The sequence below is a fragment of the Bradyrhizobium sp. Ken01 genome (assembly GCF_055807355.1).
The window spans coordinates 115344-173014 of sequence record NZ_JBVVPC010000004.1; the positions used below are offsets into that span (position 1 = coordinate 115344).

The 57671-nt window shown below is 64.5% G+C and carries 50 protein-coding genes, 1 tRNA gene and 2 pseudogenes; 33 read left to right on the forward strand and 20 right to left on the reverse strand.

Annotated features, from left to right (window positions below):
- Positions 1-40: 40 nt before the first annotated feature.
- On the reverse strand, positions 41-313 hold the full coding sequence (locus AC0L3S_RS06110) for a hypothetical protein (RefSeq protein WP_473278539.1): 273 nt from the start codon (positions 311-313) through the stop codon (positions 41-43).
- Here AC0L3S_RS06110 and AC0L3S_RS06115 point away from each other — a divergent pair.
- Both AC0L3S_RS06115 and AC0L3S_RS06120 read left to right on the forward strand, forming a co-directional pair.
- Entirely contained in the window at positions 257-1492 is a 1236-nt protein-coding gene (locus AC0L3S_RS06115) for an LLM class flavin-dependent oxidoreductase (protein ID WP_473278436.1), read from the forward strand. The genes AC0L3S_RS06110 and AC0L3S_RS06115 overlap by 57 nt on opposite strands.
- Before the next feature lie 237 nt (positions 1493-1729).
- Positions 1730-3106 (forward strand): annotated as a pseudogene (locus AC0L3S_RS06120) (cytochrome P450).
- A 140-nt stretch (positions 3107-3246) separates the two neighbouring features.
- Here AC0L3S_RS06120 and AC0L3S_RS06125 read toward each other — a convergent pair.
- Complete coding sequence (locus AC0L3S_RS06125; protein WP_473278437.1) at positions 3247-4086, reverse strand: SDR family NAD(P)-dependent oxidoreductase; 840 nt, start codon at positions 4084-4086, stop codon at positions 3247-3249.
- Between the two features lie 195 nt (positions 4087-4281).
- On the opposite strand from AC0L3S_RS06125, the gene AC0L3S_RS06130 reads away from it, so the two are divergent.
- The 10 genes from AC0L3S_RS06130 (at position 4282) to AC0L3S_RS06175 (ending at position 16857) form a co-directional block, all read left to right on the forward strand.
- Positions 4282-5247, forward strand: coding sequence for a sensor histidine kinase (locus tag AC0L3S_RS06130; RefSeq protein WP_473278438.1), 966 nt, complete (start codon positions 4282-4284; stop codon positions 5245-5247).
- 208 nt (positions 5248-5455) lie between these two features.
- Positions 5456-7192: a putative bifunctional diguanylate cyclase/phosphodiesterase gene (locus AC0L3S_RS06135; RefSeq protein ID WP_473262303.1), complete on the forward strand. Its 1737-nt coding sequence runs from the start codon at positions 5456-5458 to the stop codon at positions 7190-7192.
- Between the two features lie 237 nt (positions 7193-7429).
- A complete protein-coding gene (locus AC0L3S_RS06140) occupies positions 7430-8596 on the forward strand; it encodes a substrate-binding domain-containing protein (protein WP_473278535.1) in 1167 nt (388 codons plus the stop codon).
- 221 nt (positions 8597-8817) lie between these two features.
- On the forward strand, positions 8818-9594 hold the full coding sequence (locus tag AC0L3S_RS06145) for an ABC transporter ATP-binding protein (RefSeq protein ID WP_473278439.1): 777 nt from the start codon (positions 8818-8820) through the stop codon (positions 9592-9594).
- Entirely contained in the window at positions 9591-10313 is a 723-nt protein-coding gene (locus tag AC0L3S_RS06150; protein WP_473278440.1) for an ABC transporter ATP-binding protein, read from the forward strand. The genes AC0L3S_RS06145 and AC0L3S_RS06150 overlap by 4 nt, the downstream gene beginning before the upstream one ends.
- Entirely contained in the window at positions 10310-11320 is a 1011-nt protein-coding gene (locus tag AC0L3S_RS06155) for a branched-chain amino acid ABC transporter permease (protein WP_027566072.1), read from the forward strand. Before AC0L3S_RS06150 ends, AC0L3S_RS06155 begins: the two co-directional genes overlap by 4 nt.
- Entirely contained in the window at positions 11317-12402 is a 1086-nt protein-coding gene (locus AC0L3S_RS06160; protein ID WP_473262311.1) for a branched-chain amino acid ABC transporter permease, read from the forward strand. Before AC0L3S_RS06155 ends, AC0L3S_RS06160 begins: the two co-directional genes overlap by 4 nt.
- Positions 12403-12538: 136 nt before the next feature.
- Positions 12539-15649 carry a bifunctional diguanylate cyclase/phosphodiesterase gene (locus AC0L3S_RS06165; RefSeq protein ID WP_473278441.1) on the forward strand — a complete coding sequence of 1037 codons (3111 nt, stop codon included), beginning with the start codon at positions 12539-12541 and terminating at the stop codon, positions 15647-15649.
- A 1-nt stretch (position 15650) separates the two neighbouring features.
- The gene (locus AC0L3S_RS06170; RefSeq protein ID WP_473278442.1) at positions 15651-16706 is read left to right on the forward strand and encodes a sensor domain-containing diguanylate cyclase; all 1056 of its coding nucleotides are present in this window, start codon (positions 15651-15653) and stop codon (positions 16704-16706) included.
- A gap of 74 nt (positions 16707-16780) precedes the next feature.
- Positions 16781-16857 (forward strand) — tRNA-Arg (locus tag AC0L3S_RS06175).
- A 91-nt stretch (positions 16858-16948) separates the two neighbouring features.
- On the opposite strand, the gene AC0L3S_RS06180 is transcribed toward AC0L3S_RS06175, so the two are convergent.
- The gene (locus AC0L3S_RS06180) at positions 16949-17158 is read right to left on the reverse strand and encodes a hypothetical protein (protein ID WP_211395202.1); all 210 of its coding nucleotides are present in this window, start codon (positions 17156-17158) and stop codon (positions 16949-16951) included.
- A gap of 94 nt (positions 17159-17252) precedes the next feature.
- Entirely contained in the window at positions 17253-17723 is a 471-nt protein-coding gene (locus AC0L3S_RS06185) for a TspO/MBR family protein (protein WP_473278443.1), read from the reverse strand.
- A gap of 43 nt (positions 17724-17766) precedes the next feature.
- Here AC0L3S_RS06185 and dinB point away from each other — a divergent pair, with 43 nt between their 5' ends.
- Entirely contained in the window at positions 17767-18870 is a 1104-nt protein-coding gene (gene dinB, locus AC0L3S_RS06190; protein ID WP_473278445.1) for a DNA polymerase IV, read from the forward strand.
- A 115-nt stretch (positions 18871-18985) separates the two neighbouring features.
- Here the strand turns inward: dinB and AC0L3S_RS06195 are convergent, their stop codons facing one another.
- Positions 18986-19279, reverse strand: coding sequence for a hypothetical protein (locus tag AC0L3S_RS06195; protein WP_007598221.1), 294 nt, complete (start codon positions 19277-19279; stop codon positions 18986-18988).
- Positions 19280-19520: 241 nt separating this feature from the next.
- Entirely contained in the window at positions 19521-20207 is a 687-nt protein-coding gene (locus AC0L3S_RS06200) for a DNA-3-methyladenine glycosylase I (protein WP_473262325.1), read from the reverse strand.
- Positions 20208-20427: 220 nt separating this feature from the next.
- Here AC0L3S_RS06200 and AC0L3S_RS06205 point away from each other — a divergent pair, with 220 nt between their 5' ends.
- Positions 20428-21255 (forward strand): metallophosphoesterase family protein, encoded by an 828-nt coding sequence (locus tag AC0L3S_RS06205; protein ID WP_473278446.1) that lies wholly within the window; start codon positions 20428-20430, stop codon positions 21253-21255.
- Here the strand turns inward: AC0L3S_RS06205 and AC0L3S_RS06210 are convergent.
- From AC0L3S_RS06210 to AC0L3S_RS06230, 5 genes are all read right to left on the reverse strand, one after another.
- Positions 21194-21679 carry a Crp/Fnr family transcriptional regulator gene (locus AC0L3S_RS06210; RefSeq protein WP_473278447.1) on the reverse strand — a complete coding sequence of 162 codons (486 nt, stop codon included), beginning with the start codon at positions 21677-21679 and terminating at the stop codon, positions 21194-21196. The two genes, AC0L3S_RS06205 and AC0L3S_RS06210, sit on opposite strands and share 62 nt — an antisense overlap.
- A 57-nt stretch (positions 21680-21736) precedes the next feature.
- Positions 21737-22285: a GNAT family N-acetyltransferase gene (locus AC0L3S_RS06215; protein ID WP_473278448.1), complete on the reverse strand. Its 549-nt coding sequence runs from the start codon at positions 22283-22285 to the stop codon at positions 21737-21739.
- A gap of 122 nt (positions 22286-22407) precedes the next feature.
- The gene (locus AC0L3S_RS06220; RefSeq protein WP_473262338.1) at positions 22408-23148 is read right to left on the reverse strand and encodes a di-trans,poly-cis-decaprenylcistransferase; all 741 of its coding nucleotides are present in this window, start codon (positions 23146-23148) and stop codon (positions 22408-22410) included.
- 31 nt (positions 23149-23179) lie between these two features.
- Positions 23180-23554 carry a winged helix-turn-helix domain-containing protein gene (locus AC0L3S_RS06225; protein WP_007616058.1) on the reverse strand — a complete coding sequence of 125 codons (375 nt, stop codon included), beginning with the start codon at positions 23552-23554 and terminating at the stop codon, positions 23180-23182.
- Entirely contained in the window at positions 23541-24158 is a 618-nt protein-coding gene (locus tag AC0L3S_RS06230; RefSeq protein WP_473262340.1) for a hypothetical protein, read from the reverse strand. The genes AC0L3S_RS06225 and AC0L3S_RS06230 overlap by 14 nt, the downstream gene beginning before the upstream one ends.
- Positions 24159-24362: 204 nt before the next feature.
- Between AC0L3S_RS06230 and AC0L3S_RS06235 the strand changes: the two genes are divergently transcribed.
- Entirely contained in the window at positions 24363-25610 is a 1248-nt protein-coding gene (locus tag AC0L3S_RS06235) for a S1C family serine protease (protein ID WP_473278449.1), read from the forward strand.
- Positions 25611-25686: 76 nt separating this feature from the next.
- Here AC0L3S_RS06235 and AC0L3S_RS06240 read toward each other — a convergent pair whose 3' ends face one another.
- A complete protein-coding gene (locus AC0L3S_RS06240; protein ID WP_473278450.1) occupies positions 25687-25965 on the reverse strand; it encodes a DUF3551 domain-containing protein in 279 nt (92 codons plus the stop codon).
- Between the two features lie 167 nt (positions 25966-26132).
- Positions 26133-27107 carry a Bug family tripartite tricarboxylate transporter substrate binding protein gene (locus AC0L3S_RS06245; protein WP_473262349.1) on the reverse strand — a complete coding sequence of 325 codons (975 nt, stop codon included), beginning with the start codon at positions 27105-27107 and terminating at the stop codon, positions 26133-26135.
- A 125-nt stretch (positions 27108-27232) separates the two neighbouring features.
- Here AC0L3S_RS06245 and AC0L3S_RS06250 point away from each other — a divergent pair, with 125 nt between their 5' ends.
- Positions 27233-27652, forward strand: coding sequence for a VOC family protein (locus AC0L3S_RS06250; RefSeq protein WP_473278452.1), 420 nt, complete (start codon positions 27233-27235; stop codon positions 27650-27652).
- Positions 27653-27865: 213 nt separating this feature from the next.
- Positions 27866-29446: an AMP-binding protein gene (locus tag AC0L3S_RS06255; RefSeq protein WP_473278453.1), complete on the forward strand. Its 1581-nt coding sequence runs from the start codon at positions 27866-27868 to the stop codon at positions 29444-29446.
- 154 nt (positions 29447-29600) lie between these two features.
- On the opposite strand, the gene AC0L3S_RS06260 is transcribed toward AC0L3S_RS06255, so the two are convergent.
- The 3 genes from AC0L3S_RS06260 to AC0L3S_RS06270 all read right to left on the reverse strand — a co-directional run bounded on the left by AC0L3S_RS06260 (position 29601) and on the right by AC0L3S_RS06270 (position 33733).
- Positions 29601-30695 (reverse strand): HD-GYP domain-containing protein, encoded by a 1095-nt coding sequence (locus AC0L3S_RS06260; protein WP_473278454.1) that lies wholly within the window; start codon positions 30693-30695, stop codon positions 29601-29603.
- 267 nt (positions 30696-30962) lie between these two features.
- A complete protein-coding gene (locus AC0L3S_RS06265) occupies positions 30963-33245 on the reverse strand; it encodes a xanthine dehydrogenase family protein molybdopterin-binding subunit (protein WP_473278456.1) in 2283 nt (760 codons plus the stop codon).
- Entirely contained in the window at positions 33242-33733 is a 492-nt protein-coding gene (locus tag AC0L3S_RS06270) for a (2Fe-2S)-binding protein (protein WP_211395185.1), read from the reverse strand. The genes AC0L3S_RS06265 and AC0L3S_RS06270 overlap by 4 nt, the downstream gene beginning before the upstream one ends.
- A 306-nt stretch (positions 33734-34039) precedes the next feature.
- Between AC0L3S_RS06270 and AC0L3S_RS06275 the strand changes: the two genes are divergently transcribed.
- The 4 genes from AC0L3S_RS06275 to AC0L3S_RS06290 all read left to right on the forward strand — a co-directional run bounded on the left by AC0L3S_RS06275 (position 34040) and on the right by AC0L3S_RS06290 (position 36652).
- On the forward strand, positions 34040-34804 hold the full coding sequence (locus AC0L3S_RS06275) for an alpha/beta fold hydrolase (protein WP_473278457.1): 765 nt from the start codon (positions 34040-34042) through the stop codon (positions 34802-34804).
- Positions 34805-34824: 20 nt separating this feature from the next.
- Positions 34825-35160 (forward strand): hypothetical protein, encoded by a 336-nt coding sequence (locus AC0L3S_RS06280; protein WP_473262370.1) that lies wholly within the window; start codon positions 34825-34827, stop codon positions 35158-35160.
- A 198-nt stretch (positions 35161-35358) separates the two neighbouring features.
- Positions 35359-36030, forward strand: a complete 672-nt coding sequence (locus AC0L3S_RS06285) for a dienelactone hydrolase family protein (protein ID WP_473278458.1) — start codon at positions 35359-35361, stop codon at positions 36028-36030.
- Positions 36031-36169: 139 nt separating this feature from the next.
- Positions 36170-36652, forward strand: coding sequence for a hypothetical protein (locus tag AC0L3S_RS06290; RefSeq protein WP_473262375.1), 483 nt, complete (start codon positions 36170-36172; stop codon positions 36650-36652).
- A 24-nt stretch (positions 36653-36676) separates the two neighbouring features.
- On the opposite strand, the gene AC0L3S_RS06295 is transcribed toward AC0L3S_RS06290, so the two are convergent.
- From AC0L3S_RS06295 to AC0L3S_RS06305, 3 genes are all read right to left on the reverse strand, one after another.
- A complete protein-coding gene (locus tag AC0L3S_RS06295; protein WP_446480418.1) occupies positions 36677-37423 on the reverse strand; it encodes a polysaccharide biosynthesis/export family protein in 747 nt (248 codons plus the stop codon).
- A 260-nt stretch (positions 37424-37683) separates the two neighbouring features.
- Positions 37684-38340: a peptide-methionine (S)-S-oxide reductase MsrA gene (gene msrA / locus AC0L3S_RS06300; protein ID WP_473278459.1), complete on the reverse strand. Its 657-nt coding sequence runs from the start codon at positions 38338-38340 to the stop codon at positions 37684-37686.
- 163 nt (positions 38341-38503) lie between these two features.
- On the reverse strand, positions 38504-38821 hold the full coding sequence (locus AC0L3S_RS06305; protein ID WP_007616084.1) for a hypothetical protein: 318 nt from the start codon (positions 38819-38821) through the stop codon (positions 38504-38506).
- Positions 38822-39241: 420 nt separating this feature from the next.
- Here AC0L3S_RS06305 and rpsT point away from each other — a divergent pair, with 420 nt between their 5' ends.
- From rpsT to AC0L3S_RS06365, 12 genes and pseudogenes are all read left to right on the forward strand, one after another.
- Positions 39242-39508 (forward strand): 30S ribosomal protein S20, encoded by a 267-nt coding sequence (gene rpsT / locus AC0L3S_RS06310; RefSeq protein ID WP_007598259.1) that lies wholly within the window; start codon positions 39242-39244, stop codon positions 39506-39508.
- Positions 39509-40788: 1280 nt separating this feature from the next.
- The gene (dnaA, locus tag AC0L3S_RS06315) at positions 40789-42201 is read left to right on the forward strand and encodes a chromosomal replication initiator protein DnaA (RefSeq protein WP_026233035.1); all 1413 of its coding nucleotides are present in this window, start codon (positions 40789-40791) and stop codon (positions 42199-42201) included.
- 280 nt (positions 42202-42481) lie between these two features.
- A complete protein-coding gene (gene dnaN / locus AC0L3S_RS06320) occupies positions 42482-43600 on the forward strand; it encodes a DNA polymerase III subunit beta (RefSeq protein WP_106943766.1) in 1119 nt (372 codons plus the stop codon).
- 145 nt (positions 43601-43745) lie between these two features.
- Positions 43746-44882, forward strand: a complete 1137-nt coding sequence (gene recF, locus AC0L3S_RS06325; protein WP_473278536.1) for a DNA replication/repair protein RecF — start codon at positions 43746-43748, stop codon at positions 44880-44882.
- Between the two features lie 118 nt (positions 44883-45000).
- A pseudogene (locus AC0L3S_RS06330) lies at positions 45001-45743 on the forward strand (hypothetical protein).
- A 126-nt stretch (positions 45744-45869) separates the two neighbouring features.
- Positions 45870-48038: a hypothetical protein gene (locus tag AC0L3S_RS06335; RefSeq protein WP_473278460.1), complete on the forward strand. Its 2169-nt coding sequence runs from the start codon at positions 45870-45872 to the stop codon at positions 48036-48038.
- 280 nt (positions 48039-48318) lie between these two features.
- Positions 48319-50754: a DNA topoisomerase (ATP-hydrolyzing) subunit B gene (gene gyrB / locus AC0L3S_RS06340; RefSeq protein ID WP_473278461.1), complete on the forward strand. Its 2436-nt coding sequence runs from the start codon at positions 48319-48321 to the stop codon at positions 50752-50754.
- A 237-nt stretch (positions 50755-50991) separates the two neighbouring features.
- A complete protein-coding gene (gene murA / locus AC0L3S_RS06345; protein WP_473278462.1) occupies positions 50992-52287 on the forward strand; it encodes a UDP-N-acetylglucosamine 1-carboxyvinyltransferase in 1296 nt (431 codons plus the stop codon).
- A gap of 190 nt (positions 52288-52477) precedes the next feature.
- The gene (locus tag AC0L3S_RS06350) at positions 52478-53872 is read left to right on the forward strand and encodes an MATE family efflux transporter (protein ID WP_473278463.1); all 1395 of its coding nucleotides are present in this window, start codon (positions 52478-52480) and stop codon (positions 53870-53872) included.
- Positions 53869-54357, forward strand: coding sequence for a DUF2867 domain-containing protein (locus AC0L3S_RS06355; protein WP_473262396.1), 489 nt, complete (start codon positions 53869-53871; stop codon positions 54355-54357). The genes AC0L3S_RS06350 and AC0L3S_RS06355 overlap by 4 nt, the downstream gene beginning before the upstream one ends.
- Entirely contained in the window at positions 54354-55004 is a 651-nt protein-coding gene (locus AC0L3S_RS06360; protein WP_473278464.1) for a 2-hydroxychromene-2-carboxylate isomerase, read from the forward strand. Before AC0L3S_RS06355 ends, AC0L3S_RS06360 begins: the two co-directional genes overlap by 4 nt.
- Before the next feature lie 79 nt (positions 55005-55083).
- The gene (locus AC0L3S_RS06365; RefSeq protein ID WP_473278465.1) at positions 55084-56397 is read left to right on the forward strand and encodes an SMI1/KNR4 family protein; all 1314 of its coding nucleotides are present in this window, start codon (positions 55084-55086) and stop codon (positions 56395-56397) included.
- Positions 56398-56459: 62 nt separating this feature from the next.
- On the opposite strand, the gene AC0L3S_RS06370 is transcribed toward AC0L3S_RS06365, so the two are convergent.
- Positions 56460-57575: an FUSC family protein gene (locus tag AC0L3S_RS06370; RefSeq protein WP_473278466.1), complete on the reverse strand. Its 1116-nt coding sequence runs from the start codon at positions 57573-57575 to the stop codon at positions 56460-56462.
- Between the last annotated feature and the right edge of the window lie 96 nt (positions 57576-57671).

Consider the following 57671-nt stretch of genomic DNA (forward strand, 5'->3'; position numbering starts at 1 on the left):
AGCGAGACGAGGAAACCTGCGCGCACTGATTGCAGGGAAGTCAGGCTGAAGCCGAGCAGGCCGGCCAGAAAGAACTTTTGGTGCCCTGGATGTCGCTCACCGCTCGCGCGACGAATCGACTTGCTTTGTGACGGTTTGATCGCTCCATCGCATGGCTGCATTCCACCGCGCGGGACATCCCGCGATTGCGTTCGCTGTCTTCAGCACGTAGCTTCGCGCCACAAACAAACAAAAAATGTAAGCCGGAGAGAACGCCATGGCGGGCCTGAAGTTCGGAGCCTTCCTTGCCCCGCATCATCCGATCGGGGAGCATCCGATGCTCCAGTTCCGGCGCGATCTCGACCTCGTCGAGCAGTTAGATAGCCTCGGCTATGACGAGTTTTGGTGCGGCGAGCATCATTCCTCCGGCTGGGAGATGATCGCCTCGCCGGAGATGTTCCTGGCGGCGGCCGGCGAGCGCACCAAGCGGATCAAGCTCGGCACCGGCGTGGTGTCGCTGCCCTATCATCATCCCTACAATGTCGCGCAGCGCATGGTGCAGCTCGACCACATGACCGGCGGCCGCGCCATCTTCGGCTCGGGTCCCGGGGCGCTCGCCTCCGACGCGCATACGCTCGGCATCGATCCGATGACGCAGCGCGACCGCCAGGACGAGGCGATCGGCGTGATCCGCCGTCTCTTCGACGGCGAGCGCGTCACTGCGAAGAGCGACTGGTTCACCATGAACGACGCCGCGCTGCAGCTCCTGCCGCTGCAGGAGGAAATGCCGTTCGTCGTGGCCTCGCAGATCTCGCCCTCCGGGATGACGCTCGCCGGCAAATACGGCATCGGCATCATCTCGCTGGGTTCGATGACGACGCAGGGACTGATTTCGCTGCAGCAGCAATGGCAGTTCGCCGAGGATGCGGCGAAAAAGCACGGCACCAAGGTCGATCGCGCGAACTGGCGCGTGCTGCTGACCTGGCACATCGCCGAAACCCGCGAGCAGGCGCGCCGCGAGGCCGGCGCCGGGCTGATGCGCTGGCACAACGAATATAATGTCGGCACGCTGCAACGACCCGGGCTCACCGCGTTCGCCTCACCCGACGAGGCCGTCGACAAGACCGCCTTCGTCGAGGGCGCGGCCTCCGTCATCGGCACGCCCGACGATCTCGTCAAGATGATCAAGAACGTGATGCAGGTCTCCGGTGGCGTCGGCGCCGTCATCGGCTTCGTGCACGACTGGGCCAATCCGGAGAACACGCGCCGGAGCTGGGACATGGTCGCGCGCTACGTGGTGCCCGAGATCAACGGCTACATCGACGGCTTGCGCAAGTCGCAAAAGTTCGTGATCGAGAACCGCGCGATCTTCGAGCGTGCGGGACAGGCCGTGATGGCCAAGATCATGGAAAACGAGAAGGCCGCCGAGGCGTTGAAGGTGACCGGCGCCGGCCGCGTTGCGATTCCGGCCGTCAACGCGCCGGATTTGCAGAAGGAAGCGGCGAAGCGATAAGTTCACGGCCCGCCGGCCCCCGGCGAACGCCTCGTCCTTCGAGACGACCCCTCCGCGGTCTCCTCAGGATGAGGCTAAGCGGCATCGGAGTCCGTTGAAACTGCTGCCGCACAACGCTGTCCTCATCCTGAGGGCCCGCCAGAGGCGGGCGTCTCGAAGGATGGCCCCAGCGAAGCACCGGCGCATCAGCGGACCGGGATTGTGTTATGTTGGGTCCAGCCAACCGGAGCGACCGTCATGTCGATACAGAATGTAGCCGCGCCTGCGCTCGGCTTCACTCCGCCCAAGCGCAACGAGCTGACACATATCCCCGGCGACGAAGGCTGGCCGATCATCGGCAAGACCTTTCAGGTGCTCGCCGACCCCAAGGGACACATCGAGTCGAACGGCGCCAAGTACGGCCAGGTCTATCGCACGCATTTCTTCGGCGAGACCAATGTCGTGCTGCTCGGCCCCGAAGCCAACGAGCTCGTGCTGTTCGACCAGCAAAAGCTGTTCTCCTCCACCCATGGCTGGAACAAGGTGCTCGGCCTGTTGTTTCCGCGCGGATTGATGCTGCTGGATTTCGAGGAGCACCGGCTGCACCGCAAGGCGCTGTCGGTCGCATTCAAGTCCGGCCCGATGAAGTCGTATCTGAGCGATCTCGACGGCGGCATCGCCGCCCGCGTCGCGCAGTGGAGGGCGAAACCCGGCGAGATGCAGCTTTATCCGGCGATGAAGCAGCTCACGCTCGATCTCGCCGCCGCATCCTTTCTCGGCGCCGATATCGGGCCGGAGGTCGACGAGATCAACCGCGCCTTCGTCGACATGGTCGCCGCCGCCGTCGCCCCGATCCGCCGGCCCCTGCCCGGCACGCAAATGGCGGCAGGCGTCAGGGGGCGCAAGCGCATCGTCGCTTATTTCCGCGAGCAGATTCCGCTGCGACGCGGCAATCACGGCGGCGATGACCTGTTCTCGCAGCTCTGCCGCGCAACCCACGAGGACGGCGCGCTACTGTCGGAACAGGACATCATCGACCACATGAGCTTCCTGATGATGGCGGCGCACGACACGCTGACCTCGTCGCTGACGTCGTTCATCGGCGAGCTCGCGGCAAATCCCGACTGACAGGACAAGCTTCGCGCGGAAGTCATGGCCCTGGGACTCGCCCCTGGTGCGCCGAGCAGCTTCGACGATCTCGAAAAGATGCCGCTGTCGGAGATGGCGTTCAAGGAAGCGCTGCGGATCAAACCGCCGGTGCCCTCGATGCCGCGCCGCGCCATGCGCGATTTCACCTTCAAGGGTTTTTCGATTCCGGCCGGCACCGCGATCGGCGTCAATCCGCTCTACACCCACCACATGAAGGACATCTGGCCGGAGCCGGACCGCTTCGATCCCTCTCGCTTCACCGAGGAGGCCCAGCGCAACCGACACCGCTTCGCCTGGGTGCCGTTCGGCGGCGGCGCGCATATGTGCCTCGGCCTGCACTTCGCCTACATGCAGGCCAAATGCTTCGCGCGGCACTTCTTGCAGAACATCGAGGTGTCGCTGGAGCCCGGCTACAAGCCGGACTGGCAGATGTGGCCGATCCCGAAACCGCGCGACGGATTGCGGGTGCGGGTAAAGGCGGTTTAGCGCTCCACTTGCGTGTCCCGGACGCGCGAAGCGCGAGCCGGGATCCAGAATAGTGAGCCACGTTCCGTGCGAGAGATGGGCCCCGGCTCTGCGGAGCGGCACTTCGCGCCGCGCCGCGTCCGGGGCACGAGACCAACCTCCTACGCCCCCTGATCGAACGCCTTGCGCAACGCGACATAGCCCTGCTGCTGCTGGCTCCAGTTGCGGCCGCCGGTCATCGCGCCGTCGATGACGAGGTCATGGCCGTTGATGAAGCTGGATTCGTCGCTGGCCAGGAACACCGCTGCATGGGCGATGTCATCGGGAAGGCCGGCGCGCGGGATTGGCTGCGCGGTCTTGTAGACCTCGCGCATCACCGCCGGCGTCTTCTCCGCCGCGTCGGTCGAAAGGCCGAGCGCCTTGCCGAAAATGCCGGTCGCGATGGCGCCGGGCGAGATCGAGTTGACGCGGACGTTGGACTCGCCGAGCTCCATCGCCACGCATCTGGTGAGGTGGATCACCGCCGCCTTGGCCGCACCATAGACCATCGACGACGAGAAGCCGGCAAGACGGCCGGCGATGCTGCCATTGTTGATGATGCTGCCAAATCCCTGCTTCTTCATGTGGGGCGCGGCGTGCTTCATACCGAGCATGACGCTGCGCAGCAGGGTCGCCATCGCCGCGTCGAAGCGCTCGACCTCGAGGGCTTCGATGCCGCCGGTCTGCGCCGGGCCCCCGGCATTGTTGAACAGGCAGTCGATGCGGCCGAATTTTTCGATCGCCAGCGCAATCAGCGCCTGCATCTGCGTTTCGACTGTCACATCCGTCTGGCGGAAGACGCAATTCGCGCCGAGCTGCTTCGCCAGCGCCTCGCCTTCCGGTATACGCCGACCCGCGATCACAATTTTGGCACCTTCGGCAACGAAGACTTCAGCAGTCCGCAACCCGATCCCGCTCGTCGCGCCCGTGATCACCGCGACCTTGCCATCCAGCCTGCCCATGGAATGTCCCTGTTTTCGAACCCCTTGACGCCAAATGGCGGACACCGATCGACGACGGCGCCACGACGGTCGGCGCCGCAGCAGGCACTATTCCTGCCGGCTTCCGACAAGGCAAGCTTTGCTTGGAGCCGGCGACATGCGTAACATTCCTGGCGACCGCTCGATTGTCGAACGCATATCGCGACCGGACTGCGCATGGGGAAGCTGATCGACGAATTCCGCAAGGGCTGGCAGGGCGTGGCACCGCCATCCCTCGGCCTGAGCCTTGCGTTTGCGGTCGCCTGCCTGCTGGTTGCGACGCTGGCGCGCTGGGCTCTCGCCCATGTGCGGCCCGACGTCTATTTCACGCCGTATTTCCCGGCCGTGTTCTTTGCGGCCGCGTTCGGCGGCTTCCGCATCGGCATCATCACGGCGCTGGTCGGCGGTGTGCTCGGCGTCGTCGTGAATTTTGGCGATGCGCTTGCCGATAACGCGCGATTCGCGCTGCTGGCACTCTATTGGGCGGTCTGCGCGCTCACGATCTGGGGCGTCGAGCACTATCGCTCGCTCCTCGTCGAGCAGCGCCGGATTTCCAGACGCCTGATCGAGGAAGAAGACTACCGCAAGCTGCTGGTCGACGAGCTCCAGCACCGGCTGAAGAACAAGCTGTCGACGGTGCATGCCGTGCTGCATCAGGTGCTGCACGATCAGCCGCAAATCTGGGCCCGGATCGATCCGCGGCTGCGATCGCTTGCAGCGACCGACGATTTGATCTCGCGGATCGACAAGGGCGGCTGCGACATTCGCGACCTCCTGATCTCCGAACTCGGCCCTTATGGCCATGTCCGCTTCACGCTCAACGGCGACCGGCTGTTCCTGTCGCCGAAGCTTGCGGTCACGCTGTCCCTGATGTTTCACGAGCTCGCCACTAACGCGGGCAAATATGGCGCGTTTTCCGCGCCGCGAGGATTGTTGCAGGTGTCATGGACCGTCAGCGACGACCGCCTGACCGTGACCTGGGATGAAACCGAGGGCCCGAGTGTCGACAAGATCTCCGAGCCCGGGTTCGGCACCAAGCTGTTGAAGTCGGCGCTGTCGGCCTTCGACGGCAAGACGGAGGTCTCCTATCTCAGGACCGGACTTCATTGCACCATGCAATGCCGTATCCCCAAGGACGGTTAGACGCGGCGCAAACGAAACCCGCTCACGCGCGTCGTTCGCGGTTTCGCCGGACGCGTTGACGCCCTGTTAATGACGATGGGCTGCGCGCGTCGCATCGCCGCAAAACACCACCGTAATTCTCCGGACCCCTTAACCAAACTTAAGAGGGAACCGCGCAAGATCGCGGCCATTGCAAAAGCGCGCTGAAACAACAAGATTCATGACTTCTATGAACGACAACAAATATTCCGGCGCGAGCGAAGCCGAACTCGGATTTCTCAAGGAAATCGTTAGAATGCTGCCTGCCGGCCTGACCGTGCAGGACGCGCAAGGCGAACTTCTCCTGGTCAACGATGTCGCGGCCGCCCAGCTGGGCATTGACGGCAGCCGCCCCTCGCGCGATCTCGCGTCGCGCCTCGAAGCCTGCCGGCAGGCCCTGAGCTCCGGCCAGGCGGTCGTCGCCGAGGAAGCGCTCCACGACGGAGCCGCACGCCAGGTGCTGCTGACCACCCATCGTCCGATCCGTCTCGACGGACGCGAGCTGCTGATCTCGGCCTCCTCCGACATCACGGAGCAGAAGAATTTCGAGGACCAGCTGTTCCGCTCGGCCTATTTCGACGAGCTGACCGGCCTGCCCTCGCGGCGCGTGATCGAGCATCGCGCCGCCAGCCTGCTCGCGCAGGGGCTCGCCGGCGAGCGCTTTGCGCTCGCCTTTCTCGACGTCGACAATTTCAAGCACATCAACGACTATTACGGTCACACCGTGGGCGATGCCCTGCTGGTCGAGCTGTCGAAGCGGCTTGGACGCGGCTTGCGCGATTCGGACATGCTGTCGCGCATCTCCGGCGACGAATTCCTGCTGCTGCTGTCGCCGATCCAGAACCAGGAGGAAGTCGCCGAATTCATGCAGTCGACCCTGGAACGGCTGACGGCGCCGTTCTTCATCGACAATTCGGAAGTGTTCGCCTCAACCTCGGTCGGCATCAGCCTCTACCCCGAGCACGGAAGCAGCTTCGAGACACTGCGCCAGAATGCCGACATCGCGATGTACCGCATCAAGAATGACGGCAAGGGATCGGCGGCCTTCTTCGATTCCAGCATGGAGCGCGAGGCGCTGGCCCGGATGAAGATCGAGCAGTCGCTGCGGCAGGCCATCCTCGAGAAACGCTTCTGCTGCGCCTTCCAGTCCAAGGTCGACATTCGCACGCAGGAGGTGAAGGGCATCGAGGCCCTGGTGCGGCTGCGCGACGACGAGGGCGTGATCCAGGCGCCGGGCTCGTTCATCAATCTCGCCACCGAACTCGGGCTGATCGACGAGCTGACCCATCTCGTGCTCGCCGAGATCGTCAAGTCGATCGACCTGATCAACGAGACATTCGGTGCGGAAGCGACCATCAGCATCAACGTCGCGGCCAAGCAGGCCGGCAACCCCGAATTCATGCGCAGCTTTGCCCAGGCGCTCGACCACACCGGTTTTCCGCAGCGCTTCATGATCGAGGTGACGGAAGACGCCTTCGTCGCCAAGAATCATTTCCAGGCCGAGATCCTGCCGATGTTCCGCAAGCTCGGCGTCGCCATCTCGATCGACGATTTCGGTACCGGCTATTCCTCGCTCTCGGCGCTCGCCGACATCACCGCGGACGAGATCAAGATCGACCGCTCCTTCATCACCGATATCCATAAGCGTCCACGCAACCAGGGAATCCTGCGCGCAATCGAATCCCTGAGCGAGGCGCTCGGCATGACCGTGATTGCCGAAGGCATCGAATCCTACGAGGAGCTCGCCTACCTCCAGGCTGCGACCAAGATCCGCTACGCCCAGGGCTATTATTTCTCCCGGCCGATCTTCCTGGAGGAGCTGAAGCTCGCAACGCCCATCTCCAGCGAAGCACGCGCCAGCGTCACAAACCGCGCGACGCAACAGAACCGGCAGGGCTATTCCCGCGCGAACGGATACCGGCGGTAACCCGGGCCTGATCGTTCCTTTTCAGAGCTTGAGCAACCCGTTCCACGGGTGAGGTCGACAATCGCTTCTGCCGATTTCCTCGGCGGAAGCGATCCGGCGCGGCCGGACCGAGACAGTATCACACACGCCGTTCCCGTGGTTCGCCGGAAGGTGGAATTGCAATGTCTGCGTGGTTGTGCAAATCGCTATGGCCAAAGCATTTCATCAGGAGGGACCACCGTGCGTCGATCACTCGTCATGGCAACCACCATCCTCGCCCTCGCCGCGGGCACCTCCGCACAGGCCGACGATCTCAAGGTCGCGCTGATCTATGGCAAGACCGGTCCGCTCGAAGCCTATGCCAAGCAGACCGAGACCGGCCTGCAGATGGGTTTTGAATACGCCACCAAGGGCACCATGACGCTCGACGGGCGCAAGATCGTCGTCATCACCAAGGACGACCAGGGCAAGCCGGATCTCTCCAAGGCCGCGCTCGCGGAAGCCTATCAGGACGACAAGGTCGACATCGCGATCGGTACGACCTCGTCGGCCGCCGCACTCGCGATCCTGCCGGTCGCCGAGGAGAACAAGAAGATCCTAATCGTGGAGCCCGCGGTCGCGGATCAGATTACCGGCGAGAAGTGGAATCGCTACATCTTCCGCACGGCGCGCAACTCGTCGCAGGACGCGATCTCGAACGCGGTCGCGATCGGCAAGCAGGGCGTCACCGTCGCGACGCTGGCGCAGGACTACGCCTTCGGGCGCGACGGCGTCGCAGCCTTCAAGGAGGCGCTCGGCAAGACCGGCGCGACCCTCGCCGCCGAAGAATATGCCCCGACTTCGACCACCGACTTCACCGCGGTCGGCCAGCGCCTGTTCGACGCGCTGAAGGACAAGCCGGGCCGCAAGGTGATCTGGGTAATCTGGGCCGGCGCCGGCAATCCGCTGGCGAAACTCCAGGACATGGATCCGAAGCGCTACGGCATCGAGCTGTCCACCGGCGGCAACATCCTGCCGGCGCTCGCCGCCTATAAGGGCCTGCCCGGCATGGAAGGCGCGACCTATTATTTCTACGCGATCCCGAAGAACCCGGTAAATGACTGGCTCGTCGCCGAGCACCAGAAGCGCTTCAACGCACCGCCGGACTTCTTCACCGCGGGCGGCTTCGCCGCCGCGATGTCCGTCGTCGCCGCCGTCACCAAGGCGAAGTCGACCGACACCGAGAAGCTGATCAGCGCGATGGAAGGCCTGGAGTTCGACACGCCGAAGGGCAAGATGATGTTCCGCAAGGAAGACCATCAGGCGCTCCAGAGCATGTATCACTTCAAGGTCAAGGTCGATCCGAATGTCGCCTGGGCCGTGCTCGAGCCGGTGCGCGAGCTGAAGATCGAGGACATGGACGTTCCGATCAAGAACAAGCGCTGAGTTTTTTGACTTCACCTCTCCCGCTTGCGGGAGAGGCCGGGAGAGGGCTCTATCCTCTTGGGGTTCTCGATTGCCGAGACACCCTCTCCCATAGCCGATGCTCCGCATCGGCGTTCTTTCAAGAACGGCGGCCGAAGGCCGCCTGTGCCTCCCCCGCAAGCGGGGGAGGGGGCGCAGCGCGGCCGCTGATACATCTCATTTCATCATTTGCCAGATCGTCCATGACGCTGACCCTCGAAACCCGCGACCTCACCATCCGCTTCGGCGGCCATGTCGCGGTCAACAGTGTCACCTGCAGCTTCCGCCCGGGCGAACTTACCGCGATCGTCGGTCCGAACGGCGCCGGCAAGACCACTTATTTCAACCTGATCTCCGGTCAGCTCCGCGCATCGAGCGGCAGCATCCTGTTCGACGGCACCGACATCACCCAGCATTCCGCGCCGATGCGTACGCGCGCAGGCCTGGGGCGCGCCTTCCAGCTCACCAACCTCTTTCCGAATCTGTCGGTGGAGGAAAACGTCCGGCTCGCCGTGCAGGCCGCCGACGGCACTCACTACGATATGCTGCGGCCCTGGATGGTCCGCCGCGATCTGATCGCCCGCGCCGATGCTATCCTGGATCAGGTCGCGCTCGGCGGCCGCCGTGGCGTCGCCGCGACCGCACTGTCGCATGGCGATCAGCGCAAGCTCGAGGTCGCGCTGATGATGGCGCTCGAGCCAAAGGTCTTCATGTTCGACGAGCCGACCGCAGGCATGAGCATCGACGAGGTGCCGGTCGTGCTGAACCTGATCGCGCAGCTCAAGCAGGACAAGAGCAGGATCATTCTGCTCGTCGAGCACAAGATGGACGTGGTGCGATCGCTCGCCGACCGCATCATCGTGCTGCATAACGGCCAACTTGTTGCGGACGGCCCGCCGGCCGAAGTGATCGCGTCGCCGATCGTGCAGGAAGCCTATCTCGGCGTCGCGCCGAATAAAGTTGGAGGGAGCGCAGCATGACCGATCTGTTGAAGCTCTCCGGGGTGCACACCCATATCGGCCGCTATCACATCCTCCAGGGCATCGATCTCGCTGTCGCGCAGGGGCAGACCACGATGCTGCTCGGCCGCAACGGCGCCGGCAAGACCACGACGTTGCGCACGATCATGGGCCTCTGGCAGGCCTCCTCCGGCGAGATCAGCCTTGCCGGCGAGCGCATCGAGAGCCGTACGACGCCCGACATCGCGCGGCTCGGTGTCGGCTACGTGCCGGAGAGCATGGCGGTGTTCTCCGACCTCACGGTGAAGGAAAACCTGGTGCTGGCGGCGCGCGACGGGCCGCTCGACGACGCCCAGCTCGACTGGATCTTTGGCTTCTTTCCGGCGCTGCGCCGGTTCTGGCTGTCGCGCGCTGGAAGTCTCTCGGGCGGGCAGAAGCAGATGCTGTCGATTGCCCGCGCCATTATCGAACCGCGCAAGCTCCTGCTGATTGACGAGCCGACCAAGGGACTGGCTCCGGCGATCGTGATGGCGCTGATCGAGTGCCTGAAGGAGATCAAGCGCAAGGGCGCCACGATCCTTCTGGTCGAGCAGAATTTCTTTGCCGCCCGCGAGCTCGGCGACGACGTGCTGGTGATGGACAACGGCACCATCGTCCATCGCGGCGAGATGGCGGCCTTGGCCTCCGACGTGCCGCTGCAGGAGCGGCTGCTCGGCCTCAGCCTGGAGACGCATCAATGACCGAGCTCGCCGCAACCGATCCGCTGCCGAAGCCGAAGCGTGACATCGCGCCGATCCTGCTACCGATCGCGGTCGCCCTGGTGATGATCCCGCTGATCGGCTCGCCCAGCACCTGGCTGACGCTGACGGCCGCGAGCCTCGCGATGGGCATGATGATCTTCATCATGGCCTCCGGCCTCACGCTCGTGTTCGGCCTGATGGACGTGCTCAATTTCGGCCATGGCGCCTTCATCGCGGTCGGGGCCTATGTCGCGACCCTGGTGCTGGCCCCGTTCGCGGCCTCCCTCCAGGCGGATTCGCTGTGGATCAACCTCGCGGTGCTGGCGCCGGCGGCACTGCTGTCGATGGCGGTCTCCGGCGCGCTCGGCCTCATCGTCGAGCGGGTACTGATCCTGCCTGTCTACGGCCAGCATCTGAAGCAAATCCTGATGACGACGGGCGGCCTGATCGTCGCCGAGCAGACGCTCTATGCGGTGTGGGGGCCGCAGATCATTCCGACGCCGCTGCCGACGTCACTGCGCGGCTCCTTCATCCTCGGCGATGTCGCGATCGCGAAATACCGCGTGCTGGCGACGCTGATCGGCCTCGCCGTCTTCATCGCGATCCAGCTCGTGCTCAACCGGACCAAGCTCGGGCTTCTGATCCGCGCCGGCGTCGAGAATCGCGAGATGGTCGAGGCGCTCGGCTATCGCATCCGCCGCCTGTTCCTCGGCGTGTTCATGACGGGATCGGCGCTGGCCGGCCTCGGCGGCGTGATGTGGGCGCTGTATCGCGAGCAGGTTCACGCCTCCATGAGCGACGACCTCACCGTCCTGATCTTCATCGTCGTCATCATCGGCGGCCTAGGCTCGATCGGCGGCTGCTTCATCGGCGCGATCCTGGTGGCGATGATTGCCAATTACGGCGGCTTCCTGGTGCCGAAGCTCGCCCTCGTCTCCAATATCCTGCTGATGGTCGCCATTCTGATGTGGCGGCCGCGCGGCCTCTATGCGGTGACCAGCCGATGATGATCCTGTCAGGCGACCCGCCGCGCAGCCGCGTGCTCACGCTCATTCTCGTCCTCATCATCCTGGCGCTGCTGGCGACGCCGTTCCTGTTCCCCGGGGCGAAGGCGCTGAACGTCGCAGCCAAGATCTGCGTCTTCGCCGCGCTGGTAGCTTCCTACGATTTGCTGCTCGGCTATACCGGCTCGGTTTCGTTCGCACACACCATGTTCTACGGGATCGGCAGCTACGCGATCGCGATCGCGCTGTACGGGATGGGCCCGAATTGGGGTGCGGTTGCAACCGGCATCGTGGTCGGCCTGCCGCTTGCTGCGCTGCTTGCGCTTGCGATCGGACTGTTCTCGCTGCGGGTGGCCGCGATCTTCTTTGCCATGATCACGCTCGCGGTCGCATCCGCCTTCCAGGTGCTGGCCTCGCAGCTGTCCTGGCTGACCGGCGGCGAAGACGGGCGCAGCTTTCAGCTGCCGGAGCTGCTCAGGCCCGGCACGGTGCTGATCTCCAGGAACGTGCTCGGATTCGAGCTCAACGGCCGCATCCTGACCTACTATCTGGTGTTCGCCGTCTCTGCCCTGATGATCCTCGCTTTGCTGCGGGTGGTGAACTCGCCGTTCGGGCGCGTGCTGCAGGCGATCCGCGAAAACCGCTTCCGCGCCGAGGCGCTCGGCTTCCGCACCGTCTTCCACCTGAGCTACGCCAACTGCATCGCCGCACTGGTCGCCGCCGGCGCCGGCATTCTCAATGCACTGTGGCTGCGCTATGCCGGCCCCGATACCTCGCTCAGCTTCTCGATCATGCTGGACATTCTCCTGATGGTCGTGATCGGCGGCATGGGCACGATCTACGGCGCGATCATTGGCGCCACCATCTTCATCCTCGCCCAGAACTATCTGCAGGCGCTGATGGGCGTCGCCTCCAAGGCGGCTTCGGAAGCCGGTCTGCCGCTGCTGCCGGGGCTGTTACATCCCGACCGCTGGCTGCTGTGGCTCGGGCTGCTCTTCATCGCCAGCGTCTACTTCTTTCCGACCGGCGTGGTCGGGCGGCTGCGCAATCTCGGCGGCGACAAGAGCGCGGGCAGCTCGCATTAACACGCGATTCATGATGCAGCGCGGCAGCTCGCTGGACACGACTGCGATCGCGCAACGGGATTAACGCTCAGGTAACTGGCTTTCCTAAGCTTTACGCCATTTGTGTGCTGTATTCCTGTCCCTCCAGGGAGGGGGAATGCGCCAGGTCTTTGCAGGAATTGCAGCCGGAATGTTCCTAGCCGCGAAGCACGGCTGGGAGGCAGCCGTTCGGCGCGGACCGGTGCTGTGGCTCACTTTGTGCGGCGTGTTGCTGGTCGCCGGGATCTTCGCCGTGACCGCCATGGCCGTCGGCGAATTTCGCGAACGTACCCTGGCCAACCGCGAGCGCGAGCTGGAAAATACGGTGCAGCTGATCGCGCGGCACTTCGATCAGCAATTCGAAGATTCCGACGTCGTCGCCGCCGATGTGATCGGGCAGATGAACCTGCCGGAGATCAGTTCGGCCGCGATGTTTCGCGAGCGCATGTCCGGGCCCGCGACGAACCAGATGCTGCGGAGCAAGATCAGCTCCGTGTCTTACCTCGGCGACATCGCGATCTACGATGCCGACGGCGAACTGATCAACTGGTCGCGGGCCCAGCCGCTCCCCAAGATCAACATCACCTCGCGCGGATACTTTCAGACGTTCAAATCCAATCCGACGGCCGAACCAGTGATTCTGGAGTCGGTCCGCAGCTTCATCATCGGAAAATGGACCACGGTCGTCGCGCGCCGGCTGAACGGCGCGGACGGCAGCTTCTATGGCGCGCTGGTCCGCCGGATCGATCCGGACAGCTACCAGAACTATTTCGCATCCGTTGCGCTGGCGGAGGGCACGGCGATCTCGCTGTTCGACCGCAATGGCAGGATGCTGTCGCGCTACCCGCATGTCGAAGAGCTGATCGGCAGGGACTTCAAGGACGCGCCGCTGATGCGCAAGATGCTGATCGAAGGTGGCCGGCACACCCTGCGCGTCAGGGGCCCGATCGACGGCGACGAGCGCCTCGGCTCCGGGGCCTCGCTTTCGCATTTCCCGCTGATCATCGTCGCGACCAACACCACGAGCGCGGCGCTGGCCGACTGGCGGCAGCAGACCGGTTTCATGGTCACCACCGCCGCGCTTTCGGCAACCGTGATTGCGCTGATCCTGTTCCTGATCGTTCGCCAGATCAACCGGCAGAACCGCGAGGCACAGCAACGGCTGGAGGCTGAACGGGGGCGGCTCGACACCGCCTTGAACAACATGTCGCAAGGGTTGATCCTGTACGATGCCGCCGGATACATCGTCACCTGCAACCGCCGCTACGCCGACATGTTCGGCCTCTCTCACGACGTCATCAAGCCCGGCTGTCACATCCGCGAGGCGATGTATCATCGCAAGGAGCGCGGCGCGTTCGAAGGCGATGTCGAGGCATTTTGCGCCGACGTCATGAGGATCGTCGCGGAGGGCACGGTCTCCACGAGAACCCATCAGTTGCCGAGTGGCCGAGCTTTTCAGGTCATCAATACTCCGCTCGCGCAGGGCGGATGGGTGGCCACGATCGAAGACATCACCGAGCGCCGCAAGCTGGAGCAGGAACGCGACCGCAACTACATGTTCCTGCGCGAGATCATCGACCACATCCCATCGCAGATTACGGTGAAGGATGCTCAAACGCGGCAATATCTGCTGGTCAACCGGACCGCCGAAGAGCAATTCGGCCAATCGAGTGAAAACATCGTTGGCAAGACTCCCTTCGACATCTACCCGGATGCCTCCGCCAGGATCGTCACCGACGACGACAGCAAGGCGCTGAAGTCGGGCGAAAGATTGTTCAAGGACGAACATGCCTGGCAGAGCCAGGCCAAGGGGATGCGCTACATCACCTCGACCCGGATCGGAATCCGCGATGAATCCGGCGAGCCGCGTTACCTCATCAACGTCGTCGAGGATGTCACCGAAGGGCGGCGCGCCGACGAGAAGATCGCGCATATGGCGCATTACGATGCGCTCACCGACCTGCCCAACCGGACGCTGTTCCGCGAGCAGATCGAGCGCGAACTGGAGAAGATCGGCGGCGGCAATCAGTTTGCGCTACTCTATATCGACGTCGACGAGTTCAAGGGCATCAACGATTCGCTCGGCCATCACGTCGGCGACGAGCTGTTGAAGGGGATCGCGGCCCGCATCCGCGGCTGCCTCGGACCGGGCGACCTGATCGCGCGGCTCGGCGGCGACGAATTCGCGGTAATCCAGACCGGGATCAAATCATCCGCCGACGTGGTGTCATTCGTGACGCGGATCTTCGAGGCGATCCGCCGGCCCTATCACTGCTTTGGCCATCAGCTCTCCACCGACGCCAGCATCGGCATCGCCATGGCGCCGCAGGACGGCACCGATCTCGACCAGCTCATCAAGAATGCCGATCTCGCGATGTACGGCGCCAAGGCCGAGGGACGCCGCACCTACCGCTTCTTCGAGCCGGAGATGGATGCGAGCGCCAAGGCGCGCCTGAGCCTGGAGCAGGATTTGCGGCAGGCCCTCGTGAACGGCGGTTTCGAGATCCACTATCAGCCGCTGGTCGACCTGCGCACCAACGAGGTCTCGGGCTGCGAGGCGCTGCTGCGCTGGCGGCATCCCCAGCGCGGCATGGTGTCGCCGGCAGAGTTCATCCCGATTGCCGAAGACACCGGCCTGATCAACGAGCTCGGCGACTGGGTGCTGCGCATGGCCTGCAACGAGGCCGCGACCTGGCCGGCGCATGTGCGCGTCGCGGTCAACGTCTCGCCGGTACAGCTCAAATGCTCCACGCTGGCACTGCGGATCGCCGGCGCGCTCGCGGATTCCGGACTTGCCCCGTGCCGGCTTGAGCTCGAGATCACCGAGGCCGTGCTGATCCGCGACGACGAGGCGGCGCTCTCGATCCTGCACCAGCTCCGCGCCATCGGCGTGCGCATCGCGCTCGACGATTTCGGCACCGGCTACTCCTCGCTGAGCTATCTCAAGCGCTTCCCGTTCGACAAGATCAAGATCGACCGCTGCTTCGTCGCTGATATCGCCGAGGCGAGCGGCGCGCCCGTGATCGTGCAGGCGGTGGTGAACATCGCCGCCGCCAGCAACATGACCACGGTCGCGGAGGGCGTCGAGACCGAGGCGCAGCGCGAGATGCTGCGCGCGCTCGGCTGCACGGAGATGCAGGGTTATCTTTTCAGCAAACCGAAGCCGGCCAGCGATGTGCGAAAGCTGTTCGGCCCAAACCATGCCTTGCCGGTGGCGGCGGTGGCCTGAGATGGCGATGCCGGGGAAAGCGCCAGCCAAGACGGTCGACGTTGCGGATTCCTATGCCGTGCGGCTGATGCAGCATCTGGTGGTGCCGACCTTCGTGATCGACCCCAAGCGCCGCGTCGTGATCTGGAACAGAGCCTGCGAGCGGCTGACCGGCGTCGCCGCCTCCGAGGTGATCGGCACCAATAAGCACTGGCAGGCCTTCTACGAGACCAGGCGCCCTTGCCTCGCCGACCTCGTCGCGCTCGACCGCCCGGAGCAGCTGCCGGAGTTCTATTCGGAGTATGCCGCGCGCGGCCATAACGGGCTCGGCTTCAGCGCCGAGAATTGGTGCGTGATGCCGAAGCTCGGCAGCCAGCTCTATCTCGCCATCGACGCCGGCCCCATCCACGACGAGGCCGGCCATCTGATCGCGGTGGTGGAGACTTTGCGCGACCTTACCGATCAGAAGCGCGCCGAGATGGCCCTGAAGGAGCTCGCCAGCAAGGACGGGCTGACCGGCCTGTCGAACCGTCGTGCGTTCGACCAGATGCTGATGAGTGAATGGGCCCGCGCCCAGCGGACGCAGAAGCCCATGGCGCTGCTGTTCGTCGACGTCGATCATTTCAAGCTGTTCAACGACCGCCACGGCCATCAGAGCGGCGACGAATGCCTGCGCGCGGTCGCGTCCGTCGTCAGCCGCTATGCCGTGCGCCCGCTCGATCTCGCCAGCCGCTATGGCGGCGAGGAATTCGCGCTGATCCTGCCGGACATGGATTGCGATCTCGCCTGCGCCATCGCCGACGAGATCCGCTGCGCCGTGATGGCCTTGCGGATTGCCCATGGTGCCATCGGGGCCGGCGACCACGTCACCCTCAGCGTCGGCGTCGCCAGCCACGTTCCCGGCGAAACCGACGGCAGCCCCGACCGGCTGCTGGGCGCCGCCGACCAGGCGCTCTATGCGGCCAAACGGCTCGGCCGCAACCGCATCATCTGCGCCGAACGGCTGCTCGCCGAGTTCGCCAAGCTCGGGCGGGACGGCGTGCCGGTTCCTGGCCGCACGGCCCGTAAATCAGCCTAGCCCAAATCAGCCTGGCGGGAGACGGCGGAAGCGGTTGCCCGCCCCTCGCCAATCGGCTAAATGAACCTCGACTAGCACCCGTAGCTCAGCTGGATAGAGCGTTGCCCTCCGAAGGCAAAGGTCACACGTTCGAATCGTGTCGGGTGCGCCAGTCTCTTCCAGTGCGCGCTGGAGCTCCCCTCGCCCGAGCTGCCTTGTTACCGCTCGCGCTGGAGTCATCGCCTGCTCAGCCGAGCACTCGCTCAGGTCAGCATCGAGATAATCGCCTGGATCTGGTCGGAAGCCGACGTCACCAGTCCGTCATATGACGTCTGGCCGTGTGCGGCAGCCTTCAAAATGCATTCGGCGACGGCGGCCTTGAGACCGAACACCGACTGATGGGCCGGGACGTTTGCCATCACGGTCTCGAGTGCCTGACGCATCGTGTGAACGAGCTCGGAGCTGTATTGCATGTGCTGTCCTCCGCCAGCTCATATTAGGTCGCCCGCCGATGCTTGCCACTCACAAGCCTGAGATTGTTCTTTGATGAACTCTGGACTGAACGTCTCAATTCAAACGCCAGATGGCCGCATTGAGCACGCCGGCAAACGCGACCCAGGCTGCGTAGGGCACGAACAATGCGGCGGCCAGCCTGTCTCGTGATGCCTCCAGACGGATGTAGGTCACGATCGCGACGAACAGGCAGATGAGGATGACGAGCGCAGCTCCGATCCGATGCATCGTGAACATCACCGGCGACCAGGCTAAATTGAGGATCAGTTGCGCGGCCCAGGCCTGCATCGCTTTGCCCATCATCGCTTTGCCCATGGGTTCACGGCTGGGTTCACGGCGGAAGGTTCGCCAGCCCGCGACCGCGATCATGATATAAAGGATGGTCCACGCCACCGGAAACGCCCAGTTCGGCGGCACGAAACCCGGCTTGGCGACAGCCGCATACCAGTCTCCGGGGAGATTGGTCGCGCCGATCAGCCAGCCGAGTCCGACCACTCCGACGACGAAGACCAACAGCTGAAACATCCATCACCTCGCGCTTCACCTCGCGCAATTGTATCATCTTTCCATGAGCGAATCCGACACGGCGACGGGCGAGGCCTCGCCCGCCCGCAAGATCATCCATATCGACATGGATGCCTTCTACGCGTCCGTGGAACAACGCGATAACCCGGAGCTGCGCGGAAAGCCGGTCGCGGTCGGAGGCTCGGCGGAACGTGGCGTTGTCGCGGCCGCCAGCTATGAGGCCCGCGAATTCGGCGTTCGCTCTGCCATGCCATCCGTGACGGCGAAGCGACAATGTCCCGATCTGATCTTCGTCAAGCCGCGCTTCGAGGTCTACAAAGCGATCTCCAGGCAGATCCGCGACATCTTCGCGGAGCATACCCCGATCATCGAGCCGCTGTCGCTCGACGAGGCCTATCTCGACGTGACCGAAAACCTGCAAGGCATCCCGCTGGCGCGCGACATTGCACTCAGGATCCGCGGGAGGATCAAGGCCGAGACGGGCCTCAACGCTTCGGCCGGCATCTCCTACAACAAGTTCCTGGCCAAGCTCGCCTCCGATCATCGCAAGCCCAACGGTCAGTTCGTGATCTCACCGGAGATGGGACCCGCCTTCGTCGAGACGCTGCCCGTCGGAAAATTCCATGGGATAGGCCCGGCCACGGGCGCGAAGATGAACGCGCTCGGCATGTTCACCGGTCTCGATATTCGTCGTCAGACGCTGGAGTTCATGAATGCGAATTTCGGCAAGTCGGGCGCCTATTACTACTGGATCTCGCGCGGTGTCGACGAACGGCCGGTCCGGGCCAACCGGGTCCGCAAGTCCATCGGCGCGGAGACCACGTTTTCAAGCGATCTCACCGAATTCGACACGCTGGTCCCCGAGCTCAAGCCGCTTGTCGATAAGGTGTGGCGCCATTGCGAGGCGACGGGCAGCCGTGGCCGCACCGTCACCTTGAAGATCAAGTTTGCCGACTTCGAGATCATCACGCGCAGCAGGTCGGCCCCTTCGCCGGTCGCAGGCCGGGACGATCTTGAGCGGCTGGCTTGCGGCCTGCTCGAAGGCGAGATTCCGCTGCCCAAGAGCGTCAGGCTGCTGGGAGTCTCGCTGTCTTCCCTCCAGGCCGGGGACGATGCGGAGCCGCCGCAGCTGACTCTCGGCATCTGAACCAATCTAACGGGCTTTCGGCGAACGCGGACAGCTGCGCAGAGCGCGCTCACTCCGTGAATGAACGGCGGCGGGCTTTCAGCCTCGCCACCGAAGGTCGATCCGCTGGGCTGGATCAATGCCTCACGTGCTCGAACACGACGATCACGCCCGTCGGCTCGGGCTCGTGCGCCATCAGGCGGGTCAGCTCGGAATCGCCCCAATCGGCGAGGCTGACGACTTCGCCGCTCTGGCGCTCGGTGCCGGGTGGCGCCGTGGGCTCGACGACCTTCAGCCCTGTCTCGTCGACGAAGAAAGTATGCTCGCCGAACATGCTGTTGAGCTGCGGCATGGCGGGATGCTCGTCGGGCAGCACCTGAGCGCCGAGCTGGTTGACGGTCTGCTTCACCTGTTCGGATGTGAGCTTCATGAGCTGCTCCGTTTCTGTCACGTCGGTTTCATTGAGCTGAGCCAAAGCGGGCGTTCCCTGCGCCGATGTTCGCCTGGCCCAATCTCCCGAACAGGTGCTACGCACAAATGTTCCGGAGAAATGCATTTCGTGATCGCGTGTCGCGTCTGCCGCGCTTGCGGCACGAGATCGCCACAGGACGCACATGATTCGACATCCCAAGAGCCAAATTCCAACAGCTGAATTCCAAGAGCCGAGTTCGCTACTCGCTTCTGTTCTCGCCGACGGACAGTGCGCAGATGCGTGACAGATATGTGTAGGACAGCCCGGTCTCCTCGGCCCAGGCGTTGAACTGCGCCTGCACTTTTGCCAGATCCCCCTTCGACTTGACCTCTTCGGCAATATCGAGACCGGCATCGCGCAGGCACGCCACGACGTCCCTGGACGTCACAAAGCCGTCCCAGCCGACGAACCGCAGCAGCATCTGGCCGGTGTTGCCACCCAGCCGGCTGCCGCGCTTGCTCAGGAGATCGAGCAGGCCGATCTGGTCGGACGGCGGCCATTTCGCCAGAAACTTGCCGAAACTACCGTGCTCTCTTGTGATCTCCTGGATGAAGGCGGCGTTGTCGCGCACCGACATGATCTTGGCACCGTTGCGCACGATGCGCGCGTCGCGCAGCAGGCCCTCCCAATAATCCTCCGGCTGGAAGGTGAGCTTGGCCGGCTGGAAACGCAGGAAGGCGTCTTCAAACCCGTCCCATTTCGTCTCGATCACGCTCCAGGCAAAGCCCGCGCAAAACACACGCTTCGTCATCTCTGCGAGGATGCGGTCGTCGCTGCGTTTGACGAGGCCCTTCAGGTCGGGCTTTTCGGGCATCAGCTTTTCGAGCGCCTTGGGCCCGCCCTTGCGTTTTTCGGCGCGAGCACGAATGGTCTTGAAGGAGGTCATGCGGACACGAGCTGTTGGGGATACGAGCTGTTGAGGGTACGCCACGACATCAGAATTCGATGATCCGGTCCAGCCCGGCGACGCTTCGATGCTTGCACCCGCGGATGGGCCGCAGCATACTGCCCGCATTGAATTGGCGAGAGATGCGGCTGGTCTGCTTCTTGCGTTCAGATATTTTGCAATCCCTGAGCATTTTTGACGTCTCACCCCTGGATTTCCAATGCGCTGCCTGGTCGTGGCCGACCTGCACTATTCGCTGCCTCAGCTCGACTGGCTCGTCAGCGCCGCTCCGCAATTCGACCTCGTGATCTTCGCCGGCGATGCACTCGACATCGGCTCGATGGTGGATTTTCGCGCGCAGATCGTGGTGGTGAAGAAGTACCTTGCGCTGCTCGCCACGAAGACCCGGGTGATCCTGTGCTCCGGGAATCACGATCTCGACGAGCGCAATGCGGAAGGCGAAAAGATCTCGCGCTGGATCTCGGAGGTGCGCGAGTTGGGCATTGCCTGCGACGGTGACAGCCTCACCGTCGGCGACACGCTGTTCACGGTGTGCCCATGGTGGGATGGGCCGCTGGTCAAGCAACGTCTCGTCGCGCAGCTCGGCGCCGCCGCGGCCAACCGGCCGCAGCGCTGGATCTGGATCCATCACGCGCCGCCGGCGGATTCACCGACGAGCTGGGGCGGCAAGCGCTTCTTCGGTGACGTCGAGCTGGTGCAATGGATCATGCAGTACCAGCCCTCGATGGTGATCTCGGGCCATGTGCATCAGTCGCCGTTCATTACCGATGGCTCGTGGTTCGACCGGCTCGGCCAGACCTGGGTCTTCAACACCGGCCTGCAACCCGGCCGCCCGCCGACATATATCGTACTGGACCTCGATGCGGACAGGGCGTTCTGGCTTGCGGCCGGTGAGGCGCAATGGATCGATCTTGGCGCGCCGCTGCAGCGGCCCGCCGCTCCGATCGAGGCGGCGCCCGACTGGCTCACATTCTTGGATCGGATTGCCGATCCGAGCCTGGCGAGACCTCGAGCGGCGGCAGGTTGATCATGCTCTGGAGCACCTCGCCGACCATGGCCAGATGCGTGCCGTGGCCGGCATATTGCTGCTTGAGATCGGCGAGATAGGTGTTGGCCACATTGAGCCGCTGCGCCAGCATCTTGGCGATCAGAAGCGCCACGCCCGCCTCCTGCTTGAGGAACGAGGCGGCGTCCTCGAATTCGTAGACGACGGAATCAGAGCAGGCCCGTACGGTCGCGGTGTGCGGCTGCCCCAGCAGCACCGACATTTCGCCCAGCACGGCGCCGGGCTCGGCCACCGTGGCAACCACCATCTCGCCCTTGAGCACTTCGAGCTTGCCCCGCATCAGCACATAGAGATGACCGGTGGTGCCGCCCTCGGCGACGATAAGCGTGCCGGCCGCAACCTGCCGCTCCGTCCCACCGGTGCAATAATCCAGAACTGCGCGCATCCGACCAAGCTCCCGTCGTAGGGAGATACTAGGGCACGATCAGCGTCGCGCGCTTGCTCAAATTTGTGGCAAGACCCGCACCCGCGACAGACGCTTCGCGAGATGGACCGACTGCCAGTCTCCGAGACCGGTGTCCTCGAATCCTGCCTTCTTCGCAAGGCCGCGCATCTCGGCGTTCACGCGCGCGGTCTCGGCTGCAATCATCTCGTGACCGAGATCGCTCGCGTGCTTCTCCATGGCTGTCATCATGCGGAGGCCGACGCCCTTGCGCTGAAAGACATCGGCAACGGAGATGGCGAAATCACCATGCCGGGCAGCCGCATCGTAGGCGTATCTGGTTTCGCCGATGATCGTGCCTTGCCCTTCCTGCCTGATCTCGGCGAGCAGGGTGAAATGACCGGGATGGCTGGTCTTGGCGACGCACTCGGCCGCGACCACGCCAAGGTCCGCCCGCGCGCCCATGAAGCGCTTGTTGCGTGATGTCGTGGAGAGGCTCGTGAAATAAATCGAGAGGCCCTCGACATCGGACGCGCTGGCCGGCCTGATACGGACCGTGGCGCTGGCTTCGGCTGACTCGACAACGGCATCCAGCAATGACTGTGACATGCGCGAGGCTCTCGGCAGGTTGCATTGAATGCAGACCTAGCCGGGACCGCCCGCTTAGCGCTTGGACGGGGCTGCCAATCTTGCGGCCGAAAGCGAACTGTTTCGCGCCTCAGTGCCGGGCATCACACGCGAGAGAGTGAAGGCACCTCCTCCGGCACGATCGCCTGGAGCCCGCCGAAGCGGCGCTCGCGGCCGTGGAAGGAGACCAGGGCCGCAGCGAGATCGCCCGCGTCGAATTCGGGCCACATCCGTTCGGTGAAGTGCAGCTCGGCATAGGCACCTTCCCAGAGCAGGAAGTCCGACAGCCGTTTCTCACCCGAGGTGCGGATGATGAGGTCGACGTCGCGCAAACCGGCCTCGCCGGTGACGAGCTGCGAGAACGCCTCGCGGGTGAGACTCGTCAGCGCCGCCGCCTTCGCCGCCGCGTTGAGGATGGCGTCGCGGGCGGAATAGTCGACCGCGATACGCACATGAAGCGTGCTGCCTTGCGCGGTGGCGTCTTCCGCACGCGAAATCGCATTGGCAATGCCGTCGGGCAGACGGTCGCGGCGGCCGATCACGGTGAGGCGCACGCCGTTCTTGACCAGGCTTTGCACCTCGTTGGCGAGGTAGAATCGCAGAAGCGTCATCAGCGCGGCGACCTCGGCCTTCGGCCTTCGCCAATTGTCGGTGGAGAAGGCGTAGAGCGTCAGCGTCCCGATGCCCTGCTTGGGCGCGGCTTCGACGATGCGGCGGATCGCCTCGACGCCGGCCTCATGGCCGCGAACGCGCGACAGGCCGCGCCGCGTCGCCCATCTGCCGTTGCCGTCCATGATGATGCCGACGTGAAGCTTCTCGTTGAGGGACGCAAGGTCACTTTGCATTGCAAAGTCTCCGGTCAAAAAAGGGGGAGGATCAGGTCGAGACGATACCGAGACGGCCGAGCGGCGCCGCCTCGCGGCCGGCGGCCTTGGCGGCGTCGCGCACCAGGCGCTCGAGCACGGCGAGATAGTCGAGGAAGCGGCGGCGGCCGGCCTTGGTCAGGCGGCAGGTGGTGTGCGGGCGATTGCCCTCATAGCCCTTGGTCACCTCGACGAGGCCGGCTTCCTGGAGCACGGCGAGATGCCGGCTGAGATTGCCGTCGGTGAGGCCGCAGAGCTGCTTGAGATCGGCGAACGCCAGACCCTTCGGATGCGCCATCAGCGAGGTCAGAAGTCCGAGCCTCGCCTTCTCGTGGATCACGCGGTCCAGTCCTTCATAAGAGAAGGGTGCGCTGTCAATCTTCGACATCATGGTCTCCGGATGCGAAATGCAGAATGCCCGCCATCACCGACTGCCCGATCACAAAGGGCAGGCCCATGGTCCACGGCGACAGCGTGTGGGTCTGGCTCGCGAGCACGACGACTGCGAAGCCGGAGATGAAATACCAGGCGCCGGCGAGCGCCACGGTGCGCGGCAGCGAGCGGACGGAGGCGAAAATGCCGAGCGACACCAGGATCTGCCACAAGCCTGGCAGCAGCCACAGCGTTTCGCCCGCGAACTTCCACATCACCACCGCAAGCAGTACACCGGCAACGCCTGCCGGCAGGAACTGCTCGACGGCCTGGTGGATCATGGCATCGGCGAGGCCCGAATGATGGCGGCGCGAACGCGCGCGCATCTCGATGCCGATGATCAGGGCGGAGAGCCCGGCGGCGATGAACCAGCCGAAGAAGAAGCCGAGCGGTTCGCTGGTGGCATCACCAAGCAGCCAGAACTGCAGGATTGCGGTGAGAAGCGCGACCGCGCCGGTCGCCGCCATGGTGGCCGGGCCGTAGCCGCGGAACGCCGTGCCGGCCGCAATCTGGCTGCGGATCGCCACGATGTCAGCCAGTGCCTTGTCGAGATCGCGCATTGGCAACGCCAAAACCTCGCTCCGCCCATGCTTGCCAGGACTATCGGTCCTGGTACACTTTGTACTGCAAAGTATATCGGATCGCAAAGCAAAGGCAAGCCCGAACGTCGCCTCTTGACACTAATCCCCCACCAGACAACTGCCGGTTGCGCGACACCTCCTCCCCCAGATAAGATGCGCGGGAATGCGCTCTGGGGGAAAAGTATGTGGCTTAAGTCATTCATCGTTGCGTCTTTATTGCAGCTGAGCGTCGTCATCGGAGCGCATGCGGCCGGGCCGTTCGGCAGCGTCAAAATCGGCAACTGGGTCGGCGGTGCGTTCAGCAATGACGAAACGGGAGCCTTCTCGCATTGTGCCGCGACGGCGCCTTATGCCAACGGCGTCATTCTCGTCGTCGGCCAGAATTCTGGGGGCTCGTGGATATTGAGCTTTGCGAGTCCCAGCTACCGCTTCACCAAGGGCGAGAACACCGCGATCGACGTCATCTTTGACGGACAGGAGCAGGCCAGACTGTTCGCCACGGCCAACCAGACGAACATGCTCAGCTCCGTCATGCCTGCCAACGTGGTACGAACGTTTCAGAAGGCGAGCCTGATGGTCGCGACGAGCGGCCGCACCGTGCTGAATTTCGACCTGACCTCGGCCGGGCCCGTGATTGCGGCATTGGCCAATTGCGTCACCAGGGTCAAAGCCGACGGGCTGAGCAAGGCCGGCGATTTCACAAAGGTTGCCGCCAAGCCGCAGGCCACGCCGGACAAGCAGGCACCGCCAGCCAACGGCAGCAAACCTGCCAGAGCCAAGAGCGGCACCGGCTTTGTCGTGAGCGCCGGCGGACACATCGTCACCAACAACCATGTCATCGATGGCTGCGTCGGCGACATCAAGGGCAACCTCACCGGCGACGCCTCGATGGTGCTGCGCGTCGTGTCGAGCGACGCCAACAACGATCTCGCTCTGTTGCAGGCGCCGTCGACGGCGACATTCAAGGACTATGCGCGGATACGCGACCGCTCCATTCGGTCCGGCGATTCCGTCGTCGTGATCGGCTTTCCCTTTCACGGATTGCTGACCTCGGACTTCACCGTAACGACCGGGATCGTGAGCTCGCTCAGCGGCTTGCGCAACGATTCACGTTTCCTGCAAATCAGCGCGCCGGTGCAGCCCGGCAATAGCGGCGGACCGCTGTTCGACACCACCGGGCAGATCGTGGGCGTGGTCACCGCAAAGATCCCTGCACTGCGCATCGCCGCTGCGACCGGCAACATCCCCGAGAACGTCAACTTCGCGATCAAGACCGGCGCGCTGCGCGATTTCCTCGACAACTCCGTGGTGCCCTACCAGACTGCCGAACCGAAGGGCGAGATCAAGACCACCGACATCGCCGGCAACGCGCGGCCCTATACAATGCTGATCTCGTGCAACGGCACGGAGCAGGCCGAGGCGAAGCGGTAGCGGCAACGCAGGCCGCGTCTGCGCGGCCGCGGATGGCGCGAATGCGATCCGGGCTACCAGTCAAACCGCGAGTTCCTCAATACGGCGCGACGGGCCGCGTGCGACGCGGCTGCCGCGGTTGCGGCAGGGATGATTGACCGTAGGCGACGAGCGGGTTGGCCCCGCAGGCCATGAGCCGGCCCGACACACTGGCCTGACATTGTCCATAGGTGCTGTAGGTGCAATCGCCTGGATAATCGTAGCCGCCACCCTGGGCACACCAGGGATAGTCGTGCGCCGCTGCGGGCGTGACGGCGGCGAGGCCGGCAAGGACCGTCGCGCCGAGGCCCAGCAGTGCCAATTGCGTCTTGCGCATGATCCCAACTCCTATCCTCACGGCGCGAGATACGCGCCATACAACATCAGGTTTCGCCACGCCGTTTTATTCCAGATCGACGGACGCTGACACGCAAGAAACCTTGATACGCAAGAAAAAAGCCCTGCCGAACGGGCAGGGCTCCAGTCACGGACGTCACAAGATCGCTACTCGACCTTCAGGCCGGCGAACTCGACGACCTTCTTCCATTTCTCGGTCTCCGCCTTGATCTCCTCGCCGAACGCCTCGGGCGTCTGCGCCCGCGGCTCGCCGCCGAGCTCGACCAGGCGCTTGGCCATGTCCGGCTCCTTTATCAGCGTGTTGATCTCGCTGTTGAGCTTGGCGATGATCTCCTTGGGCGTATTCTTCGGCGCACCCATGCCGAACAGCGCGCTCGCCTCGTAGCCCTTCACGGTCTCGCCGATCGCCGGCACGTCGGGCAGCTGCGGCGAGCGCTCCGCCGTGGTGACGCCGATGGCGCGGAGCGAGCCGGACCGGATGTGCTGGATGATCGAGGGCATGTTGTCGAAGATCACCTGCACCTGGCCGCCGAGCATGTCGGTGATCGCGGGCGCGGCGCCGCGATAGGGCACGTGCTGCATCTTGCAGCCCGTGAGCGCCATGAACATTTCGCCGGACAGATGCACCGAGGTGCCGTTGCCGGAGGAGGCCATGTTGACCTTGCCGGGATTGGCCTTCACGTAGTCGATGAATTCGGCGACGGTCTTGGCCGGCACGTCCTTGTTGACGGTCATCACGTTCGGCACGCGCTGGAACGAGGCGACCGGCGCGATGTCGCGCACGAAGTTGAACTTCAGGTTGCTGTAGAGCGAGGCGTTGATGTAGTTGGCCGGATTGACCAGCTGCAGCGTGTAGCCGTCGGGTTCGGCGTTGACGACCGATTCGGTGGCGATATTGTTGCCGGCACCCGGCTTGTTTTCGATCACGAATTGCTGGCCGAACTTCTCCGACAGCCGCTGACCGATCAGCCGCGCCAGGATGTCGGTGGCCCCGCCCGGCGGATAGCCCACCACCCATTTCACCGGGTGGGTCGGGTAATCGGCGGCAAGCGCCTTCGACAGCGGGCTGGCTGCAAGCGGACTGGCGGCGAGCAGGCTCAGCGCGGTACGGCGAGTGATCATTTCAAGGGTTCTCCCAACGTGTTGTTCTTGAAGCCAGATAGCTTGAAAGTGGCGTCGGCGCGGTTGTAACAAAGCTTGCCGCAGGCGGAAAGTGCACGAGGCGCATCACGACGAAAGGATAAGGCATGGCGGTCAAGGTCGAAGCCCTCGATCATCTCGTGATCAACGTCGCGGACGTGGCAGTGACCGCCGAGTGGTACGGCAAGATTCTCGGCATGGAAGTCAAGGTGTTCGACCCCGGCGGCGGCAAAGCGCCGCGGACTTCGCTTCAATTCGGTAACCAGAAGATCAACGTCCGGCCGCGCGATGCCGACAAGGTGGAGTGGTTCACCGCGGACCACCAGACCGCGGGCAGCGAGGATCTGTGCTTCCTCACCTCCGCCAGCCCCGACGAGGTGGTGGCGCATTTGAAGGCACATGGCGTCGCGATCGAACAAGGCCCGGTTCTCAAGCAGGGCGCCCGCGGCACCCTGCGCTCGGTGTATTGCAGAGATCCGGATGGCAGCCTGATCGAGATTTCGTCGTATGAGGACGGCGGCCGGTAAGGCGCTTCGAGCCACGCACTCCGTCGTCATGCCCCGGGCTTGTCCCGGGCATCCACGTTCTTCGTACCATGCGTCAACGCGTGGATGGCCGGGACAAGCCCGGCCATGACGGCAGAGAGAGCACGGCATTTGCGCCCCGCGCCGTCCGATGGCAGGAAGACGCAATAAAGAAAACGCAGCCGCCGGCAAGATGCAGGCTGCACGGGAGGAGCCATGCCAGTTCAACAAACCGCCGCCGGAATCGTAGGCCCGTTCGACGGGCTCGACGTGCCCCGGCTGCTGAAGATGCGGGCCGAGGTGCGCAGCTCGCATCCGTTCCTGATCTGGGCGCCGTTCGACGCGCCCGCGCGGGGCTGGAGCTATGGCGAGTTTCACGAGCGGGTCGGCGCGCTCGCGGCGGGACTGGCGAAGCGCGGCGTGAAGCCGGGCGAATATGTGCTCATTCACCTCGACAATTGCATCGAGGCGCTGCTGGCCTGGTTCGCCTGTGTCGAACTCGGCGCCATCGCGGTGACCACCAACACCCGATCGGCGCCGGCCGAGCTCGACTATTTTGCCGATCATTGCGGCGCGGTCGGCGCGATCACGCAGCCCGCCTATGCCGAGATCGTCGCGCAGAACTGCCGCAACATCCGCTGGATAGCGGTGACCTCGCATGATGCGGGTGCGGCTCCAGAGCAAGCGAGCTCGCGCGGCGATGGTTTCGAATCGCTGTTCGCCGACAGTGCCGACCGTCCCAGGCGCGCGACCGATCCGCGCGCGCCGTGCAGCGTGCAATACACCTCGGGCACGACATCGCGCCCCAAGGCGGTGCTGTGGACCCACGCCAACGCGCTGTGGGGTGCCAAGATCAACGCCGCGCATGAGGACCTGCACGCAAGCGACGTGCACCAGGCCTATCTGCCGCTGTTCCACACCAACGCGCTGGCCTATTCGATGCTGGCGACGCTATGGGTCGGTGCCACCTGCGTGATCCAGCCGCGCTTTTCCGCCAGCCGGTTCTGGCGCGCCGCGCGCGAGCACGGCTCGACCTGGACCTCGACGATCCCGTTCTGCATGAAGGCGCTGCTCGAGCAGGACATCCCGCGCGATCACAAATTCCGTCTGTGGGGCACCGCGATCAACGAGCCGCCGGCCTTCGCCGCCTTCGGCGTCAAGATCATCGGCTGGTGGGGCATGACCGAGACCATCACCCACGGCATCCTCGGCGAAATCGACCAGCCCAACATCCCGATGTCGATCGGCCGCGCCGCGCCGGAATATCAAATCCGCATCACCGACGACGACGGAAGGCCGACGCGGGTCGGCGGCACCGGAAATCTCTCGATCAAGGGCATTGTCGGCCTGTCGCTGTTCGCCGAATATCTGCACAACGAGAAAGCGACACGCGAGAGCTTCGACGAGCACGGCTTCTTTCTCACCGGCGACCGCGTCGTGCGGCTGGAAAACGGCTATATCCGCTTCGCAGACCGCAGCAAGGACATGCTCAAGGTCGGCGGCGAGAACGTCGCCGCGTCCGAGATCGAGCAGGTGGTCGCACTGGTGCCCGGCGTGCGCGAGGCCGCCGTGGTGGCGAAGACGCATCCGATGCTGGACGAGGTGCCGGTCGTCTTCGTCATCCCGCAGGGCGGCGTCGCCGCTGCGCGGCCCGATCTGCACGAGGCGGTGATGGCCGCCTGCCGCGCCGGCCTCGCCGACTTCAAGGTGCCGCGCGAGATCCGTTTCGTCGACGACATGCCGCGCTCGACGCTGGAGAAGGTCGCGAAGGCGGAGCTGAGGAAGATGGTGGGATAGGTAGCACGGGCGATTACCACGACGTCGTCCTGGCGAAAGCCAGGACCCATACCGCGTGATCTATGCACTGGCCCGGATGGTCGTTGCTACAGTCTTCGCCAAACGAGCGCTCGGGGTAATGGGTCCTGGCTTTCGCCAGGACGACATCGAGAGATCAGAACGACCCCAGCGCCACCGGTCGGAACGCTTGCAGCAGCTGCTGGTCCAGCTTGCCGCCCATGCCTTCCATCATCGCAAACGCGCGCGCGTGGGTGAAGGGCATGCGATAGGCGCGCTTCTCCACAAGGGCCGCGTAGATGTCAACGATGGTCGTGACCCGCACGATATCGCTGATCTGGTTCGATGAGAGATTGTTGGGATAGCCGGAGCCATCGAGGAATTCGTGGTGATGCAGCACGACGTCCAGCATCTCCGGCGGGAAGCCGCCTTGAGCCGCGAGCGCGTCATAGCCGCGGCGCGGATGCTGGCGGACTTCGGCCATCTCCTCGTCGGTGAGCTTGCCGGGCTTGTCGAGCAGCGCGGAAGGAACGAACGCCTTGCCGACGTCGTGCAGCAGCGCGGCACGGGTCAGCCGGCGCTGGTCGTCCTCGCGCATGCCGAGATGCTGGGCGAAGGAGACCGCAAATCCGGTCACGAACAAGCAGTGCCGATAGCTGCCGACATGGTGGCAGCCCACCGTGGTGAGCCACTCGCGCAACGAGGAGTGCTTGATCGCCTTCAGGATCTTGCTCTCGGCGGCGATGACGTCGTCGAAGGTCAGGGGCACGCCGAGCGGCAGCTTCTCGAACATCTTCTTCAGCACCGCGTGCGCGGCCTCGACGCCGCGGTTGAGCGTCTTGCCGCGATCGGTCGCATCATAGACGGCGGTGTCGGGGAAGGCCGCGCGGATGCGCTGCAGGATGTCCTCGGGCTGAAGCGGCCGCGAGATGGTGTCGGTGGCGCCCAGCGCCCAAGCCTGCATGGTGCCGTGATGCAGGGCGTCCGCAAGCACGAACAGCCGAGGCATCGAACGATAGGCATCGCCGCGTAGCTTGTTGCGCACCCGTTGCACGCTCTCCGGCGAACGCAGATTGATGTCGACCACGAGGCCGGAGAGATCGCGCGAGGGCTGCTCGGGGAGCTCCTGCGTCGTCACCGTCGCGACGTCGCCGACCGCCTTGAGGATGCTGGCGAGCTCGCTGCTCTCGTCGCTCCGGTCGGAGGCGAGCAGAAGCCGGCGTTTGGCGGCGGGTTTGGCTGAGGCGTTCATGGCTTCCCCAAGAGCACGGGCGTGTTTCGGGCCAAAGCCTATGCCGGATCAGGTTCTCCGGCCCTTAAGAGGCGTGCTCAAAGGAACCCTGCGGAATCAGGGACAATTTTACGGAGTTCGGCTCCTCCCGGTTCCAATCAGAAAAACGTCGAAAACAACCCCATGCACAGTAGAGATGTGCTTGCAAACACAAAGCTTTTTTAACGACAAATCCGCCGGGGGACTGCCCCCCGGCGGATCATGTCAGGTCAACAATCGCAACCAGCCTTACGCCTTCATCGCGCCCTTCACGGCTTCGGCCGTGATCGGCAGGGCACGGACGCGGGCGCCGGAGGCGTTGAAGATGGCGTTGCCGATCGCCGGTGCGATCACCGTCACCGCGGGTTCGCCGACGCCGGTGGCCTTCTCGCCATTGGCGATCACGGCGATCGCGACCTCGGGCACCTGGCTCATGCGCAAGGGCGTGTAGCTGTCGAAATTGGTCTGTTCGATGCCACCATCCTTGAGCGTCGCCTTTTCGTACATCGCCAGCGACAGGCCCCACAGCGCCGCACCCTCGACCTGGGCGCGGATGTTGTCGGGATGCACCTGCGTGCCGACGTCGGTGGCGACCGTGAGCTTCTTCACGGTGACCTCGCCCGACGGTGCGACGGCGACGTGGGCGACGCAGGCCGTCCAGCTGGCGGTCGCGCGCTCCTGCGACGAGACGCAGGCCACGCCCATGCCCTCACCTTTCGGCAGCTTCCTGGTGCCGTAGCCGGCAAGGCCCATCGCGGCGAGCAACGTGTTGCGCAGCCGCTGCGCGCCGCCGTCGTTCTTGCCGGCGCCGTCGAGCAGCGAGATGCGGAACTGCGCGGGGTCCTTGCCCGCCGCCGCCGCGATCTCGTCGATCATGCTCTCGACCGCCCAGAAGGTCCAACCCGGCGCGACCGAGCGGAGCTGGCCGGACGGCGTCGCGTTGTGCGCCATCTCGTTCTTGATCGCGCGCACATGATGGTTGGGCACGGTGTAGAAGAAGTCGGCCCCGTTCACCGTGAAGGAGTCCAGCGGACCCTTCTTGTCGACCGAGGGCGTCAGGAAATCGGGAATGCCCCAGCGCTGAGTCGGCCAGGCCGAAACCACGTCGTGGCTGAGCGCGACGAGCTTGCCGTCGCCGTCCACGCCCGCCTTTACTTTTTGATAGGTGAGCGGACGCGAGAAATCCATCGTCATGTCGTTCTCGCGCGTGTAGATCACCTTCACCGGCCTGCCGATCGCCTTCGCCGCCTGCACCGCCGGAATCATCATGTCGGCATCGAGCCTGCGGCCAAAGCCGCCGCCAAGCCACATCTGATGCATGACCACGAACTTCGGATCGATCCCGGCCGCACCCGCCGCGATCGCGCCGGAGCGCGTTGCGAACTGGTTGCCGGAATAGATGTGCAGGATCTCGCCCTTGAACTCCGCCGTGGCGTTCATCGGCTCCATCGGCGCGTGGATGTTGATGCTGGTGGTGTACTCCGCCTCCAGCACCTTGGCCGCCGTGCCGAACGCCGCCGCAGGATCGCCGTCCTTGACGAAGAACTGCCCGGAATCCTCCTGCTTCTGAAGCCGCTTGGCCTCGTCGAGCAGCGACTGGCTCGACACTTTCGCGTTCGGACCGCCGTCATAGGCGATCTTGAGCGCCTGCGCCGCCTTCTTGGCGTTGGCGTAGGTGCTGGCGACTGCGACGACCCAGCCCGAGGTCGTTCCGGTCTTGTCGTCGAGGGTGACGGCCTTGATGAAGCCCGGCACTTTCTTGGCGGCGCTGTCGTCGACTGATTTCACCGTGGCCCCGAAGCGTACCGGAGGCGTCACCACCGCGCCATAGGCCATGCCCGGCAGCATCACGTCGATGCCGTATTTGGCCGTGCCGTTGGTCTTGGAGGGGATGTCGAGCTGCGGCACCGACACGCCGATCATGGTGTATTGATCCGGCGTCTTCAGCACGATCGCCTTGAGCTCGTCCGGCGTGAAGGTTTTTGTCGCCTTGCCGCTCTTGACGACATCGGCGAACGACATCGTTTTCTTCGACTTCGGGTGCGAGATCATGGAATCGCGCACCACGAGCTCGGATGCCGGCACGCCCATCGCGGCGGCTGCGCCTTCGGTCAGGGCCATCCGTCCGGCGGCGCCGGCGCGGCTCATGGCCTCGAAGTTCATCATGGTCGACCAGCTGCCGCCGGTGATCTGCGCGCCGAGCACGGGATCGTTGAACTTCGGATCATTGGAGGCAAGCTGAACCCGCATGTCGCTCCATTTGGCGCCCAGCTCTTCGGCCACGATCTGCGCCATGGTGGAGGCGATGTGCTGGCCCATGTCGGCCTTGCCGCAGGTGACGGTGACGAGACCATCGGGCGCGATCGCGTACCAGACGCTCGGCTCGAAGTTCTGCGGCGCAGCGAGCGCCTCACCGATGCCGGGCACGCCGGCATAACCGAGCACGAGGCCGGCTGCTGCAGTGCCGACCAGGAAGGAGCGGCGGCTGAGATCTGATGTCTCAGGTGAGACGCTCTTGATGTGCTTATTCATGTGGGCCTCCGCTCGTTGCCGGTGGCGGACGCGGTGCGCATCTCGGTTGCGGCGCGCATGATTGCCTTCTGGATCCGTGAATAGGTCATGCAACGGCAGAGATTGCCGTCCATATGCGCCACGACTTCTTCCTTGGTCGGGTTGGGATTCTTCGCCAGCAGCGAGGCCGCCTGCATGATCTGCCCGGACTGGCAGTAGCCGCATTGCGGCACCTGCTCGGCGATCCACGCCTTCTGCAAGGGATGGTCGCCCTTGGCGGCGAGGCCTTCGATGGTGGTGATCTTCTTGCCGGCGACATCGCCGACCATGGTCTGGCACGAGCGCACGGCTTCGCCGTTGACGTGCACGGTGCAGGCCCCGCACAGCCCGGCACCGCAGCCGAACTTGGTGCCGGTCATCTGCAATTGCTCGCGGATCGCCCAAAGGAGCGGCGTATCGTTCGCCGCATCCACGGACAGACTCCGCCCGTTGATGGTGAGAGTTGGCATAGGCGTCTTCCCCTGCCGGTGCATGAAGCCGCTTACGACGGCAACTTGTATTGGCGGACGCCCACCGGGCCGGCGCCAGCCTTGATCGCAAGAATGATCGCGTTCGAGCGCGGAGGCAAATGCAATTTGGAATCGGTCGAACAAACGCGACGCCTGCTCGTTGTGCGTCGCGAGAGCGGCGGTGATGCAGCGACTGAACGCAATAGAGTGCACGCCAAGCATGCAGGCCATCGCGGCACGGCAGTTTCCTCCGAGTAACCGACCGAGTTAGGATGAGCGAAGAAGCGAGTTAGCAGGGTGGATGCAATGCCTGGGATCGATCGGGACGGCGTCAAAATCTACTACGAGGTCCATGGCGAAGGTCCGCCGCTGCTGCTGACCCACGGCTACTCATCGACCTCGGCGATGTGGCATGGGCAGGTCGAGGCGCTCGCGAAGGACCACAAGCTGATCCTGTGGGACATGCGCGGTCACGGCCAGTCCGACTATCCCGACGATCCCGCCGCCTACAGCGAAGCACTCACGGTCGGCGACATCGCGGCGATCCTCGATGCCGTCGGCACTGAGCGCGCCATCATCGGCGGGCTGTCGCTCGGCGGCTACATGTCGCTTGCCTTCGCTCGCGCGCATCCAAAGCGCGTTCGCGCGCTGCTGATCATCGACACCGGCCCGGGCTTCAAGAAGGACGATGCACGCGAGGCCTGGAACGCGCGGGCGCTCGCCACTGCCGACAAGCTCGATCGCGAAGGGCTCGACATGCTGAAGGCGGCGACGCGCGAGCGCGCCACCGCGAGCCATCGCAATGCCAGGGGATTGGCGCTCGCCGCACGCGGCATGCTGACCCAGCGCGACGCGCAGGTGATCGAGCTGCTGCCGGAGATCAAGGTGCCCAGCCTGATCGTGGTCGGTGCCGACGACACACCGTTCCTCGCAGCGTCGGACTACATGGCCGCGAAAATTCCCGGCGCACAAAAAATCGTGATTCCCGCCGCCGGACATGCCGTCAACATCGACCAGCCGCAGGCTTTTGTTGACGCGGTGCTGCCTTTCCTGAAGAACTTGCCGGAATAGGTCGGAAGGGAACAGTGGCGATGAAGCGAACGATGTTGGCTGCGGGCGCGGTGTTGCTGTCGGTATCCGCGCAGGCCGAGCAATTCGGCGGGACACCGCCCCGCCTGCCCTTCGTCGCGACCTTGTCGAACAACACGCCGCTCGCCTTCGGCATGGATGCCGGGCAAACCGCGCGCGCCCTCGGCCAGCCGCTGCAATACGTGCGCGGACGCCCCGGCAACGAGATCTATCTCGCGCTTCGCAACATCGGCGGCGGCGGACTGATCTCCAACCGTCACCGTCTGTTCCTGCAATTCCGTCATGGCCGGTTGGCGGGATGGAAGGAGGATTACGGCGAGAACTGGATGTGGGAGTGAGAGTGGCTTTTCATGACGCAGAGCAATCCTGTCTGCGCCATCATGCATTGAAGCTGCCACATGGCCGGGCTTGTCCCGGCCATCCACGGTCTTGCCTGCCTCACCAAGAACGTGGATGCCCGGGACGAGCCCGGGCATGACGAGTTTGTGGAACGAGCGGAACCCGCAATCGAAGACTAACTAAAAAGGACAACCCGCGTGGGACAAGACATCAAGCTGACGGCTTCCGACAATTTCCAGCTCAGTGCCTATCGCGCTGACCCCGCGGGCACGGCGAAGGGCGCGGTGGTGGTGATCCAGGAAATTTTCGGGGTCAACCATCACATCCGCTCGGTCTGCGATCGCCTCGCCGGGGAAGGCTATGTCGCGATCGCGCCTTCGATCTTCGACCGGACGTCGCCGGGCTTCCAGTCGGGCTACTCGCCTGACGAGATCGCGGAAGCGCGCAAGTTCGTCGCCAGTCCGGATTGGGACGCGATGCTGCGCGACACGCAGGCGGCGATCGATGCGGTGAAGAGCGTCGGCCCGGTCGGCATCATCGGCTTTTGCCTGGGCGGCAGCGTCGCCTTCGTCGCGGCGACGCGGCTGTCGGGCCTGAAGGCCGCGATCGGCTATTACGGCGGCGCCGTCGTGCGCTTTGCCGATGAGACACCCAAAGTGCCGACACAGCTGCATTTTGGCGAGAAGGATGCCGGCATTCCCCTGACCGACGTCGAGACCATCAAGACCAAGCGGCCGGACGTGGAGGTCTTCGTCTATCCGGGCGCGCAGCACGGCTTTCACTGCGACGAGCGGGCGAGCTACGACAAGGCCAGCGCCGACATCGCCTGGCCGCGCAGCATGGAATTTTTCGCGAGGCATTTGAAATAGAAGCGCGCGCGGCTGTCTTCGCTGTCATTTCGGGCTCGTGCTTCGCGCACCCGGAATGACGAGCAGGAATCGGGTGGCTGCATCCTGCCGCACGGCGATAGAGCTGGCTGATCAAGCCAACCCACGCCGGGAGATCGTGATGCAGCAAGCCAATACGAACATCGTCATCCGCAATCCGTTCGGCACCATGGACGTGCCCGCGCCGGATGATCGCGACGTCATGGATTACGCCGCAATCGCCACGCTTGCCGGCGATGTCGCCGACCTCAACGCGGCGGCTTGGGCAAAAATCGCGGCACAGTCAGACCCGCTCGACGGCATCTGGGCCAGCCGCTGGAATGGCGGCGCAGATCCGACCATTGCCGGCGATACGGCGCAAGCCTGGAAAGAGGGACGCGCGGAAGTGCGGGTCACAGGCGAGCGCATCTTCTTGCGCTTCGACTGGGACCATGGCCGCCGGCACGGGCTGATCGATGCGGCGCGCGATTGCGCGGGTCGCCTGGTCGGGAAATATATCAACCTGACCAATCCGGCGATCACACGGCCATGGGTTGGGCTGGTGGTCGATGCCACCAGGATCGACGGATGTTTTCCGAACGGGCGGCTGGATTTCAGGCGGTGAGCTAGAGCTTCGCTCGAAAGCGCTCTAGAACCAGCGCTCGCCGACGAACACGGTGTCGCCGGGACTCAAGGGAGTGCCAAGCGGCACCACGGCGCGCATGGCGCCGCCGGCTTCAGTGTGGGTGACGGTGACCACGTCGCGCTTGGCGCGGGGCGAGAAGCCGCCGGCAATCGCGACGGCGCTTTCGACCGTCATGTTCGGCACATACGGATACTGGCCGGGCGCGGAGACTTCGCCGAGAATGAAGAACGGGCGATAGGCCTCGATCTCGACGGCGACCGAAGGCTCGCGGATGTAGCCGTTGCGCAGCCGCGCGGCGATCTCGCCGGCAAGGCCCGCCGGGGTGCGGCCGCGTGCCGGCACGCCGCCGATCAGCGGCATCGTGATGGAGCCGCCGGCGTCGATCGCGTAGCTGTTGGTGAGACCTTCCTGGCCATAGACCACGACGCGCAGCCTGTCGCCGGCATCGAGATGGTAGGAGGAATCATAGCGAACCGGCGCCGCCATCGGCGCGGCATAACCGACCGGCATGGGTGCAGGCGAAGAGGCAAAGGAATTGCTGAGTGCTGCGATGGCACCCCCGCCACTGCCGACGACGACCGGCTGCGGCGCGTTGTACGGCTGGCCATAGGCCATCGAATCGAGATCGGCGCGCGGCTGCACATAGGCGACGGGACCAGCGGTTTGCATGCAGCCGCCAAGGGTCAGCGCGGCGGACGCTGCCAGGGACGCTGCCGAGATCGACCATCGAAACGCGCGTGCAACCGGCACCGGACCTATCCCTCGAAACGAGACAGCTTCAGTGATGCACCGGTTATGGTTAATAAAGCGTTGAGGGGGTGGGTGGCGTGACAGCAGCGTGCGCAACGGGACCTGGTGCGCTCCCTCTCCCGCTTGCGGGAGAGGGTTGGGGAGAGGGTCTCTCCATGACGGGACAATCCCCCAGAGGATAAAGCCCTCACCCGCCGCGCTCTTCGAGCGCGCCGACCTCTCCCGCAAGCGGGAGAGGTGCAGCGAACTCGTGGTTAGACCTACGCGCTCACGCCCACTCCGATCGGGCAGGACACGCCGGTGCCGCCCAGGCCGCAATAGCCGGCGGGATTCTTGGCCAGATATTGCTGATGATAATCCTCGGCAAAGTAGAATTCGCCGGCGGGTGCGATCTCGGTGGTGATGGTGCCGAGACCTTTTGCGGCAAGCGCCTTCTGATAGAGCGCCTTGGATTGATCGGCCGCTTTCTTCTGCGCGTCTGAAGTGGTGTAGATCGCGCTTCGGTACTGCGTGCCGACATCGTTGCCCTGGCGCATGCCCTGCGTCGGGTTATGGCTCTCCCAGAACGTCTTCAACAGCTTCTCGTACGACACCTTGTTCGGATCGAACACGACCAGCACCACTTCAGTGTGACCGGTGCGGCCCGAGCAGGTCTCTTCATAAGTCGGGTTCGGCGTGTGGCCGCCGGCATAGCCGACGGCGGTTGTGTAAACGCCATCGCCAAGCTCCCAGAACTTGCGCTCGGCGCCCCAGAAGCAGCCGAGCCCGAACACGGCCTGCTCGAGACCTGCGGGATAAGGCGGCTGCAACTTCGCGCCGTTGACGAAATGGGTGGTCGCGGTCGGAATGGCTTGTGCACGGCCCGGCAGCGCTTCCGTGGCGCTCGGCAATGCGGTGGTCTTGCGCATGAACAGCATGGACGGATCTCCAAGAACGAGCTGTCCGTCGCCTGGGGGCAAGGCGATGAGCCAAGCGCTCAGGCGGCGTGCTCGCGATCAGTTGGGAATATAGGTCTTTACGCGCAAAGGGGCAGCCCTGTTACGTGGCGCACGGGCCGGCTCTGTCGCGCGAAGCGAAAGCTCAATCTCGGGAATAGCCGATCAACGGCTTGCGCGGGCGGAACAGAATCATCAGGAGGATGCCGAGAATGCCGAGGACGGCGAAAACCGGCTGATCCAGCACCAGGCGGATCACCGAGGTCCAGAGCCAGGGCGCCTTGGCCTCGACCCAGGTCCGGAATGCCGTCTGGCTGGCCTGATTGATGTCGTTCCAGAACTGGCCGAAGCGGGTGAACCGCAGGGTCTGGTCGGCGACCCAGCGGGCGCCGTCGTAGACCATGAAGATGAACCCGCCGGCGAGCAGCAGCAGCCCAATCAGTCGGAAAAAGCCGCGGATCATGCCTCACCCTCTATAGTCGTCCGATCGGACGACCCTTGGAACGCCGCCAGCCAATACAAGGGAAACGGCAGAAATTCAACCTCTTCAGGGCGTTACGGCATTCATCCCCACCCCGAGAGGCTGCTTGTCCAGCCCGGGAAAGCGTTGACGGTGCCAAAGACCCTCTCTATAAGGGCGCCAACTGGCGGCGGGCGCAATCCTGCCGCCGCTGTTCTTTGAGCAGTTGCAGGCTCCTTGGGCTTAGAGGCTCCTTGAGCTGAGAGGCTCTTTGGGCCTCAGAGACAGCCGCAAGGCCGTCGCTCTTGTTCCAGGAACAGCCTAGCAACCGAACACCCTAATTCCGAGCGTCGATTACGCGGTCAAGCAAGCCGGCGCTACCCGACCAAGACGCGACCGGTACCCGCAAAGGACATTGAGACCATGGCCAATACCACTTCCGCCAAGAAAGCGACGCGCAAGATCGCCCGCCGCACCGCCGTCAACAAGTCGCGCCGCACCCAGATGCGCGGTGCCGTGCGTAACGTCGAAGAAGCGATCAAGACCGGCGACCGCGCCGCAGCCGTGACGGCGCTGGCGAACGCCGAGCCCGCCTTGATGCGCGCCGCGCAGCGAAACATCATTCACAAGAACAATGCCAGCCGCAAAGTCTCGCGGCTCACCGCGCAGATCGCCAAGCTCGCCAAGTAAGCTCGCTAACTAACCTCGCGAGTGATCTAGCAGCATTCGTTCGATCGGACGATCCGGTCGCACATCGCATACGTCAAACAGCCCGGCACAGCGCCGGGCTTTTTTGCTGCCTGTCATATTCACGCAAGCAGTCACGCGTCGAGCGACCTTCGATCGGAGGATTGCGACGTTTGCACCATGATGCGTCCCGTAGTTTTACCTGCGAATGGTTTTGCAACAGCGGAAACTTCCACCGCGGTGCAAAAAGTCCTTGCGGGGCGGGCTCAAGTTGAATTCGCGGCGCCTGCGAGTTCTGCACACCGTAGTTTCCCCGGATCGCGAGACGCAATGGAGTTACCCTGTCAAACGAGACTCAAAAAACGATGTCTCGCTAATCACTTATCGACATAGTGAGGCCAAGCATTTGGAAAATTCGCCAGCGCGTCGTGCGCGTGACGCTTTTGTAAAAAATTTTTGGCGGTGGCGGAGAATTGTCACATGAAACGTGGCGTCTTCGATTCTGAGCACGATTCCAAAAACTTGCTCTGAAGCCTGTGCACAAGTCCGCGTGGCGTTAACGCAGATCAAGATTTTTGATGCCTCAAGTGTGAATCAATTCCGTTGCGAGTCTTCCCGCATAGTGTATTCCTTAAGAGGTCAGCGGCGCCCACGATCTTGAGACCAGCGCGGTATCGGAAACGGGGCGAGCGTGCAAATCGGCGGCGATGTGCACGTAGGCGGCGCTTCAACAAGCGATTGTCGGATCAAAACCCACAGCAATGTGGGAACGGTAGCTTTTTGTCTGAATGTCTCCAAGCGGGATCTTTCTCTCGCGCTTAAGGGACATCTTGAAAGCTGCCCCGACAGGCATGATGGCGAGGCCGAGCGGACTAGTACACGGGCAGGCATCCGATGACGACGCGGGTGTCGTTTGGACACGCAGGACCTTGTCGTGAGCAATCACGGCAGGACGGGGAGGTATCATGTCTTACGAACTCAACGCGGTATTGAAACACATTTCGACTTCCAGAATTTCGACTTCCAGCGATGCCGTTTTAGATTCGTCGGACACCAAGCCTCCCGCGTGTCACGGAGCGCCGAGTACGCGCTGACCTCGCGACCCCTCCATCTCTAGACATTGCTGATCGGACGCGGCGTTTCCGCCGAACGGTCGAACCATGCCTGCAGATGAAATCGCTTGAGGTCCCGCCATTGCAAACATCCCTGGGCAGGTATCCCTGGCAGGAACTCTGCATGGCGCTCACCACGCAACCTTATCTCTCAAGAAAAGTTCTCAAATGATGACAACCCCGGAACAGGATCGCTGGTCACGCGTGAAGAGTCGGCTGCGCTCGAACGTTGGCGAGGACGTCTATACGAGCTGGTTTGCGCGCATGGATCTGGAAGGCGTCCAGGACGAGAGCGTGCGTCTGTCGGTGCCGACCCGCTTCCTGAAGAGCTGGATCCAGGCCCATTATGCCGAGCGCGTGCTGTCGTGCTGGCAGGCCGAGATGCCGGAAGTGCATCGCATCGATCTCACCGTGCGCTCGGCCGTGCGCCCCGTGGTTCAGCAGAAAGAAGCGCCCGCGCCGGTCGAAACGCGCCGCTCGCCTGCGCCGGAGCTGCGCTCCACCGCGACCGCGCCAGTCTCGGCCAATCATGATGCGCTCGGCGGCTCGCCGCTCGATCCGCGCCTGACGTTTGCGAGCTTCGTCGTCGGCCGCTCCAACACGCTGGCGCATGCGGCTGCGCGTCAGGTCGCCGAGGGGCGTCGCGGCGATCCCGTGATGTTCAATCCGCTCTACATCCATGCGGGTGTCGGTCTCGGCAAGACGCATCTCTTGCAGGCGGTGACCTGGGCCGGCAATTCCGGCAACGAGCGCAAGGTGCTTTATCTCACCGCCGAGAAATTCATGTACGGCTTCGTCGCCGCGCTGAAGACGCAGACGGCGCTCGCCTTCAAGGAAGCGCTGCGCGGCATCGACGTGCTCGTGATCGACGATCTCCAGTTCCTGCAGGGCAAGTCGACCCAGGCTGAGTTCTGCCACACGCTGAACGCGCTGATCGATGCCGGCCGCCAGGTCGTGATCGCGGCCGACCGTCCGCCGTCCGACCTCGAAAGCCTCGACGACCGCGTGCGCTCGCGGCTGGCCGGCGGCCTCGTGGTCGAGATGGCCTCGCTCGGCGAGGAGCTGCGACACGGCATTCTCAAGTCGCGCGTCGCCGCGGCCCGCGCCCATCATGCCACCTTCGAGGTGCCGGAGGAGGTGCTGACCTATCTGGCCCGCGCCATCACCCATAACGGCCGCGATCTCGAAGGCGCGATCAACCGCCTGCTCGCACACTCGAAGCTCAACAACCGGCCGGTGACGCTGGAGATGGCCGAGCACGAGGTGCGCGACCTGATCCGGCCGCAGGAGCCGAAGCGGATCAAGATCGAGGACATCCAGCGCGTGGTGGCACGGCAGTATAATGTCAGCCGCTCCGACCTCTTGTCCTCGCGCCGGACCGCCAACGTGGTCCGTCCGCGCCAAGTGGCGATGTATCTCGCAAAGACGCTGACCCTGCGATCGCTGCCGGAAATCGGCCGCCGTTTCGGCGGGCGCGACCACACCACCGTGCTGCACGCCGTTCGCAAGATCGAGGCCCTGGTTTCCAAGGACACGGCGCTGTCGGACGAGGTCGAATCGCTCAAGCGCCAGCTTCAGGAATAAACGCCTAGCCCTTATCCTTCCTTCCCGCCGCCCCGGCCCTGCCTGGGCGGCGGCCTTCTTCTGCCTGGGCGGCGGGCCCCGTCTTTGCGGGTAAATCGTGGGGAACTGTCGCGCAATCCCTTGAAACGGATGACTTTCCGCGCCACCTTGCGCGACCCTGACGGCTTTGGTCATATCGGCTGGATGATCCGGCCTTCCGGGGTCTTCGGTGCCGTGGCGCGCGTCCCGCCGCCCGGCTTTTCCAAATGTGTGTTTCCTTGGGGATCGGGCGAGTAGTGCAATGAAGGTTACGGTCGAACGCGCGCAACTCCTGAAGTCGCTGGGCCACGTCCACCGCGTGGTCGAGCGCCGCAACACGATTCCGATCCTCGGCAACGTGCTTGTTAGGGCCGAGAACGCGAAATTGTCGCTGAAGGCGACCGACCTCGACCTCGAGGTCACGGAAACGCTCGCGGCGGAAACCGCGACCGCGGGCTCCACCACCGTGCCGGCGCACATGTTCTATGACATCGTGCGCAAGCTGCCGGACGGTTCGCAGATCGTGCTCGAGGCCGACGGCGACCGCGCCGTGCTGGCGATCCGCGCCGGCCGCTCCCGCTTCACGCTGCAGACCCTGCCGGAGAATGATTTTCCGGATCTCGCCGCCGGCGACATGTCGCACTCGTTCAATCTCGCCGCCAAGGACGTCAAGCGGCTGATCGACCGCACCCAGTTCGCGATCTCCACGGAGGAGACCCGCTATTATCTCAACGGCATCTATCTGCACGCCGCAGGCTCCGCCAAAGCCGCCACCCTGCGCGGCGTCGCCACCGACGGCCACCGCCTCGCCCAGCTCGACCTGGTCCAGCCCAAGGGCGCCGAGGGCATGCCCGGCGTGATCGTGCCGCGCAAGACCGTCGGCGAAGTGCAGCGCCTGATCGAGGACAACGAGGCCGAGGTCACGATCGAGCTGTCGCAGGCCAAGATCCGCTTCACCATCGGCAATGTGGTGCTGACCTCGAAGCTGATCGACGGCACCTTTCCCGATTACGGCCGCGTCATCCCGCAGGGCAACGACAAGGAGCTCGTCGTCGACAAGAAGGATTTCGAGAACGCGGTCGACCGCGTCTCGACGATTTCCAGCGAGCGCGGGCGCGCCGTGAAACTCTCGCTCTCGCCGGGCAAGCTGGTGCTGTCGGTGACCAATCCGGATTCCGGCAGCGCGACCGAAGAGCTCGAAGTCGAATACGCGTCCGACGCCCTCGATATCGGCTTCAACTCCCGCTATCTGCTCGACATCGCCGCCCAGATCGAAGGCGACGTCGCAACGCTCCGGCTCGCCGACCCGGGCTCACCGACCCTGGTGCAAGACCGCGACGACAAGAGCGCGCTGTACGTGCTGATGCCGATGCGGGTGTGAGGGCTACCGGCGCCCCTTCGCATCGACTACATCCGTCATGGCCGGGCGTAGCCGTCTGAAGGACGGCGTCGCTTCGCTCGCCTATGTCCCGGCCATCCACGTCTTTGGAGACAAAACGTGGATGCCCGGCAATGACAAAGACAACATGACCCCCTCCCGCATTCATCGCCTGACGCTGACGCATTTTCGTAATTACCGGGCGGCGGGGCTCGAGGTGAAGGCTGACATGGTGGCGCTGGTCGGGCCGAACGGAGCGGGCAAGACCAATTGCATCGAGGCGATCTCGTTCCTGTCGCCGGGACGCGGCCTGCGGCGCGCGACGCTGGACGACGTCGCCGACAACCAGGGCGACGGCTCCTGGGCGGTGTCGGCACAGGTCGAGGGCGCGCTGGGCCTTGCCACGCTCGGCACCGGCATCGATCCGCCGCACGCAGACAGCCCGGTCAGCCGGCGCTGCCGCATCGACCGCGAACCGGTCAATTCGGCGGCGTCGTTCGGCGACCACATCCGCATGGTGTGGCTGACGCCGGCGATGGACGGGCTGTTCATGGGCGCGGCGTCCGAGCGGCGGCGCTTCTTCGACCGCCTGGTGCTTGCCATCGACAGCGACCATTCCAGCCGCATCTCCGCGCTCGAACGTTCGCTGCGTTCGCGCAACCGCCTGCTCGAGACCCGCAATTGCGACGACCATTGGTGTGACGCGATCGAGCGCGAGACCGCGGAGCTTGCGGTCGCGGTCGCCGCGACCCGGGGCCAGACCGCGGCGCGGCTGACCGGCATGCTGAATGCCCGTGCGCAGGCCTCCGCCTTCCCCTCGGCGCAGATCGCGCTCAACGGCTGGATGGAGAACGCGCTGCTCAACGAGACCGCGACGTCGGTCGAGGACCGCTACCGCCAGATCCTGCGCGACAACCGTCCGCGTGACGCCATCGCCGGCCGCACCACGGACGGTCCGCATCTCACCGATCTCCAGGTGATCTACGCGCCGAAAAGCATGCCGGCGCGCGATGCCTCGACCGGCGAGCAGAAGGCGTTGCTGATCGGTCTGGTGCTGGCGCATGCAAGCCTGGTCGCCGAGATGACCGGCATCGTGCCGCTGCTGCTGCTCGACGAGGTCGTCGCGCATCTCGATCCTAATAGGCGCGCGGCGCTGTTCGCCGAGTTGCGCAAGCTCGGCGCGCAGGTGTGGCTGACCGGCGCTGACCCCGCCGCCTTCGCCGACATCGGCGCCGGGGGCGAGATCTTTGACGTCGAAAGCGGACAGTTATCGGCCCGGCAGTAGTCCCGCCGTTGAACCAGCCCCATTTCCGCCGCGACTAGTTGCGGGATGCGGCGCCGACGCTGTCGCAGCCGGTTTGCAATCGCGCAATGACATCACGCGCGAACCCCTGGAGAGTGAGATGCGGACGGTAGGGTCCGGGGCGCAGGCTCCGGCACGATGGTGGGCGTTTGCATGCGGCCTCGTCTTGCTCGCGACGTGCATGCTCGCGGCAAGCGCCGGCGCCTGGATGCCGCATCTCGCGCCGATGTTTTCGGCCGAACTCACGCCGGATTCCGATACCAGGCTGCCCGCGCCGACCCGCTACAGCTTTCGAGGAATCCACACCACCCTGATGCAGGGCGTCGAAGCGCCGCTTCGCGTCAAGCTCGAAGCCACCGTGCCCGCCGAGCTCGGCGACGTTCTCGCCTTCTACCGCAGGGAGCTCGGAAAGCTCGGCTGGCAGGAGCAGCACGATGGCGCCGTCCTCTCCGCTGATCACGTCCGGCTCGCGTTCGTCTCTCCGCTCGGGCCGGCCATGCTGGAGCTCGGCCCAAGGAGAGCAACACCTCGGTTCATCTCGTGCAGAAGAACTCGGATACAGCAACCCTGGCGAACGTCATGCCCGAACCGGGTCAGGCGAAGCTGGTGTTCAGCAATATCGGCGAGACGGAAGCCGTGCTCGGGATCAACGCGCGGATCATCAAGCGCGCCGCCGGCGCCAACGCCGTCTCGCTGGATCTGGCGCCCGGCCAATATTCCTACGAACTGGGCGTGCCCGGCCGTCCGGCCCACACTGACATCCTTAACCTCGCGGCCGGCGACGCCTGGGAGCTTACCGTCGGGCGCGACGGCGAGGCATGGTCGCCGCTCCAGCTGTATTGACCGGTCCGGAATCTTTGAACCTGCCCGGTTCCTGCCGCGACTTCTGGTCTGAGGCCCCCCCGACGGCGTCGCAGCCGTTGCAATCGCGCGCGCCCAAGCGCCCCGCGGCATCCTGGAGACGTAACAATGGCGATGGTCCCGCGCGGGATGCAAGTCCCGGCACGATGGCGGCTGCTTGCATGCGGTCTCTTCCTGATGGCGAGCTGCTCGATCGCGGCCGGCGCCGACGAGGGAATCGTCGACGTCCACGCGCTGCCGCAGCTCGAAGGTGCGGTGGAAGACACCTCGCGCCCCGATCCCTATCGCGTCGAATATCGCGTACCGACGCGGCAGGCCGTGACACTGCCCGCGGTCCAAAAGCTTCTGAGCGACAACGGCTGGGTGCCCTATGTGATGCCGCTGGAGGAGAAAAGCACGCTGCTGAAGTTCAGGAAGGGACGACAGGGTCTCTCCGTTCATTTCACGCAGGCGCTCGGACGGCCAGACCAGTCCGTGGTTTATTACACGACCGACCGGATCTACGGGAACGTGCCGTTTCCGGAAGGCGCCAGCGATATCGTGTTCGACGGGACCCGGCCCTACCTCGGCTGCATCGCGCCGACGCCGCTCGATGCAACGTCGGATTTCTATGCCAGCCAGATGACTGCGATCGGCTGGCAGAAGCTCACGCCGGAAACCGCTGCGCGCTGGACCACCAGCCTGGATGAGACCGTTCCCAACGGCCTGCGCGCGTTCTACGCGCATGCCGATAGCAAGGAGACCGGCTTCTATCAGCAGAAGCCCGTGATGCTGACGCTGACGCGCCGCGACGATGGCCGCACCCATGTCGATATCCGGGTCGCGCCCTTCGCGCTGCCCAGCGAGCTCAAGGCCGATAGCGATCTGGCCGGCCTGCCGCGGCCAAGCCCGACCAAGACGGCCAGGGGTCTCGGCGGCGCGAGCGACAACAAGCGCGAAATGTCGGCCGCCGCGATGGCCGAGTTGCCGGCCGTACTCGCCTTCTATCACCGCGAGTTCGCCGCGCGCGGCTGGCGGGAGGACGGAAGCGCGCCGCTCGCACCCGGTGATGAGGTCGCGATCAAGATCTCTTCGGCGGAGGAAACCGGCGTGCTGCGGCTCGGCCGCAAATATGATTTCACCATGGTCAGCCTGACCGCGCAGGTGAAGGACTCCGCGCTTGCCGCCCGCGCGAAGGCGAAGAAGGAGGCCGACGAGAAGTTCCTTGGGGATGCTTTAGGTGCGGCCAAGCAGCTCATCACCGCCGACGAAGCCAGACGCAAGGTGCAGGCGGCCGCATTGTCCGACGCGCCGCTGAATGCGCTCCCCGACAGCAAGACTCCGGTGCCGCTGCCCGAAACCGCCGAAGGCGTGACATTTGAGGGCGACGACGGCAGGCTTGAATTCTCCTCGACTTCGAGCGTGAAGGCGCTTGCCGCGTTCTATCGCGCATCGCTCAAGCCAGCGGGCTGGAAGGAGCAACCTTCCGTCATCAACCAGCCCAACATGGCGGTGATGGAATTCTCCAAGAGCGGCAAGTCGATCTCGATGACCGTGATGCAGATGGGGCCGAAGGTGAACGTTAGCGCCAACGGCTCCGGTCTTGTTATCGTCGCGGCCAAGCCCGTCGAGGCCAAATCGACCCAAGCCAAGGCGGTCCAGGCCAAATCGAAGGAGCCGCTCACGCCCGATCCCGATTCGGCCCTGCCGGTGCCGACGCAGCACAGCTCGACCGGCATCAGCTCCACGAAATTTCCCGGCAGCGACCAGTCCTTCCGGACCGAGCTCGAAGCCAGCATCCCCGCCGAGCTTGGCGAGGTCCTCGCCTTCTATCGCGCGGAGCTGGCCAAGCGGGGCTGGCAGGAAAAGACCGACGGCGCGACCGTCACTGCCGAGCGGGCGGAGCTCGCGTTCACCTCGCCGCAGGGACCAGCCGTGCTGAAGCTCGGCCGCGCCAGGGATGAGACGACGGTCAGCCTGGTGCAGCGGAATCCGCAGGCCGCGGCCAAGGCCGACATCATGCCGAGGGCGGGACAGGCGAGGCTGATGCTCGGCAATATGGGGCCGAAGGAAGCATCGCTGACGATCAACAATCAGACCGTGAAGATCGCGGCCGGCGCCGGCGGTCCGCAATCGCCGAAAGGCCCGATGCTCGATCTACCGCCCGGCAAGTACCAGTACGCGCTGCGTCTGCCGGGACGCCCTGCTCGCACCGAGACCCTCACCGTTGCCGCCGGCGATGCCTGGGGCCTCCTGGTAGGGCCAAACGGAGACGTGCTGCCGCTTCAGATGTATTGAGCTGCAAGGCCGTTCCGGGGCGTTCCAGGCGCTTCGGAACGCCCCTCCTCCCCGCAAAATCCACGCCTTCCAGAGCCCGAAACGGCGCCTCGAATCGCGCTTTTCCCAAGCCGCCGAATCGGCCTTCGAAGGCCTTGAAAATCGGCCGAAAAATCCCATCTAATCAAAGGCTTGCCGGGAGATACTTTGCGCTAGGCGCAATCCGTCTTTCGTGGCACAAATAGCCCGCATATCAGCGCCTTTTGCGCCGCTGATTCGGGCGACATCTCGAAGGCCTCTCATGACAGAACCTGCTCGGCAGACGCCTGCCGAAAACGAACCCTCAAATCCGAGCGATTACGGGGCGGAATCGATCCGCGTGCTCAAGGGTCTCGACGCCGTTCGCAAGCGCCCCGGCATGTATATCGGCGACACCGATGACGGCTCGGGCCTGCATCATATGGTCTACGAGGTCGTGGACAACGCGATCGACGAGGCGCTCGCGGGCCACGCCACGCGCGTCGACGTGATCCTCAATGCCGACAATTCCGTCACCGTGCGCGACGACGGCCGCGGCATTCCGGTCGACATCCACAAGGGCGAAGGCATCTCGGCAGCCGAGGTCATCATGACCCAGCTCCATGCCGGCGGTAAGTTCGACCAGAATTCCTACAAGGTTTCCGGCGGCCTGCACGGCGTCGGCGTCTCTGTCGTCAACGCGCTGTCGAGCAAGCTCGGCTTGCGCATCTGGCGCGACAACAAGGAACACTATATCGAATTCGCCCATGGCGATGCGGTCGCGCCGCTCAAGGTGGTCGGCGATGCGCCCGGCAGGCGCGGCACCGAGGTGACGTTCCAGGCCTCGACGGAAACCTTCAAGAACATCGAGTATGACTTCGCCACGCTGGAGCACCGGCTGCGCGAGCTCGCCTTCCTCAACTCCGGCGTCAACATCGCCCTCTCCGACATGCGTCACGCGGTCGAGAAGCGCGAGGAGATGCATTATTCGGGCGGCGTCGAGGAATTCGTCAAATATCTCGACCGCAACAAGAAGGCGATCGTGCCGGCGCCGATCATGGTGCGCGCGGAAGCCAACGGCATCGGTGTCGAGGCCGCATTGTGGTGGAACGACAGCTACCACGAGAACGTGCTGTGCTTCACCAACAACATCCCGCAGCGCGACGGCGGCACCCATCTCGCCGGTTTCCGCGGCGCGCTGACGCGCCAGGTCAACGGCTATGCCGAGGCCAACGCGAAGAAGGAAAAGATCGCGCTCACCGGCGACGATTGCCGTGAAGGCCTCACCGCCGTGCTGTCGGTGAAGGTGCCCGATCCAAAATTCTCGTCGCAGACCAAGGACAAGCTGGTGTCCTCGGAAGTGCGGCCCGTGGTCGAGAACGTGCTGAACGAGGCGCTGCAGGCCTGGTTCGAGGAGCATCCCTCCGAAGCCAAGATGATCGTCGGCAAGGTGATCCAGGCGGCCGCGGCCCGCGAAGCTGCGCGCAAAGCGCGCGAGCTGACGCGCAAGAGCCCGCTCTCGGTCTCTTCGCTGCCCGGCAAGCTCGCCGACTGCCAGGAGAAGGACCCGGCGAAATCCGAGCTCTTCATCGTCGAGGGTGACTCGGCAGGCGGCAGCGCCAAGCAGGGCCGCAACCGCGAATTCCAGGCCGTGCTGCCGCTGCGCGGCAAGATCCTCAATGTCGAACGCGTCCGCCCCGACAAGATGCTGGGCAGCGAGCAGATCGGCACGCTGATCACCGCGCTCGGCACCGGCATCAGCGACGAGTTCTCGATCGAGAAGCTGCGCTATCACAAGATCATCGTGATGACGGACGCCGACGTCGACGGCGCCCACATCCGCACGCTGCTGCTCACTTTCTTCTACCGGCAGATGCGCGAGATCATCGACGGCGGTTATCTCTATATCGCCCAGCCCCCGCTCTATAAGGTCAACCGCGGCAAGTCCGAGCAATATCTGAAGGACGAGCGGGCGCTGGAAGACTATCTGATCGATACCGGTCTCGACGACTGCGTCTATATTCCCGGCAGCGGCGGCGATCGTACCGGCCGCGACCTGCGCTCGCTGGTCGACGACGCCCGCGCCGTCCGCGGCATCCTGCGCAGCCTGCACACCCGCTACAATCGCAAGGTGATCGAGCAGGCCGCCATCACCGGCGTGCTCAACAAGGCGATCTACGGCGATCCGGAGAAAGCTGCCGCGGCCGCGCAATACATCGCCGCCCGCCTCGACACTCTCGCCGACGAGGTCGAGCGCGGCTGGGTCGGTCAATATGTGGAAGGCCAGGGCTTCCAGTTCGAGCGCACGGTGCGCGGCGTCAAGGAAGTCGCTCTCATCGACGACGCCTTCCTGGGCTCGGTCGAAGCCCGCAAGCTCGACGAGTACACGGTGAAGCTCCAGGACGTTTATGCCCGCCCCGGCAAGCTGCGGCGCAAGGACGTCGAGCACATGGTCTACGGGCCGGTCGATCTGTTCGAGGCCGTCACCGACGCCGGCCGCAAGGGCGTCACGCTGCAGCGCTACAAAGGGCTGGGCGAGATGAACCCGGAACAGCTCTGGGAGACGACGCTGGATATCAATGCGCGATCGCTGCTCCAGGTGAAGGTCAAGGAGGTCGACGAGGCCGACGACATCTTCACCAAGCTGATGGGCGACGTGGTCGAGCCGCGCCGCGACTTCATCCAGGAACATTCACTGAGCGCGACGATCGATATCTGACGTCGGAGGGCTATGGCTTGGACGGTCGTCATGCCCAGGCTTGTCCCGGGCATCTACGTTCTCCGTGCATCTGGCAAAGGCGTGGATGGCCGGGACAAGCCCGGCCATGACGTGGAGACACCTCGGCTGAACCTCCGCTCCCGCCCTCGCAACAAGTGCAGAATTGATACCGCGCTCAATTCTCTGTAGCTTCCGCCTCGAAAACCCGCCCCACCCAACACGACAGCGAGAGACCCCGTGGCGCCCATCCAGTACATCGTCGAGGGCGGTCACCGGCTCTCGGGCTCGATCGAGCCGTCCGGCAACAAGAATGCGGCCCTGCCGATCATCGCGGCAGCCCTGCTCACCGAGCATCCGGTAATGCTGGAAAACGTGCCGCGGATCCGCGACACCGAGACGCTGGTCGAACTGATCCGCTCGGTCGGCGCTGCCGCGGAATGGACCGCCCGCAACACGCTTCATATTCACGCCAAGAGCATCCGCGCCGCCGATCTCGATCCTGAGCTATGCGTGCGCATCCGCGCCTCTATCCTGCTCGCGGGTCCCCTCCTCGCCCGCTGCGGCGAAGTGATGCTGCCGCCGCCTGGCGGCGACGTCATCGGCCGCCGAAGGCTCGACACACATGTGCTCGCGCTCGAGCAACTGGGAGCCAAGGTCACCGCGACCGACCGGCTCGAATTCCGCGCTTCGAAGCTGACCGGCGCCGACGTGTTCCTGGACGAGCCCAGCGTGACCGCGACCGAAAACGCGCTGGTCGCGGCCGTGGCCGCCGAAGGCACCACCTATTTGCGCAACGCCGCGTCCGAGCCGCATGTGCAGGACCTCGCCAACTTCCTGGTCGCGCTCGGCGCTGAGATCGAGGGTATCGGCACCAACACCATGATCGTGCACGGTCCGGCGACGCTGGGCGGCGCGACGTACCGGATCCAGCCTGACCACATCGAGGTCGGCTCGCTGATCGGGCTTGCCGCCGTGACGCGTTCGCCGCTTCGCATCGTGCGCGCGGGCGTCGAGCATCTGCGCTCGATCCGCATGGGGTTCGAGCGGCTCGGCATCGTCTGCCGCATCGAGGGCGACGATCTCATCGTGCCCTCGAACCAGACGCTGAAGATCCAGGACGACTTTGGCGGCCACGTGCCGAAGCTGGAAGACCAGCCCTGGCCGGCGTTCCCGGCCGATCTGATGTCGATCGCGATCGTCACCGCCACGCAATGCGAGGGCGTGATCCTGATGTTCGAGAAGATGTTCGAATCGCGGATGTTCTTCGTCGACAAGCTGATCGCGATGGGCGCGCGCATCGTGCTGTGCGACCCGCATCGCGCCATCATCGCCGGTCCAAGCCGGCTGCACGGCGCGACGATGACCTCACCCGACATTCGCGCCGGAATGGCCATGCTGCTCGCGGCCGTCTGCGCCGAGGGCACCTCCACGATCAACAACGCCGACCAGATCGAACGCGGCTACGAGCGCATCGACGAACGGCTGAATGCGCTCGGCGCGAAGATCAGGCGCGTGCCCGAACGGAAGGGCTGAGGCGCTTCGGCTCCCAATCCGAAAATGGTCTCGTGCCCCGGACGCAGCGCAGCACGTCAGTGATGCGCTGCTGAGCCGGGGTCCATGCGGCCAGGAGCCGTGCCCGCAACTTCTGGATCCCGGCTCGCGCTTCGCGCGTCCGGGACACGAGGGCCATGTTTTCGTCGCTCGGTGATGCTATTGGGTGATCATGCTCGACACCGTTCAGCCTCGTGCGCAGCCGCAAGCCGGCGTGCCGCCAAATCTTCTCGCCGACGAGTTCGTCGCGACGCTGCGGCTGGCCGTGCCGATGATGCTGACGCAGCTCGGGCAGATCGCGATGATCACGACCGATCTCGCGCTGATCGGGCGACTCGGCGAGAGCGCGGTCGCAGCAGCGGCGCTGGCGCATACAGTCTATTTCGTCAGCTTCACTTTCGGGCTCGGATTAATGGCGGCGGTGTCGCCGCTGGTCGCGCAAGCCTTTGGCGCCGGCGATATCAGGCGCATCCGCCGCTCCTTGCGCGTCGGCTTGTGGGTCGCGTTGCTGATCTCGCTGCCGATGATGGCCTCGCCGCTGTATGGCGAGCACATCCTGGTCGCACTCGGTCAGGCGCCGCATTCGGCCGCGCTCGCCCAGCGCTATCTGAATGGCCTCGCCTGGGGCATCGCGCCGGCGCTCGGCTTCATCGCGCTGCGCAGCATGATGAGTGCGGTGAACCGTCCGCAGGCCCCGCTGTGGATCACGCTCGCGGCGATCCCCATCAATGCCGCGCTGGTCTACGCCCTGATCCACGGCCTGTTCGGCCTGCCGGAGCTCGGCCTGTTCGGCGCGGGGCTTGCGACCACCATCGTCAATCTCGGCACGTTCGTCGCCACGCTCGCCATTGCGGGGCTGCGCAGGCCGTTCGCGGATTATCGTCCGCTTGCCCATCTCTGGCGGATCGACTGGCCCCTGATGCGCAAACTCATCGCGATCGGCGCCCCGATCTCGTTCTCGCTGCTGCTGGAATATGGCCTGTTCTCTTCGGCCGCGCTGCTGATGGGACTGATCTCGACCACGGCGCTCGCGGCGCATCAGATCGCGCTCCAGGTCACCGCCGTGCTGTTCATGGTCCCGCTCGGCATCGGCATGGCGGCCACTGTGCGGGTCGGCCATGCCTTCGGCCGCGGCGACCCGGCCGGGGTGAAGCGCGCAGGTCTCGTCGCAGCTGTGATCGGGATCGCGTTCGTCTCTGCCCTGACTGTCGCGATCATCTTCGGCCGCTATCAGCTCGGACGGCTGTTCTTCGGCAGTGGCGAGGTGAGCATGCCGACCGTCGAGCTGACCGCGAAGCTGCTGCTGGTCGGCGCGACCTTCTTCATCGCCGATGCCATCCAGACCATCATGGGCGGCGCGCTGCGCGGCATCAATGACACCAGGATGACGTTGGTATTCGCCGCGATCGGCTATTGGTGCGTGGGCTTTCCCATCGCCTGGTACCTCGCTTTTCACGCCGATCTCGGCGCGGTCGGTGTCTGGATCGGACTGTCGATCGGATCGTTCGTCTATGCCGGACTTCTGATCTTGCGCTTCTGTATGCTGACGCGCAAACTGGCGGGATGAACGGAACCGTCCGCGAAGTTACCCCCGATGTCGACGCCGGCACGCTGCTGGCCGGTGCGCAGTTCATCGACTCCTTTCGCGTGGAGATCGGCCCAGCACCGGTGAATGCCCGCGAGGTCTGCACCAGGATGGTGTTGCACGGACCGCGCTGGATCGCTGCACTGACACGCCTGCGCAACATTTTGGTGACGCCCTTTGGATTGAAGACATCGGGCGAGGGCGCACCGGCGCCCGGAGGTTTGATCGGCCTGTTTCCGGTGCTGAGTGAAACGCCCGAGCAGCTGGTCGCCGGCTTCAATGATTATCATCTCGATTTCCGCATCGTGGTCGATGTGGCCGGCGAAGCGGTGCCGCGCCACGTCACCCTGACCACGCTGGTGCGGACCAACAATCGGCTGGGCCGCGCCTACCTCGCGCTCATCACGCCCTTTCACAAGCTCGTCGCCCGCAGCATGATGGGGCGGCTCGCGGAGCCGGCGCGATGACGCTCTCCCTCGACCTCTTTTACTCCTTTCGCAGCCCGTTCAGCTATCTGGCGCTGCCGAAAACGCTGAAGCTGGTCGAAACCTACGATCTGGCGGTGAATTTACGGCCGGTCTATCCGCTCGCAGTCCGTGTGCCCGGGTTTTTCAAGAAGGCCAGCCCGAACTTCATTCGCTATGTGGTGCTCGACAGCACGCGCGTGGCGCAGCACGAAGGCATTCCGTTCCGCTTTCCGAGGCCCGATCCGATCGTGCAGGACAAGGTTACGTTCGACGTCGCGGCGGAGCAGCCCTACATCCACCGCCTGACCCGGCTTGGTGCCATGGCGCAGCTCGAGGGACGCTCGCTCGCATTCACCGATGCGATCGCCCGCGTGCTGTGGGACGGCTCGGTGGCGGGCTGGAACGAAGGCGATCATCTCGCGCGCGCCGCCGACAAGGCCGGCTTCGATCTCGCCGCGATGGATGCCGCGATCACCGCCGACCCGGATCGCTACGAGCAGGTGATCACGGGGAACGAGAAGGACCACGCCGCCTCCGGCCATTGGGGCGTGCCGACCTTCGTGTTCGACAACGAGCCGTTCTTCGGCCAGGACCGCATCGATTTGCTGGTCTGGCGCATGGAGAGCAAGGGGCTGGCGAAGCGATAAGCCGCGGCCGTGAACCAACCTCTGCGTGCGTGCGACTGAGACGTTGCGCCCCAATCCCGGCGGCGCCTTCGGAGCTCGCATGCACCTGGCAAAATTCTTCCACCGTCCGCCCGGCGACGACGATCGCGAGTTGATGCTGATCCCGGGTAGAGATCCCATGGTGATCGGTATCAACATGAACTGGAGCGGCGATCCCGATGCGGATGAATTTCTGCGCGAGAAATTCTCCAACATGGCGGACGCTGCCGCGGCCTTTCGCCGCCATATGGCCGACCTCGTCGCTGCCGGCTACGTCGAGACTTGCCACACCCAATATACGCTGCGCGAGCTACCGCCCGATCCGCAGGTCAAGCCGGACTGGCAGAAGGGCCTGGACGAACTCATGGTGCTGGCGCTGAGCGCGCCAATGGAACAGCAGGCAAGGCAGCTCGAGACGCTGAGGGGTACACCCGCCGTACATGAGCCGCTATATCTCTGGCATGACGCGCGTCGCGGCTACGCTGCCGGAGACGATGCGGCACAGGCAGTGCACCTCGCCGAGCAGGCGCGCGACGCTCTGGTTGCACGGCGCGCCGCCGAAAAGCCGCATTATGCGTGGTCAATCTACGAAGGAGATCTCGAAGGAAGCATCCTGGAATTGCTGAGCGATGCCTATATCGAGGCCGGCAATCCCGCGGCCGCGCTAGAGACGATCGAGCATCTCTGCAAGGTCGCCCCGAGCCAGACCCGCATCGTCAAGCGCGCCGAGTTGCTCTGCAGCCACTTTCCCGAGCGGCGCGAGGAAGCCTTCGACGATGCTTATCAATGGTCCGAGTTCGGCGGCTTCGAGGAGATCATGGCGCTGCCCGGCTATGCCGAACATGTGGCGCAGCGCAAGGCACACAAATCTGTAAGAGGCTGGCGCTGGAAACGCGGCACGCCGGCGAGCGAAGCTGACGTCAGCGCGGCGGAGCAGGCGCTCGGCGCCCCGTTGCCGCGCGATTATCGCAAATTCCTGCTGAGGCGCGGCGAGACCGAGTTGCTGGTACGGCTGCCGGAATCCTCGTCCGAACTCCGCTTCTATTCGCCGGGCGAGCTCACCGCACAGCGGCGCAATGTCCTGAACTTCATTGCCCATTCCGAGGACGAGCTCGAAGAAGCCTGCGCCTATTTCCGCAAGACATATGGCGTCTCGCTCAAGCATCTGATCCCGGTTGCCGAACCGTCGCAGCTCAGCCGCTGTCTGCTGCTCCATATCGAGCCCGGCGAGCGCTCTGGCCAGTGTTTCCAGTGGGATCACGACGGCGGATGGGAGCTGGAACAAAGCCAACCGAGTTTCGACGTTGCATTGAAGACGTTGACGGACGGCATCACGCGGCGCGATGCGACGGCGCTCGCGTTCTTCGAGCTCTGAACTCTATGCCGACGCGTTTTTCTTACGCGACACGATAGCCACTTCGCTCGAAAACGCTCCGCTCACTCCACCACGCGCGCGGGCTTGTCGGCCGGGGCCTCGGACCATTCGCCGACGACGCGGTCGAGATCGCAGAGATTCTGGTGCATCTGCTCAAGCGAAAAGCCGAGTGCGAAGAAGCGCTCCGCGGTGTCGCTCGGCTGGCCGCGGATCAGGCCGTCCTGGCGCACGGCGGCAACCGCCTCGGCGTAATGCTGGAGCGCGACATGGACGGGATGGATCGGCGGCGCGCCGGCGCCTTCGCGCAGGGCGGCGGCGGCCGAACGCAGGAAGCGCGCGATCACGGTCGAGACCTCCGTCAGCGGCGCGGCAAGCCGCGTCTGCACCTCGGCCGGCAGCGGCACAACGGTCGAGCGACCGATCATCACGACGTCATGGCGCAGCCGCAAGATCGTGCGCAACAACGGGCCGGTGTCCGGGCCGCTCGATAATCGCGCAGAGCGCTCGCGCTCAGCCTCGGCGCCAATGGTGTTCATGCCGACCATTGCGGTACCGATACCGTCCTGAATCCGATGCAGCGCGTCATTGTCGCGGCCGCGCGTCAGGCCCGCGAGCAATTCGGTGAAAGCCTCAGCGATCAGTTCGAGCAGTTTTGCCGCGCTGGCGCGGATTTGCCGGACCGCGCGCGAGGGTAGCACCAGGAATGAGACGAGCAGTCCCGTGATGGCACCGACAGCGACCTCGCTGACGCGATCGATCGCCGAGGCCATGGGATCGGCATGATGCATCGAGGGAAGCACGAGCACGATCACGGCCGTCACCGTTGCAGAGCTCAGATTCGGATAGATCGATGCGACGAAGGCAAGCGGCGCCACGGCCAGCACCAGCAGGCCCAGTAGGCCCAGTTCGCCGGAATAGGGGATCAGGATCGCGATGGCGCCGCCATAGATCGCGCCGCCGATGGTGCCGAGCATGTAATCGCGTGTCGCCTTCAGCGATCGCCCGACGCTCATCTGGGTCACGATGATGGAGGTGAGGACAGCCCAGAGCGGCAACAACAGATTCAGCGCGGTGGCGAGCGCGTAGGCGCCGGTGGCCGCAACCGTGACCCGGACCGCCAGCCCCAATTGGGTCTTTCGCGACCAGACCCGGTCGAACAGCTCTCCTGCGAATGCCATGGTCGCGTATCCCGGTCCGATCCTCGTAAAGCCAGCCAAAAGCATAGCTGATGCCCGCGGCCCCGAGCCCGCTTGAAAGGCCAAATCAGCCCGCCT

Coding starts and splice junctions, on each gene's coding strand:
- AC0L3S_RS06115 (WP_473278436.1), top strand. CDS start 257: ATGGCGGGCCTGAAGTTCGGAGCCTTCCTTGCCCCGCATCATCCGATC.
- AC0L3S_RS06110 (WP_473278539.1), bottom strand. CDS start 313: ATGCTCCCCGATCGGATGATGCGGGGCAAGGAAGGCTCCGAACTTCAG.
- AC0L3S_RS06125 (WP_473278437.1), bottom strand. CDS start 4,086: ATGGGCAGGCTGGATGGCAAGGTCGCGGTGATCACGGGCGCGACGAGC.
- AC0L3S_RS06130 (WP_473278438.1), top strand. CDS start 4,282: ATGGGGAAGCTGATCGACGAATTCCGCAAGGGCTGGCAGGGCGTGGCA.
- AC0L3S_RS06135 (WP_473262303.1), top strand. CDS start 5,456: ATGAACGACAACAAATATTCCGGCGCGAGCGAAGCCGAACTCGGATTT.
- AC0L3S_RS06140 (WP_473278535.1), top strand. CDS start 7,430: ATGGCAACCACCATCCTCGCCCTCGCCGCGGGCACCTCCGCACAGGCC.
- AC0L3S_RS06145 (WP_473278439.1), top strand. CDS start 8,818: ATGACGCTGACCCTCGAAACCCGCGACCTCACCATCCGCTTCGGCGGC.
- AC0L3S_RS06150 (WP_473278440.1), top strand. CDS start 9,591: ATGACCGATCTGTTGAAGCTCTCCGGGGTGCACACCCATATCGGCCGC.
- AC0L3S_RS06155 (WP_027566072.1), top strand. CDS start 10,310: ATGACCGAGCTCGCCGCAACCGATCCGCTGCCGAAGCCGAAGCGTGAC.
- AC0L3S_RS06160 (WP_473262311.1), top strand. CDS start 11,317: ATGATGATCCTGTCAGGCGACCCGCCGCGCAGCCGCGTGCTCACGCTC.
- AC0L3S_RS06165 (WP_473278441.1), top strand. CDS start 12,539: ATGCGCCAGGTCTTTGCAGGAATTGCAGCCGGAATGTTCCTAGCCGCG.
- AC0L3S_RS06170 (WP_473278442.1), top strand. CDS start 15,651: ATGGCGATGCCGGGGAAAGCGCCAGCCAAGACGGTCGACGTTGCGGAT.
- AC0L3S_RS06180 (WP_211395202.1), bottom strand. CDS start 17,158: ATGCAATACAGCTCCGAGCTCGTTCACACGATGCGTCAGGCACTCGAG.
- AC0L3S_RS06185 (WP_473278443.1), bottom strand. CDS start 17,723: ATGTTTCAGCTGTTGGTCTTCGTCGTCGGAGTGGTCGGACTCGGCTGG.
- dinB (WP_473278445.1), top strand. CDS start 17,767: ATGAGCGAATCCGACACGGCGACGGGCGAGGCCTCGCCCGCCCGCAAG.
- AC0L3S_RS06195 (WP_007598221.1), bottom strand. CDS start 19,279: ATGAAGCTCACATCCGAACAGGTGAAGCAGACCGTCAACCAGCTCGGC.
- AC0L3S_RS06200 (WP_473262325.1), bottom strand. CDS start 20,207: ATGACCTCCTTCAAGACCATTCGTGCTCGCGCCGAAAAACGCAAGGGC.
- AC0L3S_RS06205 (WP_473278446.1), top strand. CDS start 20,428: ATGCGCTGCCTGGTCGTGGCCGACCTGCACTATTCGCTGCCTCAGCTC.
- AC0L3S_RS06210 (WP_473278447.1), bottom strand. CDS start 21,679: ATGCGCGCAGTTCTGGATTATTGCACCGGTGGGACGGAGCGGCAGGTT.
- AC0L3S_RS06215 (WP_473278448.1), bottom strand. CDS start 22,285: ATGTCACAGTCATTGCTGGATGCCGTTGTCGAGTCAGCCGAAGCCAGC.
- AC0L3S_RS06220 (WP_473262338.1), bottom strand. CDS start 23,148: ATGCAAAGTGACCTTGCGTCCCTCAACGAGAAGCTTCACGTCGGCATC.
- AC0L3S_RS06225 (WP_007616058.1), bottom strand. CDS start 23,554: ATGTCGAAGATTGACAGCGCACCCTTCTCTTATGAAGGACTGGACCGC.
- AC0L3S_RS06230 (WP_473262340.1), bottom strand. CDS start 24,158: ATGCGCGATCTCGACAAGGCACTGGCTGACATCGTGGCGATCCGCAGC.
- AC0L3S_RS06235 (WP_473278449.1), top strand. CDS start 24,363: ATGTGGCTTAAGTCATTCATCGTTGCGTCTTTATTGCAGCTGAGCGTC.
- AC0L3S_RS06240 (WP_473278450.1), bottom strand. CDS start 25,965: ATGCGCAAGACGCAATTGGCACTGCTGGGCCTCGGCGCGACGGTCCTT.
- AC0L3S_RS06245 (WP_473262349.1), bottom strand. CDS start 27,107: ATGATCACTCGCCGTACCGCGCTGAGCCTGCTCGCCGCCAGTCCGCTT.
- AC0L3S_RS06250 (WP_473278452.1), top strand. CDS start 27,233: ATGGCGGTCAAGGTCGAAGCCCTCGATCATCTCGTGATCAACGTCGCG.
- AC0L3S_RS06255 (WP_473278453.1), top strand. CDS start 27,866: ATGCCAGTTCAACAAACCGCCGCCGGAATCGTAGGCCCGTTCGACGGG.
- AC0L3S_RS06260 (WP_473278454.1), bottom strand. CDS start 30,695: ATGAACGCCTCAGCCAAACCCGCCGCCAAACGCCGGCTTCTGCTCGCC.
- AC0L3S_RS06265 (WP_473278456.1), bottom strand. CDS start 33,245: ATGAATAAGCACATCAAGAGCGTCTCACCTGAGACATCAGATCTCAGC.
- AC0L3S_RS06270 (WP_211395185.1), bottom strand. CDS start 33,733: ATGCCAACTCTCACCATCAACGGGCGGAGTCTGTCCGTGGATGCGGCG.
- AC0L3S_RS06275 (WP_473278457.1), top strand. CDS start 34,040: ATGCCTGGGATCGATCGGGACGGCGTCAAAATCTACTACGAGGTCCAT.
- AC0L3S_RS06280 (WP_473262370.1), top strand. CDS start 34,825: ATGAAGCGAACGATGTTGGCTGCGGGCGCGGTGTTGCTGTCGGTATCC.
- AC0L3S_RS06290 (WP_473262375.1), top strand. CDS start 36,170: ATGCAGCAAGCCAATACGAACATCGTCATCCGCAATCCGTTCGGCACC.
- msrA (WP_473278459.1), bottom strand. CDS start 38,340: ATGCTGTTCATGCGCAAGACCACCGCATTGCCGAGCGCCACGGAAGCG.
- AC0L3S_RS06305 (WP_007616084.1), bottom strand. CDS start 38,821: ATGATCCGCGGCTTTTTCCGACTGATTGGGCTGCTGCTGCTCGCCGGC.
- rpsT (WP_007598259.1), top strand. CDS start 39,242: ATGGCCAATACCACTTCCGCCAAGAAAGCGACGCGCAAGATCGCCCGC.
- dnaA (WP_026233035.1), top strand. CDS start 40,789: ATGACAACCCCGGAACAGGATCGCTGGTCACGCGTGAAGAGTCGGCTG.
- dnaN (WP_106943766.1), top strand. CDS start 42,482: ATGAAGGTTACGGTCGAACGCGCGCAACTCCTGAAGTCGCTGGGCCAC.
- recF (WP_473278536.1), top strand. CDS start 43,746: ATGACCCCCTCCCGCATTCATCGCCTGACGCTGACGCATTTTCGTAAT.
- AC0L3S_RS06335 (WP_473278460.1), top strand. CDS start 45,870: ATGGCGATGGTCCCGCGCGGGATGCAAGTCCCGGCACGATGGCGGCTG.
- gyrB (WP_473278461.1), top strand. CDS start 48,319: ATGACAGAACCTGCTCGGCAGACGCCTGCCGAAAACGAACCCTCAAAT.
- AC0L3S_RS06350 (WP_473278463.1), top strand. CDS start 52,478: ATGCTCGACACCGTTCAGCCTCGTGCGCAGCCGCAAGCCGGCGTGCCG.
- AC0L3S_RS06355 (WP_473262396.1), top strand. CDS start 53,869: ATGAACGGAACCGTCCGCGAAGTTACCCCCGATGTCGACGCCGGCACG.
- AC0L3S_RS06360 (WP_473278464.1), top strand. CDS start 54,354: ATGACGCTCTCCCTCGACCTCTTTTACTCCTTTCGCAGCCCGTTCAGC.
- AC0L3S_RS06365 (WP_473278465.1), top strand. CDS start 55,084: ATGCACCTGGCAAAATTCTTCCACCGTCCGCCCGGCGACGACGATCGC.
- AC0L3S_RS06370 (WP_473278466.1), bottom strand. CDS start 57,575: ATGGCATTCGCAGGAGAGCTGTTCGACCGGGTCTGGTCGCGAAAGACC.